55 protein-coding genes and 4 tRNA genes (1 of these 59 only partly in view) are annotated in these 55,755 nt (G+C 71.4%); 36 read left to right on the forward strand and 23 right to left on the reverse strand.

The features are described 5' to 3' along the window. Together OG514_RS16350 and OG514_RS16355 are read right to left on the reverse strand one after the other, a co-directional pair. Positions 1–1,762, reverse strand: partial view of a CocE/NonD family hydrolase gene (locus OG514_RS16350; RefSeq protein WP_266895249.1) — the 5' portion only. Its footprint begins 236 nt before the window's first position; 1,762 of the gene's 1,998 nt are visible here — the first part of the coding sequence; it begins with the start codon at positions 1,760–1,762; its stop codon lies off the left edge, out of view. A 39-nt stretch (positions 1,763–1,801) separates the two neighbouring features. Then, the gene (locus OG514_RS16355; RefSeq protein WP_266895251.1) at positions 1,802–3,307 is read right to left on the reverse strand and encodes a peptide MFS transporter; all 1,506 of its coding nucleotides are present in this window, start codon (positions 3,305–3,307) and stop codon (positions 1,802–1,804) included. A 209-nt stretch (positions 3,308–3,516) separates the two neighbouring features. Between OG514_RS16355 and OG514_RS16360 the strand changes: the two genes are divergently transcribed. Further along, the gene (locus OG514_RS16360; protein ID WP_266895253.1) at positions 3,517–4,527 is read left to right on the forward strand and encodes a polyprenyl synthetase family protein; all 1,011 of its coding nucleotides are present in this window, start codon (positions 3,517–3,519) and stop codon (positions 4,525–4,527) included. Between the two features lie 211 nt (positions 4,528–4,738). After that, positions 4,739–5,926: a sigma-E factor regulatory protein RseB domain-containing protein gene (locus OG514_RS16365; protein WP_266895255.1), complete on the forward strand. Its 1,188-nt coding sequence runs from the start codon at positions 4,739–4,741 to the stop codon at positions 5,924–5,926. An 82-nt stretch (positions 5,927–6,008) separates the two neighbouring features. Here OG514_RS16365 and OG514_RS16370 read toward each other — a convergent pair whose 3' ends face one another. From OG514_RS16370 to OG514_RS16380, 3 genes are all read right to left on the reverse strand, one after another. After that, positions 6,009–7,319 carry a M28 family metallopeptidase gene (locus tag OG514_RS16370; protein ID WP_266895257.1) on the reverse strand — a complete coding sequence of 437 codons (1,311 nt, stop codon included), beginning with the start codon at positions 7,317–7,319 and terminating at the stop codon, positions 6,009–6,011. Between the two features lie 210 nt (positions 7,320–7,529). After that, entirely contained in the window at positions 7,530–8,315 is a 786-nt protein-coding gene (locus tag OG514_RS16375; RefSeq protein ID WP_266895259.1) for a HEAT repeat domain-containing protein, read from the reverse strand. A gap of 43 nt (positions 8,316–8,358) precedes the next feature. Beyond that, a complete protein-coding gene (locus tag OG514_RS16380; RefSeq protein ID WP_266895261.1) occupies positions 8,359–8,748 on the reverse strand; it encodes a hypothetical protein in 390 nt (129 codons plus the stop codon). 433 nt (positions 8,749–9,181) lie between these two features. Here OG514_RS16380 and OG514_RS16385 point away from each other — a divergent pair, with 433 nt between their 5' ends. The 3 genes from OG514_RS16385 (at position 9,182) to OG514_RS16395 (ending at position 11,587) form a co-directional block, all read left to right on the forward strand. Further along, entirely contained in the window at positions 9,182–9,733 is a 552-nt protein-coding gene (locus OG514_RS16385; protein WP_266895263.1) for a GNAT family N-acetyltransferase, read from the forward strand. A gap of 368 nt (positions 9,734–10,101) precedes the next feature. Further along, positions 10,102–10,719, forward strand: a complete 618-nt coding sequence (locus OG514_RS16390; RefSeq protein ID WP_266895265.1) for an N-acetyltransferase — start codon at positions 10,102–10,104, stop codon at positions 10,717–10,719. Between the two features lie 214 nt (positions 10,720–10,933). Beyond that, entirely contained in the window at positions 10,934–11,587 is a 654-nt protein-coding gene (locus tag OG514_RS16395; RefSeq protein ID WP_266895267.1) for an NADPH-dependent F420 reductase, read from the forward strand. Here the strand turns inward: OG514_RS16395 and OG514_RS16400 are convergent. Then, positions 11,530–12,198 (reverse strand): DUF4291 domain-containing protein, encoded by a 669-nt coding sequence (locus tag OG514_RS16400; protein ID WP_266895269.1) that lies wholly within the window; start codon positions 12,196–12,198, stop codon positions 11,530–11,532. The genes OG514_RS16395 and OG514_RS16400 overlap by 58 nt on opposite strands. 192 nt (positions 12,199–12,390) lie before the next feature. Further along, entirely contained in the window at positions 12,391–12,831 is a 441-nt protein-coding gene (locus OG514_RS16405; protein ID WP_266895271.1) for a helix-turn-helix domain-containing protein, read from the reverse strand. 134 nt (positions 12,832–12,965) lie between these two features. Between OG514_RS16405 and OG514_RS16410 the strand changes: the two genes are divergently transcribed. Further along, positions 12,966–13,283, forward strand: a complete 318-nt coding sequence (locus OG514_RS16410) for a DUF6401 family natural product biosynthesis protein (protein ID WP_266895273.1) — start codon at positions 12,966–12,968, stop codon at positions 13,281–13,283. 10 nt (positions 13,284–13,293) lie between these two features. Here OG514_RS16410 and rarD read toward each other — a convergent pair whose 3' ends face one another. Together rarD and OG514_RS16420 are read right to left on the reverse strand one after the other, a co-directional pair. After that, entirely contained in the window at positions 13,294–14,376 is a 1,083-nt protein-coding gene (gene rarD / locus OG514_RS16415) for an EamA family transporter RarD (RefSeq protein WP_266895275.1), read from the reverse strand. A gap of 133 nt (positions 14,377–14,509) precedes the next feature. Continuing rightward, a complete protein-coding gene (locus OG514_RS16420; RefSeq protein ID WP_266895277.1) occupies positions 14,510–15,385 on the reverse strand; it encodes an NmrA family NAD(P)-binding protein in 876 nt (291 codons plus the stop codon). A 107-nt stretch (positions 15,386–15,492) separates the two neighbouring features. Here OG514_RS16420 and OG514_RS16425 point away from each other — a divergent pair, with 107 nt between their 5' ends. From OG514_RS16425 to OG514_RS16440, 4 genes are all read left to right on the forward strand, one after another. Then, positions 15,493–15,894, forward strand: coding sequence for a helix-turn-helix domain-containing protein (locus tag OG514_RS16425; protein WP_266895279.1), 402 nt, complete (start codon positions 15,493–15,495; stop codon positions 15,892–15,894). Between the two features lie 85 nt (positions 15,895–15,979). Next, the gene (locus tag OG514_RS16430) at positions 15,980–16,783 is read left to right on the forward strand and encodes a hypothetical protein (RefSeq protein WP_266895281.1); all 804 of its coding nucleotides are present in this window, start codon (positions 15,980–15,982) and stop codon (positions 16,781–16,783) included. 5 nt (positions 16,784–16,788) lie between these two features. After that, a complete protein-coding gene (locus OG514_RS16435; RefSeq protein WP_266900871.1) occupies positions 16,789–19,026 on the forward strand; it encodes a bifunctional serine/threonine-protein kinase/ABC transporter substrate-binding protein in 2,238 nt (745 codons plus the stop codon). Between the two features lie 2 nt (positions 19,027–19,028). Further along, complete coding sequence (locus tag OG514_RS16440; RefSeq protein WP_266895283.1) at positions 19,029–21,212, forward strand: bifunctional serine/threonine-protein kinase/ABC transporter substrate-binding protein; 2,184 nt, start codon at positions 19,029–19,031, stop codon at positions 21,210–21,212. A gap of 15 nt (positions 21,213–21,227) precedes the next feature. On the opposite strand, the gene OG514_RS16445 is transcribed toward OG514_RS16440, so the two are convergent. The 5 genes from OG514_RS16445 to OG514_RS16465 all read right to left on the reverse strand — a co-directional run bounded on the left by OG514_RS16445 (position 21,228) and on the right by OG514_RS16465 (position 28,161). Then, positions 21,228–22,280 carry a 2-oxoacid:ferredoxin oxidoreductase subunit beta gene (locus tag OG514_RS16445; protein ID WP_266895285.1) on the reverse strand — a complete coding sequence of 351 codons (1,053 nt, stop codon included), beginning with the start codon at positions 22,278–22,280 and terminating at the stop codon, positions 21,228–21,230. Continuing rightward, the gene (locus OG514_RS16450; RefSeq protein WP_266895287.1) at positions 22,273–24,210 is read right to left on the reverse strand and encodes a 2-oxoacid:acceptor oxidoreductase subunit alpha; all 1,938 of its coding nucleotides are present in this window, start codon (positions 24,208–24,210) and stop codon (positions 22,273–22,275) included. The genes OG514_RS16445 and OG514_RS16450 overlap by 8 nt, the downstream gene beginning before the upstream one ends. A gap of 302 nt (positions 24,211–24,512) precedes the next feature. Continuing rightward, positions 24,513–25,172, reverse strand: a complete 660-nt coding sequence (locus OG514_RS16455; protein ID WP_266895289.1) for a response regulator transcription factor — start codon at positions 25,170–25,172, stop codon at positions 24,513–24,515. 279 nt (positions 25,173–25,451) lie between these two features. Then, positions 25,452–26,738 carry a sensor histidine kinase gene (locus OG514_RS16460; protein ID WP_266895291.1) on the reverse strand — a complete coding sequence of 429 codons (1,287 nt, stop codon included), beginning with the start codon at positions 26,736–26,738 and terminating at the stop codon, positions 25,452–25,454. A 232-nt stretch (positions 26,739–26,970) separates the two neighbouring features. Continuing rightward, positions 26,971–28,161, reverse strand: a complete 1,191-nt coding sequence (locus tag OG514_RS16465) for a sensor histidine kinase (RefSeq protein ID WP_266895293.1) — start codon at positions 28,159–28,161, stop codon at positions 26,971–26,973. 190 nt (positions 28,162–28,351) lie between these two features. Here OG514_RS16465 and OG514_RS16470 point away from each other — a divergent pair, with 190 nt between their 5' ends. The 14 genes from OG514_RS16470 (at position 28,352) to OG514_RS16535 (ending at position 41,155) form a co-directional block, all read left to right on the forward strand. Continuing rightward, complete coding sequence (locus OG514_RS16470) at positions 28,352–28,762, forward strand: NADH-quinone oxidoreductase subunit A (RefSeq protein ID WP_266895295.1); 411 nt, start codon at positions 28,352–28,354, stop codon at positions 28,760–28,762. Continuing rightward, complete coding sequence (locus OG514_RS16475; RefSeq protein ID WP_266895297.1) at positions 28,753–29,316, forward strand: NADH-quinone oxidoreductase subunit B; 564 nt, start codon at positions 28,753–28,755, stop codon at positions 29,314–29,316. Before OG514_RS16470 ends, OG514_RS16475 begins: the two co-directional genes overlap by 10 nt. Continuing rightward, entirely contained in the window at positions 29,313–30,551 is a 1,239-nt protein-coding gene (locus OG514_RS16480) for an NADH-quinone oxidoreductase subunit C (protein WP_266895299.1), read from the forward strand. The genes OG514_RS16475 and OG514_RS16480 overlap by 4 nt, the downstream gene beginning before the upstream one ends. Then, complete coding sequence (locus OG514_RS16485) at positions 30,548–31,516, forward strand: complex I subunit 1 family protein (RefSeq protein WP_073910915.1); 969 nt, start codon at positions 30,548–30,550, stop codon at positions 31,514–31,516. Before OG514_RS16480 ends, OG514_RS16485 begins: the two co-directional genes overlap by 4 nt. After that, positions 31,516–32,079 (forward strand): NADH-quinone oxidoreductase subunit I, encoded by a 564-nt coding sequence (locus OG514_RS16490; RefSeq protein ID WP_266895304.1) that lies wholly within the window; start codon positions 31,516–31,518, stop codon positions 32,077–32,079. The genes OG514_RS16485 and OG514_RS16490 overlap by 1 nt, the downstream gene beginning before the upstream one ends. Further along, positions 32,076–32,654 (forward strand): NADH-quinone oxidoreductase subunit J, encoded by a 579-nt coding sequence (locus tag OG514_RS16495; protein WP_266895306.1) that lies wholly within the window; start codon positions 32,076–32,078, stop codon positions 32,652–32,654. The genes OG514_RS16490 and OG514_RS16495 overlap by 4 nt, the downstream gene beginning before the upstream one ends. Beyond that, complete coding sequence (nuoK, locus tag OG514_RS16500; protein ID WP_266895308.1) at positions 32,654–33,058, forward strand: NADH-quinone oxidoreductase subunit NuoK; 405 nt, start codon at positions 32,654–32,656, stop codon at positions 33,056–33,058. The genes OG514_RS16495 and nuoK overlap by 1 nt, the downstream gene beginning before the upstream one ends. Continuing rightward, positions 33,055–35,049, forward strand: a complete 1,995-nt coding sequence (locus OG514_RS16505) for an NADH-quinone oxidoreductase subunit L (protein ID WP_266895310.1) — start codon at positions 33,055–33,057, stop codon at positions 35,047–35,049. Before nuoK ends, OG514_RS16505 begins: the two co-directional genes overlap by 4 nt. Positions 35,050–35,076: 27 nt before the next feature. Beyond that, the gene (locus tag OG514_RS16510; protein WP_266900872.1) at positions 35,077–36,630 is read left to right on the forward strand and encodes a NuoM family protein; all 1,554 of its coding nucleotides are present in this window, start codon (positions 35,077–35,079) and stop codon (positions 36,628–36,630) included. Continuing rightward, positions 36,627–38,189: an NADH-quinone oxidoreductase subunit N gene (locus OG514_RS16515; protein ID WP_266895311.1), complete on the forward strand. Its 1,563-nt coding sequence runs from the start codon at positions 36,627–36,629 to the stop codon at positions 38,187–38,189. Before OG514_RS16510 ends, OG514_RS16515 begins: the two co-directional genes overlap by 4 nt. A gap of 39 nt (positions 38,190–38,228) precedes the next feature. Continuing rightward, entirely contained in the window at positions 38,229–38,684 is a 456-nt protein-coding gene (mscL, locus tag OG514_RS16520; protein ID WP_266895313.1) for a large conductance mechanosensitive channel protein MscL, read from the forward strand. Positions 38,685–38,859: 175 nt separating this feature from the next. Beyond that, complete coding sequence (htpX, locus tag OG514_RS16525; RefSeq protein ID WP_266895315.1) at positions 38,860–39,723, forward strand: zinc metalloprotease HtpX; 864 nt, start codon at positions 38,860–38,862, stop codon at positions 39,721–39,723. Then, positions 39,720–40,127, forward strand: coding sequence for a YccF domain-containing protein (locus OG514_RS16530; protein WP_266895317.1), 408 nt, complete (start codon positions 39,720–39,722; stop codon positions 40,125–40,127). Before htpX ends, OG514_RS16530 begins: the two co-directional genes overlap by 4 nt. 8 nt (positions 40,128–40,135) lie before the next feature. Further along, positions 40,136–41,155 (forward strand): hypothetical protein, encoded by a 1,020-nt coding sequence (locus OG514_RS16535; protein WP_266895319.1) that lies wholly within the window; start codon positions 40,136–40,138, stop codon positions 41,153–41,155. On the opposite strand, the gene OG514_RS16540 is transcribed toward OG514_RS16535, so the two are convergent. The 4 genes from OG514_RS16540 to OG514_RS16555 all read right to left on the reverse strand — a co-directional run bounded on the left by OG514_RS16540 (position 41,121) and on the right by OG514_RS16555 (position 44,086). Further along, the gene (locus tag OG514_RS16540) at positions 41,121–42,359 is read right to left on the reverse strand and encodes an APC family permease (RefSeq protein WP_266895321.1); all 1,239 of its coding nucleotides are present in this window, start codon (positions 42,357–42,359) and stop codon (positions 41,121–41,123) included. The genes OG514_RS16535 and OG514_RS16540 overlap by 35 nt on opposite strands. Positions 42,360–42,382: 23 nt before the next feature. Beyond that, positions 42,383–43,006, reverse strand: coding sequence for an alpha-ketoglutarate-dependent dioxygenase AlkB (locus OG514_RS16545; protein ID WP_266895323.1), 624 nt, complete (start codon positions 43,004–43,006; stop codon positions 42,383–42,385). Next, positions 43,003–43,500: a methylated-DNA--[protein]-cysteine S-methyltransferase gene (locus OG514_RS16550; RefSeq protein WP_266895325.1), complete on the reverse strand. Its 498-nt coding sequence runs from the start codon at positions 43,498–43,500 to the stop codon at positions 43,003–43,005. The genes OG514_RS16545 and OG514_RS16550 overlap by 4 nt, the downstream gene beginning before the upstream one ends. 94 nt (positions 43,501–43,594) lie before the next feature. Then, positions 43,595–44,086 (reverse strand): YajQ family cyclic di-GMP-binding protein, encoded by a 492-nt coding sequence (locus OG514_RS16555; RefSeq protein ID WP_266895327.1) that lies wholly within the window; start codon positions 44,084–44,086, stop codon positions 43,595–43,597. Positions 44,087–44,256: 170 nt separating this feature from the next. On the opposite strand from OG514_RS16555, the gene OG514_RS16560 reads away from it, so the two are divergent. Then, positions 44,257–44,338, forward strand: a tRNA-Tyr gene (locus OG514_RS16560). Between the two features lie 69 nt (positions 44,339–44,407). Here OG514_RS16560 and OG514_RS16565 read toward each other — a convergent pair. Both OG514_RS16565 and OG514_RS16570 read right to left on the reverse strand, forming a co-directional pair. Next, on the reverse strand, positions 44,408–45,064 hold the full coding sequence (locus tag OG514_RS16565; RefSeq protein WP_266895329.1) for an NAD(P)H-binding protein: 657 nt from the start codon (positions 45,062–45,064) through the stop codon (positions 44,408–44,410). 2 nt (positions 45,065–45,066) lie between these two features. Next, on the reverse strand, positions 45,067–46,347 hold the full coding sequence (locus OG514_RS16570; protein ID WP_266895331.1) for an amidohydrolase family protein: 1,281 nt from the start codon (positions 46,345–46,347) through the stop codon (positions 45,067–45,069). A gap of 207 nt (positions 46,348–46,554) precedes the next feature. On the opposite strand from OG514_RS16570, the gene OG514_RS16575 reads away from it, so the two are divergent. From OG514_RS16575 to OG514_RS16610, 8 genes are all read left to right on the forward strand, one after another. Continuing rightward, positions 46,555–46,627 (forward strand) — tRNA-Thr (locus OG514_RS16575). Positions 46,628–46,671: 44 nt separating this feature from the next. Next, positions 46,672–46,744 (forward strand) — tRNA-Met (locus tag OG514_RS16580). Between the two features lie 86 nt (positions 46,745–46,830). Next, complete coding sequence (gene rpmG / locus OG514_RS16585) at positions 46,831–46,995, forward strand: 50S ribosomal protein L33 (protein ID WP_003956487.1); 165 nt, start codon at positions 46,831–46,833, stop codon at positions 46,993–46,995. Positions 46,996–47,077: 82 nt separating this feature from the next. After that, on the forward strand, positions 47,078–47,530 hold the full coding sequence (locus tag OG514_RS16590) for a MaoC family dehydratase N-terminal domain-containing protein (protein ID WP_266895333.1): 453 nt from the start codon (positions 47,078–47,080) through the stop codon (positions 47,528–47,530). 2 nt (positions 47,531–47,532) lie between these two features. Further along, complete coding sequence (locus OG514_RS16595) at positions 47,533–47,961, forward strand: MaoC family dehydratase (RefSeq protein ID WP_266895335.1); 429 nt, start codon at positions 47,533–47,535, stop codon at positions 47,959–47,961. Between the two features lie 92 nt (positions 47,962–48,053). Further along, positions 48,054–48,623, forward strand: coding sequence for a TetR/AcrR family transcriptional regulator (locus tag OG514_RS16600; RefSeq protein WP_266895337.1), 570 nt, complete (start codon positions 48,054–48,056; stop codon positions 48,621–48,623). Between the two features lie 86 nt (positions 48,624–48,709). Further along, complete coding sequence (locus tag OG514_RS16605) at positions 48,710–50,161, forward strand: MFS transporter (RefSeq protein ID WP_266895339.1); 1,452 nt, start codon at positions 48,710–48,712, stop codon at positions 50,159–50,161. A gap of 71 nt (positions 50,162–50,232) precedes the next feature. Then, positions 50,233–51,291: a UDP-N-acetylmuramate dehydrogenase gene (locus OG514_RS16610; RefSeq protein WP_266895341.1), complete on the forward strand. Its 1,059-nt coding sequence runs from the start codon at positions 50,233–50,235 to the stop codon at positions 51,289–51,291. A gap of 31 nt (positions 51,292–51,322) precedes the next feature. On the opposite strand, the gene OG514_RS16615 is transcribed toward OG514_RS16610, so the two are convergent. Further along, positions 51,323–51,955 carry an NAD(P)-dependent oxidoreductase gene (locus OG514_RS16615; RefSeq protein ID WP_266895343.1) on the reverse strand — a complete coding sequence of 211 codons (633 nt, stop codon included), beginning with the start codon at positions 51,953–51,955 and terminating at the stop codon, positions 51,323–51,325. Between the two features lie 87 nt (positions 51,956–52,042). Here OG514_RS16615 and OG514_RS16620 point away from each other — a divergent pair, with 87 nt between their 5' ends. Then, a complete protein-coding gene (locus OG514_RS16620; RefSeq protein ID WP_266895345.1) occupies positions 52,043–52,639 on the forward strand; it encodes a TetR/AcrR family transcriptional regulator in 597 nt (198 codons plus the stop codon). A gap of 9 nt (positions 52,640–52,648) precedes the next feature. Here OG514_RS16620 and OG514_RS16625 read toward each other — a convergent pair whose 3' ends face one another. Next, complete coding sequence (locus OG514_RS16625) at positions 52,649–53,671, reverse strand: adenosine deaminase (protein ID WP_266895347.1); 1,023 nt, start codon at positions 53,669–53,671, stop codon at positions 52,649–52,651. Positions 53,672–53,817: 146 nt separating this feature from the next. After that, a complete protein-coding gene (locus tag OG514_RS16630) occupies positions 53,818–55,044 on the reverse strand; it encodes a pyridoxal phosphate-dependent aminotransferase (RefSeq protein WP_266895349.1) in 1,227 nt (408 codons plus the stop codon). 207 nt (positions 55,045–55,251) lie between these two features. Between OG514_RS16630 and OG514_RS16635 the strand changes: the two genes are divergently transcribed. Further along, positions 55,252–55,324: transfer RNA gene (locus OG514_RS16635), tRNA-Trp, on the forward strand. 103 nt (positions 55,325–55,427) lie between these two features. Next, entirely contained in the window at positions 55,428–55,715 is a 288-nt protein-coding gene (gene secE, locus OG514_RS16640; RefSeq protein ID WP_015035534.1) for a preprotein translocase subunit SecE, read from the forward strand. The last annotated feature ends 40 nt before the right edge of the window (positions 55,716–55,755 follow it).

The following is a 55,755-nucleotide window of genomic DNA, read 5'->3' on the forward strand; positions in this document are numbered from 1 at the left end:
CGTCCTCGGTGAACTCCAGGCCGTCCGGGTACACGCGCGTACCCCCGTACTTCGGGTCGACCTCCAGCCGCCACTCGCCCTTCGCCACGTCCCTGACCACCACCCGTTCCGGGCGGGGCTCCTCCAGGGTGCGCGGGTAGGCCACGCCGAGCGGCTCCGACTGCTCCGGCTCCTCCCACTCGACGGCGTCCTGGGTGGGGCGGCGTACCGGCAGGGTGAGGGAGGAGCCCGCCGGGTCGAGGGTGAAGCCCGCCGCGTCCGGCTGCGGCCAGATCCACGGCCAGTACGCGGAGGAGACACTGAGGCGCACCCGGTGGCCGGGCGCGAAGGCGTGGCCGATGCCGTTCAGTTCGAAGACGAAGCTCTCCCACTCGCCGACCTGGGCCTCGACGGCCCGGTCGCGGCCGTAGCGGGCGGAGAAGTTCAGCACGCCGCGGGTGACGAGGGTGGAGGAGCCGTCGGGTGCGATGTCGCAGAGCCGGGCGATGACCTGACCGGTCGGGGCGTCCGTGCGCAGGGCGAGGCTCACCGACGGGCGGCCGAGGATCTCGACGGGGCCGCCGTCCTCCGGGACCGGGAAGTCGAAGCAGGCCGAGTGGGCGTCCTCGTCGCGCTGGTCGGGCGGCAGGTCGGCGTCGTTCCCGAAGGGGAAGAAGCGGCCCGCGTCGAGCCCGGTCTGCTGCGGCGAGTCGACCACGACCGGCACGCCCTGGAAGGCGTACGTGACGGGGGCGACGTTCGGGGAGGGCCAGGCGGGGTCGGTGACCCAGCGGCCCGGCAGCTCCTCGTACACCGTGGCCGGCAGATGCGAGTCGCTGATCCAGGAGCGCAGCATCGGCTCGGCCATCACGTCGTTGTCGACGTCCTTGAGGTGGTGGTCCCACCAGCGCAGGGTCTCCTGGAGGAAGCCGATGGCCGGGCCGGGGGGCAGCCCGCGGTCCGGGTACTGGTGCGACCAGGGGCCGATGATGCCGCGCACCCGGTCCTGGGGGAGGTGCTGGGCGAGCCGCAGGACGGTGTCGCGGTACGGGTCGTGCCAGCCGCCGACAGCGAGGACGGCGGCCCGGATCGCGCCGTAGTCCTCGCAGACGCTGCCGTGTCGCCAGTACGCGTCGCGGGTCTGGTGGGAGAGCCAGGTGTGCAGCAACGGCTCCACGGCCTCCAGTCGCTTCAGCCACAGCGCACGCCACTCCTCGCCCACGTACCGCGGGTCGGGCGGGCGGCAGACGAAGGCGAGCATGGTGGCGGCCCAGGCGTGCATGTCGACGGCGAGGACCGAGCCGCCCATGTAGTGGACGTCGTTGTCGTAGCGGTCGTCGGTGGAGCAGACGGTGACGATCGCCTTGAGCGGCTCGGGGGCGAGGGCGGCGATCTGGAGCGAGTTGAAGCCGCCCCAGGAGATGCCGAACATGCCGACCTTGCCGGTGCACCAGGGCTGCTCGGCGAGCCAGTTCACGACGGCCACGCCGTCGGCGAGCTCGACCGGGTCGTACTCGTCGCCGGGGAGGCCCTCGCTGTTGCCGTGGCCGCGGACGTCGACGCGTACGGAGGCGTAGCCGTGGCCCGCGTACCAGGGGTGGCGCTGCCAGTCGCGGGGCGCCGTCCAGTCGGTGAGGCGATACGGCAGGTACTCCAGGAGCGCCGGTACGGGCTCGTCGGTGAGCGGCCGCCACACGCGCGCGTACAGCTCGGTTCCGTCCGGCAGCGGGATGCGGATGTCCTCGTGACCGGTCTCGTACGGGAAGTCGGTACGGATCTTCATCGCGGATACCTCGGATACGTCGGGTGCCTCGCGGCTGCCTCAGTGGACGGGGTGCATGGTGCGGCGCAGCCAGGGCGCCAGGGCGATCACGACGAGGCCGACGGCGACGGCCACGGCGCCGTTCACGCCGAAGTAGACGGGCTTGGAGACATCGTCGTAGAGCTTCACGGTCTGCGCCTGGATGCCGTTGGCGAGCGCCAGGGACAGGAACCAGAGCGACATGGTCTGGCTGGAGAAGGCCTTCGGGGCGAGCTTGCTGGTGGCGGACATCCCGGAGGTCTCCAGGAGCACGTCGCCGAGGCCGAGCAGCAGGTACGAGCCGACGATCCACCAGGCGGCCATCTGGTACGTGTCGTCGGCGTGCCCGGAGGTCGGCAGGACCATCAGCAGGAACGACAGACCGCCGAGGATCACCCCGAAGGCGATCTTGTGGGAGACGTGCGGCTGTCTGGGTCCCATCCGGGCCCAGACGGCGGCCACGACGGGCGCCAGGGCCACCTCGAAGGCGCCGAGGGCGGAGGCGTACCAGCTCGCGGGGAAGTCGAAGCCGAGGATGGTCGTACGGGCGTTGGTGGACGCCAGCAGGATCATCGTCGAGTACGCCTGGAAGAGGATGAAGTTGAAGACGACCGAGGCCAGGAACAGCACGACGTACGGCTTGAGGCGGCCGCGCTCCTCGGCCGTGACCCGGGGGCTGGTGAACATCACCCAGAAGTAGACGACCGGCGCGATCACCGAGATCACGGTCAGCACGTCCACGAACCGGTCCATGGTCAGCCAGCCGGCGAGCGCGAGGCCCGTGGCGACGACGGCCACGACGACCGCGCCGCCGATCATCAGCCGGACCGCCTGCCGCATGGCCTCGGGGGCGAGCGCGAACTCGGCGGAGTGCTTGCGTCCGGCCAGGTGACGGCGGCCCGCGACGTACTGGATCAGGCCGAGCGTCATGCCGAGCGCGGCGGCCGAGAAGCCCCAGTGGTAGCCCTTGTGGTCGGCGAGCCAGCCGGTGATCAGCGGGCCGGCGAAGGCGCCGATGTTGATCGCCATGTAGTAGAGCGCGAAACCGGCGTCCCGGCGGTCGTCGTCCGTGCGGTACAGCTTGCCGACCATGGTCGCCACGTTCGGCTTGAGCAGTCCGGTGCCCGCGCTGATGAGGCCGAGGCCGACCCAGGTCATGGCGGCCGTCGGCACGGCCATCGCGTAGTGCCCGCAGGCGATCAGGATGCCGCCCCAGAGGACCGCGCGGTACGAGCCGAGGATGCGGTCGGCGAGCCAGCCGCCGGCCACCGAGACCAGGTAGACGAGGGTGCCGTAGGCGGCGGAGACCGAGGCGGCGGTGCCCGGCGCCATGCCGAGTCCGCCGTCGGAGACGGCCGCGGCGAAGTAGAGGACGAGGATCGCCTGCATGCCGAGGAACGAGAACCGCTCCCAGACCTCCAGGCCGGAGAGTGTCAGCAGACCCCGTGGATGCCCGAGGAAGGCGCGGTCGTCCTCGGGGGGAGGCTGCTCGCCGTTCGTATCGGTGTCGATCGTTGTTCGGGACAAAAGGCCCACTCCTGGTCGTATCAGCTGATCCCGAACATACCGGGGGTGACGGGAAGGCGCCCACGGTGATCGAAAGGTGACCGGATACGCTGGCTTGAGTGAATCGAGCGACACATCGACAATCCATGTGATCGTCAGCGTGAACCTCAGTAAACGTGTGAACGATTCGTGGGAACGTCAGCAGGCGTCAGCAGACAGGAGACCCCCTCGTGACCGTCGTCGGGCCGTTCGGTCTTAGCGTGCGGGACCAGGCTCTTGAGGCCGATGTCCAGACCGGGTTGGCGGCAGTGGAGGCGGGCCTCCTGGACGCCACCAAGAGCGATGTCCCCTTCATCACCGAGGCCGCTCAGCACCTCGTCCTGGCCGGCGGCAAGCGGTTCCGCCCCCTGCTCGTGATGCTCGCCGCCCAGTTCGGGGACCCCTACGCGCCCGGCGTCGTGCCCTCCGCCGTCGTCGTCGAGCTCACCCACCTGGCCACGCTGTACCACGACGACGTCATGGACGAGGCCGACGTCCGGCGCGGTGTCGACAGCGCCAACACCCGCTGGGGCAACTCGATCGCCGTCCTCACGGGTGACTTCCTCTTCGCCCGCGCCTCGCACACCCTCGCGGACCTCGGTCCCGAGGCCGTACGCATCCAGTCCGAAGCGTTCGAACGCCTCGTCACCGGCCAGATCCTGGAGACCGCCGGTCCCAGCGACGGCCGCGACCCCGTCGACCACTACCTCGACGTCCTCGGCGGCAAGACCGGCTCGCTCGTCGCCGTCTCCTGCCGCTTCGGCTCCATGATGTCCGGCGCCGACGAGAGCATCGTCGACACCCTCACCCAGTACGGCGAGCGGCTCGGCGTCGCCTTCCAGCTCGCCGACGACGTCCTCGACATCGCCTCCGACTCCCACGAGTCCGGCAAGACCCCCGGCACCGACCTGCGCGAGGGCATCCCGACCCTCCCCGTCCTGCACCTGCGGGCCGCGGCCGCCGCCCACGGACGCCCCGAGGACCTGGAGCTCGTCGAGCTCGTCGACGGCGACCTGAGCGACGACACCCGGCACGCCGAGGTCCTGCGCCGACTGCGCGCCCACCCGGCCCTGGAGCAGGCCCGACGGGACACCGTGCGGTACGCCGAGGAAGCGCGGGCCATGCTGGCGCCGCTGCCGGACGGCTACGCGAAGGCGGCGCTGGCGGAGATGTGCGACGCGGTGGTCCACCGGGCGGGCTGACGCCCTCCCCGTCCGCCGCGGCAACGCCCGGGTCCCCCGTCCGCCGCGGCCCGCCCGGGTCCCCCGTACGGGCCCGCGGTCTCAGGGTCGGGTCATCCAGAAGCAGTACGTGAGGTTGATCCCCCGGGCTGACGCTTCCGCCCTTCCCCTTTGGTGAGATGGAGACATCGACCAAAGAGGGCCCGCGAAGGGCACGGAGGCAGGGGAGACCATGGCAGAGACCCGTAAGGCGAGCCGGTTCATCGTCCCGGTTGCGGTGGCAGGAGTGGCCGCGGCGACCATCGGACTGGTCCCGGCGCTGGCGGCGTCCGGCGACCCCGACCTGCCGGAGATCACCGCTCAGCAGCTCATCGAGAAGATCGCCGCCTCGGACACCCAGACGCTGTCCGGCACGTTCAAGATCTCCACCGACCTGGGACTGCCCCTCGGCGGCCTGACCTCCGCCCTGGGCGGCATCGGCGGCGGGCCCTCCTCGGCGGACCCCTCGGAGAAGCTCACGGAGCTCGTCTCCGGCAGCCACACCCTGCGGGTCGCGGCGGACGGCCCCGAGCGCCAGAAGCTGACGCTGCTCGACGGCTCCGACGAGTACAGCCTGATCCACAACGGCGACGACGTCTGGGCGTACGACAGCAAGTCCAACGAGGTCTTCCACGAGAAGGCCCCGGCGGGCGCCGACGCCCCGGGCGCGCACGAGGTTCCGAAGGGCAAGGAGCTCCCGGGCACGCCCAAGCAGCTCGCGGACGAGGTCCTGAAGGCCGCGGGCGACACCACGTCGATCACCGTCGACGGTACGGCGAAGGTGGCCGGCCGGGACGCGTACCAGCTGGTGATCAAGCCGAAGCAGACCGGTTCGACGGTCGAGTCGGTGAAGATCGCGGTGGACGCGGCGAACGGCACCCCGCTGAAGTTCACCCTCTCCTCGGTCGAGGGCGGCAAGCCCGTCGTCGACGCGGGCTTCACGAAGGTCGACTTCTCGAAGCCGGCGGCCTCCGACTTCACCTTCAAGGCGCCGGAGGGCGCGAAGGTGACCGACGGCGCGGCGGAGAAGGCGGCCGGCGAGAAGGGTGACCCCTTCGAAGGCCAGCTGCCGGGGGGCCTTGAGGGCGCGTTCGGCGACTTCGGCGCCGGCTCCGGCGAGGGCGGCATGAACGTCATCGGCGAGGGCTGGACGGCGATCGCGAAGATCGACAGCGGGGCGCCGGCGCCCAAGACCGACGAAGCGCCGAAGGAGATCCAGGGGCTCCTGGACTCCCTCGGCGACAAGGTCACCGGCAAGTTCGGCTCGGGCACCGTCTTCAAGACGAAGATCGTGAACGCGCTCCTCACCGACGACGGCAAGGTCTACGTCGGAGCGGTGACGAAGGACGCGCTGGTGGACGCGGCGAACTCCGGTAAGTAGCACGGAGTTCGGGTGGTTGGGACCCCGGGCGGGTCGGGGGCGATGTTCACCGACCCGCCCGGGCGTTCTGTTGCCTGCCCGGCTACGGGAACGTCAGCTTGAAGCCGCTGATGTAACCCGTGTCGACCGAGGCCTTGTCCTGGACGCGGAGCTTCCAGGCACCGTTGGCGACCTCGGAGGAGGCGTTCACGGTGAAGGTCTGGACGATGTTGTCGGCGCTGCCGCCGGACCGGTTGGACAGGCTGTAGACCGAGCCGTCGGGGGCGACGAGGTCGACGACGAGGTCACCGCGGTAGGTGTGGACGATGTCCACGCCGACGGCGAGGTTGCTGGGCGCGTTGCCCGTGACACCCGTGACGTTGACCGTCGAGGTCACCGCGGCGCCGTTGTCCGGGATGGACACGTCGGCCGTGTTCTCGAAGACCGTGCCGGTGGGCGGCGTGGTCGTGCCGGCGGACAGCGTCCAGATCGCGTGCGCGATCGCGTCGCTGTTGCGGTCGAGGGCGGTGTCGTTGATGTTCGACGTCGTGTCGCAGGACGAGTGGTAGCAGCGGTCGAAGGACTGACCGGAGGTGCCGCCCCACTTCTGCGCCTGCGCCGCCGTCTTGACGTAGTCGGCGCCGGCGAAGAGACCGCCGACCGGGATGCCCACGTTCTTGAACGGGGCGTGGTCGGAGCGGCCGTCGCCCTCGGTCTCGATCTCCGTGGCGATGCCCAGACCCGCGAAGTAGTCCTTGAAGGTCTTCTCGATGGTCGGGTCGTCGTCGTAGACGAAGTAGCCCGGGTTGGGCGAGCCGATCATGTCGAAGTTCAGGTAGCCCTTGACCTTCGCGCGCTCGGCGGTCGGCAGGTTGTTGACGTAGTACTTCGAGCCGATCAGCCCGAGCTCCTCAGCGCCCCACCAGCCGAAACGCAGGTGCTTGGAGGGCTGGTAGCCGGAGCGGGCCACGGCGAGGGCGGTCTCCAGGACCGCCGCGGAGCCGGAGCCGTTGTCGTTGATGCCGGGACCCGAGGTGACCGAGTCGAGGTGCGAGCCGGCCATCAGGACCTGGTTCGGGTCACCGCCCGGCCAGTCGGCTATCAGGTTGTAGCCGGTCGCGCCGCTGGAGGTGAAGGTCTGGAGGGTGGTGGTGTAGCCGGCGGCGTCCAGCTTGGCCTTCACGAAGTCGATCGACGCCTTGTAGCCGGTACGGCCATGGGCGCGGTTGCCGCCGTTGGCGGTGGCGATCGACTGCAGGTCCGTCAAGTGCTGCTTGACGTTGGCGAGCGGGATGTCGGGCGCGGCGGCAGCCGCGGCCGGGCTGGCCGTGGCGGTGGTGCCGGTGAGACCGGCGAGCGCGAGCGCCGCGAGGGCGGCGACCGCGGTGACACGTCTGGGCACGGAGATGTTCATCTGTGGGGGCTCCGGATTCCGAACGGGGATGGGACGGAACGTGCGAGACGCCTCGGGCTTGGGTGCCACGAGGCGTTGGAGCTGTGCGAGTGCATGCGCGGTGTTCAGTTGTTCAGGTGATCTGATGTTCAGATGTTCTGTTGTGCGTGCTGAATGTTCAGTGAGATTTTGACTCCGCGTCAAGAGCGGAAACCGGTCAGGTACGTTCGCTCACCGAACAAGCGCATCCACCACGGCCTCGCGCACCCCGGAATCGGGATCCCCCTCCAACTCCCTTAGAAGTACGTCGACTCCGGGCGTCGACCAGGAGGCAACCGCTTCGACGAGGGCGATCCGTACGGCCGGATCGGCGTGCCCGGCGAGCCGGGAGAGCCGTGCCAGTGGCCCCCGGCGCCGCATTCCGTACCAGCGGAGCGCCTCGCACAGCGCCGCCGTGTCGCCCCGGGACTCCGCGGCCTCGACCCGAGCGAGCAGCACCCGGGGAGCGGGCGGCGGCCCGTCGAGCGGATGCGGCCGCCGCTCGCGAAGCCGGCGGGCACCGTAGCCGCCACGGTCCCGGCAGCCGAAACAGAGGCAGGGCGGTGTGCCGTGGGCGCCGGGGCGGTAGCGCCACCCGTTGACCTGACGTACGGGCCGGATCTGCCGCACCTCGGCGGCGGCGACGGAGCGCGGGAGGAACACCTCCCAGCCCCGGGAGTCGGCCGCCTCGGAAACCCGCCGCACGGCCTCGGCGGCCGACACCCGCGGGGGCTCGCGGTCGCTGTACCGCCCGACGGTCACGGGCTCGTCGTCGGGAAGGCGTACGTGCACGGCGACCAGCCCACGGGGGCCGGGCCGACGGGCCAGTTCGCGCAGCCATTGGTGGGTGAGGGTGTACGAGGGGAGCACCGGGAAGAGAAACACGCCGCGCCACTGGGCGTGCCCGGCGGCCTTGAGACCGGCACGACGGACGCGGGCGGAGTTGGCGGCGGGGGTGAGGTGAACGAAGGTCGCCATGGCCGTGATCGTAGGAGGGCTTGGCGGGGCGCTCGACTGAGTTTTACGGGGTGGGGGTGGGGGTGGCGTCGTGGGTGAGGGTGGTGTCGCTGCCGTTGTCGGCAGCGAAGTCGCTGCGGATCAGAGGTGGTTGGTCGATGATCTCGATGAAGGCGATCCGGCCGTGTACGACGTCCAGGTTGATCATCCCGTCCTCGGGGAGGAGGGGGACGCAGCGATGGCCTTCGCCGTAGGGCTGCCCCTGGGGATGGTCCGAGGTACGGATGCTCTGGCAGAAGCCGTCACTGCAGCCGCAGGGGCCGTGCATCCGCACGTCGTGGACGACGATGGCCAGCTCACGCTCGCCCTCGCTCTCAAGAAGCCGCACGAGCTCGCGGACGAGGGAGGGATAGACGTCGCGAAGGAGCGGGGGGACGGGGAATTCCTGGTCCATGGGCGGGAGGTTACTGAGGTCCGGGGGCGGGAGTCTCTGGAGGGGCTCGGGTGCGGCCGGGGGGCGTGGCCTACGCAGGGCCCCGGGCAGTGTCGGGGGCCGGTGGGCGTCTGGCGGCCGGTGGGTGGGGGCTTGGTTCGCGGTCAGGGCGGGTGGGTGGCCTTCGGTGGGTTCGGGGTGCGCGGCAGTGCGATGGGGGCGACCCCGCTCCGGCTTAGCGGGAAACGGTCGCTGGTTGGTCAGGCTTCAAGCCCCGCTGGTCACTGCCGGGGTGGGGCGTGGGTAACTCTGCATTTCTCCGAGTCACGGACCCCGATGCGGCCCCTGAAAGGGGTAAATACCACTTCCCGGGGAGAGTTACTGCAGGAAACCTCCCTGCTGGACCGCCGTAATGCGATGGACAGTCATCCAGCGCTGAGCGAGCATCTCCGCGATGAACAACGAACTTCTCCCCACCCCCAAGTGCATCCGCTTCGTCGAGCTCAGCGAGAAGACGCTGCGGGCGCTCGCCGATGGTGACCTCGCCGGCGGCAGCGCCGAGGCCGGGGTCGCCCTCGATGAGTACTTCGTCAGCGACCGGTCCCGCTACATCTTCGGCTACCGCGCCGACCAGATCGCCAGGGACCCGTCCGCCGCGCCCTGGATCGCGCGGGCCGCAGTGTCCGAGCCGGACGGGACCGTCGTAGGCGACGCCGGTTTCCACGGACCGCCGAGCGAGGCCGGGGTGCTTGAGGTCGGCTACACCGTCGCGGTCGCGTACCGCCGCCAGGGCTATGCCCGGGCCATGCTGAGGGAGCTGCTCGTCAGGGCCGCGGGTGAACCCTGTGTCAGGACCGTGCGGGCCACCATCAAGTCCGACAACAAGGCCTCCCTGGCCACCATCGCCGGCTTCGGTTTCACGCGCGTCGGTGAGAAGGGCAACGAGCAGGACGGATTCGAGTTCGTCTTCGAGGTCCCGGCAGACGCCATGCAGACCGTGGGATGAGAAGCACCTTGCTGACGCGATGAGTTGAGATCCGGGCTGGGCCTGCGCGACCGCCGGCGCTTGGTGGGTGGTTGGGGGTGCCGCGAAGAGGTTTCCTACAGTAACTCGGCCAGCGGAGGGTGATTCGCCCCCTTTGGGCGCCATTCCGAGGCCTGTTGCTCGCAGAAATGCAGGGTTTCCACCCCTCCCGCCCACCGGGAGCGACCAGCGGGGCCTGAAGCCCCACCGAAGTCTGCCGTCCACGCCAACACGTGCCAACGCGCGCCAACGCGCCCCCCGCAAGGGCGTGATGACCGAGATCGTACGGAACCTGGAGTCGCCGCCCGGGACCGCCCCCGCCGGTCGGTGAAGATCATCAAGCGTGCAGAATGACCCGTATGCCTACCTCGAACACACCGAAAACGGCAATAGTCGACGACGCCCCGATGGTCAGCCACACCCTGGCCCGTGCCTTCGGCGACGACCCGATGATGCGCTGGTTCTTCCCCGACGACGCTTCGCGCGAGGCCGGTCTCGGCCGGTACTTCACCACCCTCTTCACCCGGCAGTACGGACTCCACGGCGTGTGCGAGCGCACCGACGCCGCCGCCGCCTTCTGGGTGGCGCCGGAGGGCCAGGACAAGGCGGTCCCCGACGCTGAGACCATCCAGGAGCTCCAGGAGATCCTCGGGGACCGGGCCGGTCTATTCCGCGAGGCCGTCGAGGCCGCGGCCGCGCACACGCCGCCGGAGCCTCACTGGTACCTCGCGGTGATCGGCGCCGACCCGGCCGCCCGGGGCCAGGGGCACGGGTCCGCGCTGCTGCGCTCGGGCCTCGCCCAGGCCGACGCGGCGGGCATGCCCGTCTACCTGGAGTCCTCCAAGCCGGACAACCTCCCCGTGTACGAGCACTTCGGCTTCGTCGTGCTCGGTGAGGCGAGCCTGCCGGGCGGCGGCCCGACCCTGTGGGCGATGCGGCGCGCGCCCCGGGACGTGTCCGGCACCTGATCCCTCAGGGAGGGGAGACGGGACGACATCCCCCCGGGGAGGTAAGGCCGGACGGCATCCCCCCGGGAGGGAGGACGGGACGGCGGCGGGACGCAGTGGGGCGGCGGCCGCGTGCGGTACGGCGTAGGGTCGGCCTCCCGGGCCGCCGTCCCCTTCCGAGGGGCGAGCCGGCCTGTGTCAGGGCCGCCGTCTCCCTTCCGAAGGAGCGCACGTCATGAAGATCGCCGTACTCGGCACCGGCGATGTCGGTCGCCGGCTCGCCACGAAGCTCGTCTCCCTCGGGCACCAGGTCGCGATGGGTTCCCGTACCGCCGACAACGCCGAGGCCGTGAAGTGGGCCGATGAGCACGGCGGCGGTCACGGCACTTTCGCGGACGCCGCCGCCTCCGCCGAGCTCGTCGTGAACGCGACCGGCGGTCTCGTCTCCCTCGCCGTCCTGGAGTCCGTGGGCCCGGACAAGCTGCGTGGCAAGGTCGTCCTCGACGTCTCCAACGCGCTCGACTTCTCCGAGGGCTTCCCGCCCAAGGTCGTCACGCCGGACGGCGGCAGCGTCGCCGAGCAGTTGCAGAAGGCGTTCCCGGAGGCGCGGGTCGTCAAGACGCTCAACACCATGACCAACACCGTCATGGTCGAGCCCGGCCGCGTCCCGGGACACCACAACGTGTTCCTCAGCGGCGACGACGAGGACGCCAAGGCCGCCGTCGCGGAGCTGCTCGGCTCCTTCGGCTGGGCCGCCGACCGGATCATCGACCTCGGCGACCTGACGAGCGCCCGCGCGACGGAGCAGCTCGTCCAGCTGTGGCTGCGGCTCTACGGGGTGCTCGGCACCGGCGACTTCAACTTCTCCGTGGTCACCGCGCCGTCCTGAACGCGCAGGCGGTCGAGCAGGCCCGCCGCCTCCGGATACGGCTCCTCGCGGGGCAGCAGCGGGTGGGCGGCGTCGAGGTCGCCCGCCCGGACGAGGTCGCGGACCCGGTGGGCGAGCGGGGTCACGTCGGTGACGGACACCGTCCACTCGTCCGCGTACCGGCGTGAGGCCTCGCCCGAGAGTCCGAGCTGGAGCGACCGGTACGGGAGCGCCCGCAGCCGCAGATCCCGCTCGGGGTCCCACTGCACCCGCGCCGGCGCCTCCCGCAGCTGGTGCTTCCAGGCGGCCTGATCGGGATGGAACCCGCGTTCGTAGTGGGAGAGGCAGGCGTTCCGCAGGGCCCACTCGAAGCCTTCGCGGTCGATCTCCACGGCGAGGACGGTCTCCTGGCCCTCCTTCGTCCCCCAGCCCGAGCGGTACATCATCCACAGGAACGACGGCTTGATCCATGTCATCCGGTCCCGCTTCCACACGGCCGGAAAACGCCCCTCCCGGGCCGTCGGCAGACCGATCTCGGGCGGGTACGCCTGGTAGACGGTGACCGTACGGTCGGTGTGGAGCGCGCGGATCCGGTACTTCGGCTCGTCATTGGCCGACTTCGGTTCTTCCATGGCTCCCAGGGTGGGCGTAGTCCACGGGGAGGGCCACCGGTTATCCGCGCTGTCTCCGTCGTCTCCGCTGTCTCCGAGTCGCCGGAACCGTCTCCGAGTCGCCGGAACCGTCTCCGCGTCGTGGAACCGTCTCCGAGTCACCGGAACCGTCTCCGAGTCACCGGAACCGTCTCTGCGCCCCTGGAACCAGCCTCAGGACACCGTCGCCGCCTCCTTCGCGTCGTACTCCTCCCGTGCCGCCGCGATCTCGTTCTGGTGCTGCTCGGTCCAGGTGACGAGGGAGCGGATCGTGGTGTGCAACGTACGGCCCAGGGGTGTCAGTTCGTAGTCGACGCGGGGCGGGATCACCGGGTGGACGGTGCGCTTCACCAGGCCGTCGCGCTCCAGCTGGCGCAGGGTCACGGTCAGCATGCGCTGGCTGACGCCGTCGATCTCGCGCTTGAGCTCCGTGAAGCGCAGGACCCGGCGGTCGAGGAGCGCGATGACGAGGAGGGACCACTTGTCGGCGACCCGGTCGAGGATCTGCCGTACCTCGCAGTCCTCCCGGGTGTCCCACTGGAAGGGGTCGAGATGCCCGTCGCTTCCGTAGGTTCTTTCGCAGTGGCTGGGTGACTTCGAAGTGCCTTCTTCCATGACAACCCATGCTCCCGCAGGATGCCCATGGTTACAAGACGGAACCTACCCCCGGGTCGGTAACCGGCCGCATGGGTCGGTCCTGCGACCAAGCTCACGGCCTGAATGACGCCGTACGCACCTAATGTGGAGGGATGAACGATTCGCCCGGCTGCCCGCTGATCGACGTCGCCGCCACGTACATGCCCCGGCTCTCGGAGATGACGTCCGCGCCGGGGCTTGCGGCTGCCGTCGACCAGCACGCCGCCGCCGTGCGCGACGCCCTGATCCCGGCCCAGCGGGGGTCCGGGGGCCGTATCGTCCGGCGCGACGAGCTCGCCGACTACGTCCTCGGGTTCACCGACTGGCTGGCCGGGGTCGACTGGGCCGAGCCCGCCGGTCACGACTTCGCGACCCTGCGTCTGACGGCGGTCTGCTGGCTGATCCGGGAGCACGACCTCCTGGAGGCGTGACCGCCCGCCGTCAGAGCGCTTGGCGGGCCGGTGCCGGTGCCGGTGCCGGTGCCGGTGCCGCTGCCGACTCCGGCTTCTGCGCGGGTCCCGTCAGCGAGGCCTCGGCAGCGGTGGCCGTGGGCGTGGCGGCAGCGGTGGCAGTATCGGCGTCCGCCGCCGCCTCGGCCGCCGCCTCCGCCGTGGCCTTCGCCGCCTCCATCGCCGCCCTGCTCCGGCGGGCCGTGCGCAGGGCGTCCCAGGTGAGGATCGTCAGGGCCAGCCAGACGAGGGAGAAGCCCGCCCAGCGCTCCGGCGGCATCTCCTCGTGGAAGTAGAGGACCCCGAGCAGGAACTGGAAGGTCGGCGCCAGGTACTGGAGGAGGCCGAGCGTCGACAGCGGTACGCGGATCGCGGCCGCGCCGAAGCAGACGAGCGGGACCGCCGTGACGATGCCGGTGGCGGCGAGCAGGGCCGTGTGGCCGGCGCCGTGGGAGCCGAAGGCGAGGGTGCCCTGGCTGCCGAGCCAGACGAGGTAGCCGAGGGCCGGCAGGAACTGGACGGCGGTCTCGGCGGCGAGCGACTCCAGGCCGCCGATGTTGACCTTCTTCTTCACCAGGCCGTAGACGGCGAACGAGAAGGCGAGGGCCAGGGAGATCCAGGGCGGCTGCCCGTATCCGATGGCCAGGACGAGGACGGCGGCGAAGCCGACACCGACCGCGGCCCACTGTGCCGGGCGCAGTCGTTCCTGGAGGACGAGGACGCCGAGGGCGATGGTGACGAGCGGGTTGATGAAGTAGCCGAGGGAGGCCTCGACGACGTGGCCCGTGTTGACGGACCAGATGTAGAGGCCCCAGTTCACCGTGATGACGGCGGCGGCGACGGTGATCAGGCCGAGCTTGCGGGGGCTGCGGACGAGTTCGCGCATCCAGCCCCAGCGGCGCACCGCGAGCAGGGCGATGCCGACGAAGACCAGGGACCACACCATCCGGTGGGCGAGGATCTCGATCGACCCGGCGGGCTTGAGGAGCGGCCAGAAGAGCGGGACCAGACCCCACATGCCGTAGGCGCCGATCCCGTAGAGCAATCCTGCTCGTTCCTCGTTATCCGTCTTCACCGGACCTCCCGCCCTGTGCCGCGCTGTCCTGTCGAAGGTAGCGCCGCACCGGGCGGGTTGTCATGCCCGTACCGCAATACGGTCATGACCATGGGGAGGGGCGGGACGGAGGGGTGAGGTGGAGGCGTGTTCTTCAGGAGGCGTCGAGCGCTTCCTGGATCGTCACGGCGATCGGGGTGGTCGGGCGGCCGATCAGGCGGGCCAGGTCGCCGGTCTGCAGGGCGAGCGCGCCGTGCTCGACGGCCCGGTCGACGTCGACCAGGATCTCGGCGAAGGGGGCCGGGACCCCGGCGCCGGTGAGGATCGCGAGGTGCGCCTCGGCGGGCACGTTGCTGTACGTGATCTCCCGGCCGGACCGGGCGGCGACCTCGGCGGCGTACTCCGCGAGGGACCAGGCGGTGTCGCCGCTCAGCTCGTACGCCTTGTTCAGGTGCTCCTCGGCGGGGCCGGCCAGGACGGCTGCCGCGGCGGCGGCGTAGTCGGCGCGGGCGGCGGAGGCGATCCGGCCCTCGCCGGCGTTCGCGACGACGGCGCCGTGGGCCAGGACCGGGGCGAGGTTCGCGGTGTAGTTCTCGGTGTACCAGCCGTTGCGGAGGAAGGTGTACGGCAGTCCCGAGTCGAGGATCAGCCGCTCGGTCACCTTGTGCTCGGCGGCCAGGTCGAAGTCGGCCCCGTCCCCGCCGAGGACGCCGGTGTACGCGAGCTGGGCGACGCCCGCGGCCTTGGCCGCGTCGATCACGGCGGCGTGCTGGGCGACGCGCTGTCCGACCTCGCTGCCCGAGATGAGCAGCACCCGGTCGCCGGCCTCGAAGGCCTCGGCCAGGGTCTCCGGCTTGCTGTAGTCCGCGATCCGCAGCTCCACACCGCGCTCCGCCAGGTCGGCCGCCTTCTCCTTGTCGCGGACGACGGCGACGACGGACTCGGCGGGGACGGCGGACGCGCCGGTGAGGAGGGCGTCGACGACGAGACGGCCGAGCTGTCCGGTGGCTCCGGTGACGACGAGGCTCATGGTGCTTCCTTCTTCCGGTGGGAGGCGCGGGGTGCGCCGGGCGATGTACTCACCGTACGACGGGCGCTAACCTTTCGTAAGTACCCACTTTGAAGTAAGGTACTGGTATGGGAGTAAGTGAGAAAGTGCCGCACGACCTGCCGCAGGCCGTCGTGGCGGACGCCATGTGCCCGGAGCGCCGCGTCCTGGAGCACGTCACCAGCCGCTGGGGCGTCCTCATCCTGATCGCCCTGCGGGAGCGCTCGTACCGCTTCAGTGAGCTGCGTCGCGCGGTCGGCGGCGTCAGCGAGAAGATGCTCACGCAGACCCTCCAGACCCTGGAGCGCGACGGCTTCGTCCACCGCGACGCCAAGCCCGTCATCCCGCCCCGCGTCGACTACAGCCTCACCGGACTCGGCGAGGAGGCCGCCCGCCGGGTCTGGGAGCTCGCCCGGTGGACCGCGAGCAGCCTCGACGAGGTGGAGGAGGCGCGTGTGCGTTACGACACCGTGCGAGAAGCGTCCCAATGACGTTGTAGCCCCGCCCAGTTGATGCGCGGAGCCGTACGATCTCCTTCACCGACCGGGGGATCGTGTGAGCGACCGTGGGGGAATCGTGAGGGACACGTACGGAAGAGTGCTGCGCACCGGTGCTGCGGTGGCGGCGGGCATGGCACTCCTGGCGGCCTGTTCGCCGGGAGACGGCGGGGGCGACGGGAAACCGCCCCGAAGAACACCGAGCACCAGCGCGTCCGGGACCCCGTCCCCGACACCGAGCGGACCGGGCGTCGCCCTGGACCCGAAGAAGGCCCCGCGCACCGCGGCCGACGCGAAGCGGCTGGCACTCGCCGTCGTGGCGGGGCCGGACGCCTGGGGGCCCGAGTACGTCAAGCGCAGCCCGTTCCTCAGCGGCCCCGGTTCCTGGCCGGTCCTCGACGCGAACTGCACCTGGGAAGCCGGCAGCCTTCCGGGCTCCGTCCTCTACAGCGTCACGTCCTACAGCGAGATCCCGGCCGCGGGCGGCAAGGGAGTCCTGCGCGTCGCCGCCACCGTCACCATCCACCGCACCGAGTCCGACGCCGACTGGGAGATGGCCGAAACCCTGGAGGAGGCGCTGCGCTGCCCCGACCAGCGGCTGCGCGAGGGCGAACGCATCAGCAGCCTCACGTCGGTCAGCCCCCTTTACGACGATGCATCCACCACGGACGACCTCCTCGTCGAGCGCGGCTCGTACCTCACCGACGCCTTCAAGGGACCGCAGTTCTACACCTGGTTCCAGAGCCGCATCGGGCAGGTCAGCTTCGCCACCGTCATCAAGGGAGCCCCCGGCTACACCGAGGCGAAGATCACCGACGCCCAGGTCCGGGCCAACGTCATCATGCAGGACCGCGTCAAGAAGCAGTGGGGAGCCCAGTCGTGAGCCCGATGGCCCAGCCCGGCCCCCAGCCCGGCGCCCTCCAGGCGCTCCTGCCCTCCGACCCTTCGTCGATCGCCGGCTACCGCCTCCTGGGCCGCCTCGGCGCCGGCGGCATGGGCGTCGTCTACCTCGGCCGCACCGACAGCGGCGAGCTCGCCGCCGTCAAGGTCACCCACGCCGACCAGGCCGACCAGGCCGACTTCCGGGCCCGCTTCCGCCGCGAGGTCGAGGCCGCCCGCCGGGTCGTCAGCCCCTGGGCGGTCCCCGTGACCGGCGCCGATCCCGACGCCCCCGAGCCGTGGATGGCCACCGCCTTCGTGCCGGGCCCGTCCCTCGGTGAGGCCGTCCGAGCCCACGGGCCGCTGCCCGAGCGGAGCGTACGGATCCTCGGCGGTGCCGTCGCCCGCGCGCTCGCCGCCGTCCACGCGGCCGGGATCGTCCACCGGGACGTGAAGCCCGGCAACATCCTGCTCGCCGTCGACGGCCCCCGGCTCATCGACTTCGGCATCGCCCGTGCGACCGGGGAGACCGGGCTGACCTCGGCCGACATGGTCGTCGGCACGCCCGGCTTCCTCGCCCCCGAGCAGGCCGAGGCCCGCGCCGCCGAGATCGGCCCCGCCTCCGACGTCTTCGCCCTCGGCTGTCTGCTCGCTTTCGCGACCACCGGCCGCCCGCCGTTCGGTACGGGCGCCCTGGACGCCCTCCTCTACCGGACCGTGCACGACGAGCCCGACCTCGCCGGCGTACCGGAGCCGCTGCTCGACCTCGTACGGCAGTGCCTCGCCAAGGAACCGGCCGCGCGCCCCACCGCCGAGGAGATCGCCGCCCGGCTCACCGAGGACACCCCGGGCGCCCCCGCCGACTGGCTGCCCGCGCCCGTCGTCACCACCATCGCCACCCGCTCGACGGCCATGCTGGCGCTTCCCGACATCGACCCGACCGCGCACGGCACGGACGCCGCCGCCCCGGCCGGGCCCAGCAGGCGCGGCTTCCTGCTGCTCGGCGCCGGTGCCGCGGTGCTCGCGGCGGGCGGCGGCGCGTACGCCCTGTGGAACTCCGGGCGGGACGACACCGACGGGAAGCCCCCCGCGCCGAAGCCCCAGAACACCTGGGCCATCGGCGTCCTCGCCGACCTCTCCGGGCCCGCCCGGGAGATCGGCCGGGCCCAGGAGCGCGGCGCCCGGCTCGCCGTCGAGCGGTTCAACGCCGTGCACAAGGGCAAGCCCTTCACCCTTGAGCTCAAGGTCTCCGACGACCGTGGGGAGGTCGCCGGCGCCCTCGCCGCCGCCCGCCGGCTCACCTCCGACCCCTCCGTGATCGCCGTCCTCGGCCCCACCTCCGACGCCACCGGCGTCGCCGAGCTCGCCGCCTTCGAGGAGGCCGACGTGCCGCTCCTCACCACCTCGGCGGGCTACAACCTCTTCACCCTGCGCGCCGATGCCAACTCCTCGCGGAACACGACCGTTCTCCGCGCCATCCCGAACCACGTCCTGGCGGGCACCTACCTCGCCTGGTCCGCCACGCTGCTGCCGCAGATCCGGCGCCCCGGAGTCCTCCAGGAACGCACCGACGACCAGTACGGCTGGCAGTGCACCGCCGGCGCCCGCTTCGGATTCAGGTACGCCGGCATCGAGCCGCACTTCCGGGTGGTCCCGGCCGGTGTCACCGACTACCGCCGGATCATCGGCGAGATGATCGACGCCGGCATCGACGCGTACGTCCACTGCGGTGTCCGCTCCACGGCCGTGCTCGCCGCCCGCGCCCTGACACAACTTGGCTTCACCGGGCCCCGGTTCGCCGGCCAGCACGTCTTCGGGTCGGAATTCCTGAAGGAGGCCGGGAGCGCCGCCGAGGGCTGGTACGTCTGCGCTCCCGTCGTCGACCCCGTCCAGCGGGCCACCGACACCAAGCAGAAGGCGGCCGACCGCAAGCGCGCCCAGGACTTCGTCGACGCCTACCGCAAGCGCTACGGCACCGCCCCCGCCTTCTACACCGGCGAGTCCTTCGACGTGGTCGGCCTGGTCACGTCCTGGCTCTCCTCGAACGCCGCCAAGGGCCCGCTCACCCGCAAGGGCCTGTGGGAGGCGCTGCGCAAGCAGGAGTACACCGGGGCCATGGGCGGTTACTCGTTCGGCGACAACGGCGAGCTCAGAGGTATGGGCACCTTCCTCTACGGCGTGCAGAACGGGGCCTACAAGTATCTCGGTCCCGCGCCCGCGGAACCCAACAAGCCCAAGAAGGCCTGAGCGTGCAGCCCCTCAAGAAGGCCGATCCCTCCTCGATCGCCGGCTACCGGCTGCTCGGACGGCTCGGCGCCGGCGGCATGGGCGTGGTCTACCTCGCCCGTTCCGCCGGCGGTGCGCTCGCCGCGCTCAAGCTCATCCGCGCCGAGCACGCCGCCGACCCCGGCTTCCGGGAGCGGTTCCGCCGCGAGGCGCGGGCCGCCGAGCGGATCACCGGCCGCTGGGTCGTCCGCGTCCTCGGCGCCGATCCGGAGGCCCGGGAGCCGTGGCTCGCGACCGAGTACGTGCCCGGGCCCTCGCTCGCCGAGGCCGTCGCCCTGCACGGCGCCCTGCCCGAGCCGACCGTGCGGGCGCTCGGCGCACGACTCGCCGACGCCCTCGCCGACATGCACACGGCCGGGCTCGTCCACCGGGACGTCAAGCCCGGGAACGTGTTGCTCGCCCTCGACGGGCCCCGGCTGATCGACTTCGGCATCGCCAGGGCCGCCGGGGCGACCGCGCTCACGGCCACCGACGCCATGATCGGCACCCCCGGCTTCCTTGCCCCCGAGCAGGCCCGCGCCCTGGGGGCCGGCGAGGTCGGACCGGCCAGCGACGTCTTCTCGCTCGGCTGCGTCCTCGCGTACGCGCTGACCGGACGCCGCCCCTTCGGTACGGGCGGGGTGGCCTCGGTCGTCTACCGCACCGTCCACGAGGAGCCCGACCTCGACGGCCTGCCCGGGCCGCTGCTGCCCCTGGTCGCGGCCTGTCTCGCCAAGGGCGCCGCCGACCGGCCGAGCACCGCCGAGGTGCGGGACGCCCTCGGTCCGTACGAGGGCCCGGCGGCGGGCGACTGGCTGCCGACCGGTCTGCCCGCCCTGATCGCCCAGCGCTCGTCACGGGTCCTGGACCTGCCGGTCGCCGATCCGACCGTCCTCAACCCCCGCGAGAAGCAGGGGACTTCGCGGCGCCGCTTTCTGGTACTCGGCGCGGCCGGGGCCGTCGCGGGCACGGGTGGCCTCACCGCCTGGCTGCTCGGCCGCGACCCGGGCACCGGAACGGGCGGCACCGGCGGCGGTGCGGGGGCGCCGAAGGCGGCGTACACGCTCGGTGTCCTCACCGACCTCAGCGGCCCCGGCAAGGCGGACGGGCGCGCCCAGGAACGCGGACTGCGCCTTGCCGCGGAGACCTTCAACGCCCGCGCGGACCGGCCCTTCGACCTGGTCCTCAAGGTGACGGACGACGGGGGAGTCCCCGAGCGGGCCGCCGCCGGGGCCCGCACCCTCCTCAAGGACCCGGCCCTGGTCGCCGTCCTCGGCCCGACGGCCACCGAGACGGCCATCGAGGCGGCGAACGCGCTCGTCGATTCCAGGGTGCCGGTGCTGAGCGTGGTGGCGTCGGTCGCGGACGGGGTGATCCGGGGTCAGACGCCGCAGGCGCGCACCTACTTCGAAGTGCGGCCCTACCCCGACGTGATGTCGGCGCCCTTCGGCCGTTACCTCACGGAGCACGGTCTGCGCCGTACCGCCGTCATCGAGGACCGGGCGGCCGGCACCTACAGCTGGCTCGCCGCCCGGAACCTGAAGGACTCGCCTCCCGCCGGCGGCACGGTCACCGTGCACCAGGTCGCGGCGGACAGCGAGGACTTCGGGCCGGCGGTCCGGGCCGCGCTCGCCACCTCCCCGACGGGCGTGATGTACGTGGGGAAGTCGCCGCGCCGGGCCGCCCTGTGCGCCAAGGCACTGCAGCAGCAGGGGTACCGGGGCCCGCGCGGAAGCGTCGAGCCCGCGCTCCAGCCGGAGTTCCTCGCCGTGGCGGGTCCGGCCGCCGAGGGCTGGTACTTCGGGGCGGGCTACACCGACCCCGACACGGTCCCGGCCGCGAAGGAGTTCGCGGCCGCGTACCGCAGGCGCTGGCGGCTCGCGGCCACGGATCCGGTTGAGCGGTTCGCGGTGGAGTCGTACGACGCCCTGTACTGGACGGTGCAGGCACTGCCTACCGCCGTCAAGAGGAACGCGAGGTACCCGGGCGCGGCGATGTCGTACGCGTTCATGAAGGACCACAAGGTGTACCGGGGGGTGGCGAGGTCCTACTACTCCAGGGCCAGCGAGAACTCGACGACCGTCCTGGAAGGGCTGACCCTCTGGCGGATCCGCTCCGGAAGGCCGCGCTGCCTCGGCCCGTTCACCGAGGCAGCGAAGCGCGACTGACCGCGCGGACGGGCGTCAGCCGACGACCGTCCACGTGTCGTTGCCGGCCAGCAGCTGGCCCAGGTCGCCCTTGCCGTGCTGCTCCACCGCCGTCTCCAGCTGCTCCGCCATCAGCGTGTCGTACACCGGCCGGTCCACCGACCGGAACACCCCGATGGGGGTCTGGTGGAGGGTGTCCGGGTCCGCGAGCCGGGAGAGCGCGAAGGCGGTGGTGGGAGTGGCGGCGTGGGCGTCGTGGATCAGGATCCGCGACTCGTTCTCCGGAGTCACGGTGACGACCTGGAGGTCGCCGGTGGCCGGGTCGCGGACGACGCCCTTCTCGTTCTCGGCGCCGAAGCGGATCGGCTGCCCGTGTTCGAGGCGGATGACCGCTTCCTTGGCCTGGTCCTTGTCCTTGAGGACCTCGAAGGCGCCGTCGTTGAAGATGTTGCAGTTCTGGTAGATCTCGACGAGCGCCGTGCCGTTGTGGTCGGCGGCCTGGCGCAGCACCTCGGTGAGGTGCTTGCGGTCGGAGTCGACCGTACGGGCCACGAAGGAGGCCTCGGCGCCGAGTGCGAGGGACACCGGGTTGAAGGGTGCGTCGAGCGAGCCCATCGGCGTCGACTTGGTGATCTTGCCGACCTCGGAGGTGGGCGAGTACTGGCCCTTGGTCAGCCCGTAGATCCGGTTGTTGAAGAGCAGGATCTTGAGGTTGACGTTGCGCCGGAGCGCGTGGATGAGGTGGTTGCCGCCGATGGAGAGCGCGTCGCCGTCGCCCGTGACGACCCAGACGGACAGGTCGCGGCGGGAGGTGGCGAGGCCGGTGGCGATGGCCGGGGCGCGGCCGTGGATGGAGTGCATCCCGTAGGTGTTCATGTAGTACGGGAAGCGGGAGGAGCAGCCGATGCCCGAGACGAAGACGATGTTCTCCTTCGCCAGACCGAGCTCGGGCATGAAGCCCTGGACGGCGGCCAGGACCGCGTAATCACCGCAGCCGGGGCACCACCGGACCTCCTGGTCGGACTTGAAGTCCTTCATCGTCTGCTGGGCCTCGGCCTTGGGCACCAGGTGGAGGAGGGGCTCAGGCATCGATGGCCTCCTTGAGAACGGCGGCGAGCTGCTCGGCCTTGAACGGCATCCCGTTGACCTGTGTGTGGCTGCGGGCGTCGACGAGGTACTTCGCCCGGACGAGCAGGGAGAGCTGGCCGAGGTTCATCTCCGGGACGACGACCTTCTCGTACCGCTTCAGGACCTCGCCGAGGTTCTTCGGGAAGGGGTTGAGGTGGCGCAGATGGGCCTGGGCGATGTGGCCGTCCTCGCGGCGGATGCGGCGGACGGCGGCGGTGATCGGCCCGTAGGTGGAGCCCCAGCCGAGGACCAGGGTGCGGGCGCCGTCCGGGTCGTCGACCTCGATGTCGGGGACGTCGATGCCGTCGATCTTGGCCTGCCGGGTGCGGACCATGAACTCGTGGTTGGCGGGGTCGTACGAGATGTTGCCGGTGCCGTCCTGCTTCTCGATGCCGCCGATGCGGTGTTCGAGACCGGGGGTGCCGGGGACGGCCCAGGGGCGGGCGAGGGTCTCCGGGTCGCGCTTGTACGGCCAGAAGACCTCGGTGCCGTCGGCCAGTTCGTGGTTCGGGCCGGTGGCGAACTGCGTCCGCAGGTCGGGGAGTTCGTCGACGTCCGGGATGCGCCAGGGCTCGGAGCCGTTGGCGAGGTAGCCGTCGGAGAGCAGGAAGACGGGCGTCCGGTACATGAGGGCGATCCGGGCCGCCTCGATCGCCGCGTCGAAGCAGTCGGCGGGCGTCTTCGGGGCGACGACCGGGACCGGCGCCTCGCCGTTGCGGCCGTACATGGCCTGGAGGAGGTCGGCCTGCTCGGTCTTGGTGGGCAGACCGGTGGACGGGCCGCCGCGCTGGATGTCGACGATCAGGAGTGGCAGCTCCAGGGAGACCGCGAGGCCGATCGTCTCCGACTTGAGCGCCACACCGGGGCCGCTGGTCGTCGTGACGGCGAGCGAGCCGCCGAAGGCCGCGCCGAGCGCGGCACCGATGCCGGCGATCTCGTCCTCGGCCTGGAAGGTCCGCACGCCGAAGTTCTTGTGCTTGCTCAGCTCGTGGAGGATGTCCGAGGCCGGGGTGATCGGGTACGAGCCGAGGTAGAGCGGCAGGTCGGCCTGGCGGGAGGCGGCGACGAGGCCGTACGAGAGGGCCAGGTTCCCCGAGATGTTCCGGTAGGTGCCGGTGGGGAAGGCCCGGGTCGCGGGGGCGATCTCGTAGGAGACGGCGAAGTCCTCGGTGGTCTCGCCGAAGTTCCAGCCGGCCCGGAAGGCGACGATGTTCGCCTCGGCGATCTGCGGCTTCTTCGCGAACTTCTGCCGCAGGAAGGTCTCGGTGCCCTCGGTCGGCCGGTGGTACATCCAGGAGAGCAGCCCGAGCGCGAACATGTTCTTGGAGCGCTCGGCCTCCTTCCGGGAGAGGCCGAAGTCCTTGAGGGCCTCGACGGTCAGCGTGGTCAGCGGCACCGGGTGGACCCGGTAGGCGTCCAGCGAACCGTCTTCGAGGGGCGAGGCCGCGTAGCCGACCTTGGCCATGGCGCGCTTGGCGAACTCGTCGGTGTTGACGATGATCTCGCCACCGCGCGGCACGTCCCCGATGTTGGCCTTGAGGGCGGCGGGGTTCATCGCGACCAGCACGTTCGGGGCGTCGCCCGGGGTCAGGATGTCGTGGTCGGCGAAGTGAAGCTGGAAGGACGAGACGCCCGGCAGGGTTCCGGCGGGTGCCCGGATCTCGGCCGGGAAGTTCGGCAGCGTGGAGAGGTCGTTCCCGAAGGACGCCGTCTCCGAGGTGAACCGGTCACCCGTCAGCTGCATACCGTCACCGGAGTCACCCGCGAAGCGGATGATCACCCGATCGAGACGGCGCACTTCCTTGTCGGTGCCGTGGTGGGGCTTCGCCGGGGCGCTGCGCTGCTCCCCGAGCAGGGCCTCACCGGCCTCGCTACTGACCTGGCTGGTCACTGAACTGGACCTCCCTCGCGGCAAGGGGACTCTCCGCCGGAGGCGGGAGAAGGCTCGGGGTGCGGTCGGCCGATCACCGTCCGTCCCCAGGCCCACCCTACGACGGTAGGGAGGGCCCTCCCGGGACTTCTCACATCATGGACCTCTTTTTGAGACGCCCTCTTGCCCTGAATCGTCACGGTCTGTCGCCACCCGGAGTGTTCCGGAAAGTCTGATTCCGCCTCATCCTTTGGTTCTAGGTCCCTCGGGCGCCGGCGGGCCGCCCTTCCGGCCTCCATGTCATCTGACAGAGTGTCAGATGATCAGGATTTCAGATACGTCAACACCGCCAGTACCCGGCGATGATCGCCGTCACTCGGCGAGAGACCCAGCTTCAGGAAGATGTTGCTGATGTGCTTCTCCACCGCGCCGTCGCTCACGACCAGCGCTTTCGCGATCGCCGAGTTCGTCCGGCCCTCCGCCATCAGACCCAGGACCTCCCGCTCGCGCGGAGTCAGGTTCGCCAGCACGTCCTGCTGACGGCTCCGGCCAAGGAGCTGCTGCACGACCTCCGGATCCAGCGCCGTACCGCCGCCGGCGACCCGCACGACCGCGTCCACGAACTCCCGGACCTCGGCGACCCGGTCCTTCAGCAGATAGCCGACACCCCGGCTGGAACCGGCCAGAAGTTCGGTGGCGTACTGCTCCTCCACGTACTGCGACAGGACGAGCACACCGAGTCCCGGGTGCTCCTTGCGCAGCCGCACGGCCGCCCGGACGCCCTCGTCCGTGTGCGTCGGCGGCATCCGCACGTCGGCGACGACGACATCCGGCAGCGCGCCCTCGGCCGCGAGCTTCGCGACCGTCTCGACGAGCGCGTCACCGTCCCCGACCCCGGCGACGACGTCATGCCCGAGATCGGTCAGCAGCCGGGTCAGACCCTCCCGCAGCAACACGGAATCCTCGGCGATGACCACCCGCACGCGCCCCGCCCCTTGATCCACACCCACGCCGCACAGCCCCTATGTGTTGTTGCCCGATGAGGCCTCCAGCATTGCACCCCCACCCACATACGCCCCCCTCGTTATGGGCAATCGTTCCGCCGGGCGATGGGGGCACCCCCGGACGACGTCCGGGGGAGGGCGCAAGCGTCCGGACCCGCCCGCCAAGGGCTTCGTCCGCTGTGCGGTGCCCGTGGGGTCGCGCGCACAGGGCGAGGCCCCGAGGCCCAAGGCCCCGGGGCGCGACGACCAGCGGCGCGGCTAGGCACGCCAGGGCAGCTCGACGGTCACCGTCGTAGGCCCACCCGCGGGCGAGTCCACCGCGAGCACCCCGTCCACCGCACCCACCCGCTCGGAGAGCTTCGACAGGCCCCGCCCCGCCACGGCCTCCGCCCCGCCGGACCCGTCGTCCCGCACCTGAAGCATCAGCTTCTCCCCGGTCCGCCACACATCCACCCAGGCCCGCCGCGCCCGCGCGTGCTTGGACACGTTCTGGAGCAGCTCCGAGACCGTGAAGTACGCGATCCCCTCGATCGCCGCGACCGGCCGCGCCGGCAGGTCCACGTCCACCGACACCGGAACCGCACACCGCGAGGCCACCGCCGACAGCGCCGCGTCCAGGCCACGGTCGGTCAGGACCGCCGGGTGGATCCCCCGCGCCAGATCCCGCAGCTCCTGGAGCGCGAGCTTCACCTCGCCGTGCGCCTCGCCGACCAGCACCGCCGCCGCCTGCGGGTCCTCCGCGAGCTTCTCCTTCGCGAGTCCCAGATCCATGGCGAGCGCGGCCAGCCGGGCCTGTGCCCCGTCGTGCAGGTCCCGCTCGATGCGCCGCAGGTCCGCAGCCGCGGTGTCCACGACGACGCCCCGGTCCGACTCCAACTCGGTGACACGGGAGGCGAGCCGGGACGGGCCGAGCAGCCCGGAGACGAGGAGCCGGTCGACGGCGACGAAGCCGCGCAGCAGCCAGGGCCCGGCCATCACGAACAGCAGCCCGACGAGGCTGGTGACGGCGATCTCGAAGGGGGAGTCGAGGTAGAGGTTGTGGGACCCGTCGCCGTAGAGCTGGAGGCCGTCCTGCCCCGCGTACATCGGGAAGACCCACTGCCACAGCGGGTACGTGAAGAGGCTCCAGCCCCAGGCGAAGAACGTCACCGTCACCGAGAACGAGAACACCGCCCACGGCATGTGCACGACCGCGTACAGCAGGTGCCGCCAGGACGTTCCGCTCTTCAGCATGGCGCCCATCCAGGAGAAGGCCCCACCGGTACGGCCCCGCACCGGCTCGGGCGCCCGCACGTCGACGTCGAGCAGCGCACGTGCCCTGGCCCGCTCGACCACGCCGAACCCCCGGCACATCGCGAGGACCCCGGCGAGGATCGGCACGCCGAGGAAGGTGATGAGCAGCCCGGCGCCGGCCGAGAAGAAGGAGATCGAGAGCGCGAACCAGACGACGCTCAGCGGCAGCCCGATCAGCACGTAGAGGAAAGCCCGCCAGGTGCGTGCCTCGAACGGCGCGCGGATCGCGGCGGGGAGTCGGTGGGAGGCCATCGCGGGGTCCTTCTCTGCTCAGGGAGGGCGGCGGGAGGGAAGCTCGGTACGTGTTCCAGGGTTCCGTCTCACGCCTCGCCGGACCATGAGGCGGGTGGGCGTCTAGGAGCGGGGGTTTTCCCTACCCAGGGGGTACGGGAGGGGAAGGGACGCAGGTGGGCCTGCTGCCGCGCGACTCCCAGCCGCGCGGCAGCAGGCCCACTTCCCCACGCACACGGGCGGTACGGGCGGCTCACGCCGCCGGGCGTGACCGCCAGGGCAGTTCCGCCGTCACCGTCGTCGGACCGCCCTCCGGGGAGTCCAGGACGAGGAGCCCGTCCACGGCCCCGAGCCGTTCCGCGAGCCCCGCGAGCCCCGTGCCGCCGTCGAAGCGCGCGCCGCCCTCCCCGTCGTCCCGCACCTGGAGCAGCAGCCGGTCCTTCGCCCGCCACACCTCCACGGACGCCGACCGGGCGCGCGCGTGCTTGGACACGTTCTGGAGCAGCTCCGACACGGTGAAGTACGCGATGCCCTCGATCGCCTCCGCCGGCCGCTCCGCGAGATCCACGTTCACCTTCACCGGCACCGTGCAGCGCGCCGACACCGACGAGAGCGCGGCGCTCAGCCCCCGGTCGGTGAGGACCGCCGGGTGGATGCCCCGGGCGAGGTCCCGCAGCTCCTGGAGCGCGAGCTTCACCTCGCCGTGCGCCTCGTCGACCATCGCCGCGGCCGTCTCCGGATCGTCGAGGAGCTTCTCCTTCGCCAGACCGAGCCCCATCGCGAGGGCGACGAGCCGGGCCTGTGCCCCGTCGTGCAGATCGCGCTCGATGCGCCGCAGGTCGGCCGCGGCAGTGTCGACGACGACACCCCGGTCCGACTCCAGCTCCGCGATCCGCCGCTCCAGCTCGTCGGAGGGCGAGAGCAGACCCCGGACCATGCCCCGGTCGGCGCTCGCCAGGCCACGGGCGATGAAGGGAAGCACGGGCCAGAGCACGATGAGCGAGACCAACGCCACCGTGAACGTCACGATCCCCCAGGGCAGCCGGATCAGCCCGTACAGCTGGGTCCGCCAGGCCACCGGATCCTTCAGCGTGGTCCACAGCCACCCGAAGAAACCGCCCCGCTTCGGCAGCGGCGACGGCTCGGCGACCTCGACCCCGAGCAGCGCCCGGGCCCGCGCCCGCTCCGACCGGCCGATCAGGCGCGCGCCGCCGAGCCCGAGGGCGAGCAGCGGGAGCCCGATCACGGTGACGGACAGGCCGACCCCGAGGAGCACGCTCACGACCGAGTAGACGAAACCGGCCAGCGCGGTGAACAGGTTGGAGAGGAGGAAGGCGATCTCCTTCCACGTCTCCGTCCCGTAGGCGGTGCGCCTGGGCGGACGCGGGGCAGCGGCGGAGCCGGCCGAGCCGGAGGAGTCGGCGGAGTCATGATCAGCGGTCATGCTCCCAAGACTGCCGGTCGGGGGTCGGGCGACGCCATGGGGGAGGTGGGTGAGCGACAGTGGGGATATCCCCACCAGGACGGCACGGACGACCGCGTACGCGACTGCTTACGGTCTCTTTAGCAGGGCCTAGACTCGCGTGCGTACAGAAGTGACTCATGAGACACCGAGACCGAGGGGCGGACGGACCGTGCGGGAACCGACCGTTGTCGCGGCCGACGCAGCGGACGCGGCGGACTACTTCCAGACGTACTCCGTCGTCGGACTGCTCGCCGTCGTCGGCGTGCTGTTCGTCGCCGTGGCGTTCGGCGCGGGCCGGCTGCTGAGGCCCGTCGTGCCGACGCCCGAGAAGCTCCTCACGTACGAGTGCGGTGTCGACCCCGTGGGGGAGGGCTGGGCCCACACGCAGGTCCGCTACTACGTGTACGCCTTCCTCTACGTCATCTTCGCCGTCGACTCGATCTTCCTCTTCCCCTGGGCGACGGTCTTCGCCGCGCCCGGCTACGGCGCCACGACCCTGGTCGAGATGTTCGTCTTCCTCGGCTTCCTGGCCGTGGGGCTGCTCTACGCGTACAAGAAGAAGGTCCTGGCATGGACGTAACACCCCTGCCCGCTCCCACGTTGGGGCCGCTCGCCCGCCTGGCCCCCGAGCCGATGAAGGTGGTCCTGAACTGGGGCCGCCGCTACAGCCTGTGGGTCTTCAACTTCGGGCTCGCATGCTGCGCGATCGAGTTCATCGCCGCGTCGATGGCCCGGCACGACTTCATCCGGCTCGGCGTCATCCCCTTCGCGCCCGGCCCGCGCCAGGCCGACCTGATGATCGTCTCGGGCACGGTGACGGACAAGATGGCACCCGCGGTGAAGCGGCTGTACGAGCAGATGCCGGAGCCGAAGTACGTCATCTCCTTCGGCGCCTGCTCCAACTGCGGCGGCCCCTACTGGGACTCGTACTCGGTCACCAAGGGCGTCGACCAGATCATCCCGGTCGACGTCTACGTGCCCGGCTGCCCGCCGCGCCCCGAGGCGCTCCTCCAGGGCATCCTCAAGCTCCAGGAGAAGATCGCGCGGGAGAGCCTGGCGGAGCGGTACGCGACCACCGCGTCGGTCTCCCAGCTGACGAGCCCCCTGGTGACACCGCCCGGAGGCAAGGCATGACGGCCTACGACTCCCTCCCGGACTCCGTGACGGAGATCTTCGGCGAGGAGGCGACGGCGGAGCAGGCGTACGACCTGCTGACCGTCGACGTCCCGCCGACGGCCTGGATCACGGCCCTGGAGACGGCCCGGGACACCCTCGGGTGCACCTACTTCGACTGGCTGAGCGCGGTCGACGAGCCGGGCACGGGCTTCCGGGTCTGCGCGCACGTGGTGGCCCTGGGCGAGGGCCGCCCGCGCCGCCTCCTCGTCCGTACGACCGTCCCGCACTCCGCCCCCGCCCTCCCCACGGCGATCGGGGTGTACGCGGGTGCCGGCTGGCACGAGCGCGAGACCCACGAGATGTTCGGCGTGGACTTCACCGGCCACCCGCACCTGGTGCCGCTCCTCCTCCCCGAGAACTTCGAGGGCCACCCGCTCCGCAAGGACTTCGTCCTCGCGGCCCGGGTCGCGAAGGCGTGGCCGGGCGCGAAGGAACCGGGCGAGTCCCACGACGGCGGCGGCCCTAAGCGCCGCCAGATGCTCCCCCCGGGCGTCCCGGACCCCAACGAATGGGGCCCCCTGAAGGGCCAGCTCCCGCCGGCCCCGACCCGCCCGGCCCGCGCGACGGCAGGCGACCGCCCGGTCCGCCGAGCCCGCTCGGCAACGGAAGGCTCGGCAACCCAACCGGAAGCCTCGCCCCCGACGGACACCCCCCGCCCGCCCCGCCGCACCCGCTCGGTCTCCGAAGGCTCGGCGAGCCAGTCGACCCCGGAGCCGGCCGCCATGCCGGAGCCGGGGCCCGACGCCCCGCCTGCGACGCCGCGCCGTTCGCGTTCGGCGGCCGACGGCTCGGCAAGCCAGACGACACCGGAACCGAACGCCACGCCGGAGTCGGGCGCGGACGCCCCGCCTGCGGCGGCCCGTCCGCCGCGCCGTTCGCGCTCCGCCGCCGACGGCTCGGCGAGCCAGTCGACCCCGACCGGCCCCGCGTCGCGCGCGGAGGCCGCGCCCCCACGCACCCGCAGCTCGGACGCCCCCTGGCACTACGCCCGCCCGGCCTTCGACGAGGAGCCCACCACTCCGCCGACCGCGGCGACGCCGGGTGCTCCTTCCGGGACCGAGGCCGCGCCCGCAGATGAAGGGTCCGCCGCCCCGCAGGCGGACGCCGAGGCCGACGCCGCCCACCCGCCCGCCGCCCCGCAGGGGGACGCGGACCCCGACCCCACCACCCCCGCCGGAGGCGATCCCGCGTGAACGACGTACTCGACGTCGCCCTCCGGCTGCTCGTCGTCTTCGCCGTCTTCCTCGTCCTGCCGCTCGTCGTCGGGCAGACCGAGCACAAGGTCATGGCCCATATGCAGGGCCGCCTCGGCCCCATGTACGCCGGTGGTTTCCACGGCTGGGCCCAGCTCGTCGCCGACGGCGTGAAGTTCGCGCAGAAGGAGGACGTGGTTCCCAAGGACGCCGACCGGCGGGTCTTCCAGCTCGCGCCGGCCGTCGCCCTCCTCCCGTATCTGCTCGTGCTGGTGGCGATCCCGATCGGCCCGAGCGAGGGCGCCGTCGGGCAGGTCGTCGACGCGGGCATCTTCTTCGTGCTGGCCGTGATGGGCGTCGGTGTCCTCGGCAGCCTGATGGCCGGCTGGGCGTCCGCGAACAAGTTCTCGCTGCTCGGCGGCCTCCGTACCGCCGCCCAGCTCCTCGCGTACGAGCTCCCCATGCTCCTCGCCGCCGCCTCCGTCGCGATGGCCGCCGGCACGGTCTCCCTCCCCGGCATCCTGAACGCCTTCGAGTGGTGGTGGGTGCCCTGGCAGATCGTCGGTGCGCTCGTCTTCTTCGTGGCGGGTCTGGCGGAGCTCCAGCGGCCCCCGTTCGACATGCCGGTCGCCGACTCGGAGATCATCTTCGGTGCGTACACCGAGTACACCGGCCTCCGTTTCGCGCTCTTCCTGCTCGCCGAGTACGCCGGCATCGTCGTCCTGTGCGGCCTCACCACCGTCCTGTTCCTCGGCGGCTGGCACGGGCCCTTCGGCGCGGACGGTCTCGGCTGGGTCTGGACCCTCCTCAAGACCGCGATCCTCGCGTTCGTCGTGATCTGGCTGCGGGTGAGCTACCCGCGCCTGCGCGAGGACCAGCTCCAGAAGCTCGCCTGGACGACCCTCGTCCCGCTCGCGCTCGCGCAGATCGCACTCACCGGCATCGTGAAGGTGGCGATCCAGTAATGGCCATTCCCGGATCCGGCCTCGCCAAGGGCCTCGCCGTCACCCTCCGCACGATGACGAAGAAGACCGTCACCGCGCAGTACCCGGACGTCCAGCCCGAGCTGCCGCCCCGCACCCGCGGGGTCATCGGGCTGTTCGAGGAGAACTGCACGGTCTGCATGCTCTGCGCCCGCGAGTGCCCCGACTGGTGCATCTACATCGACTCCCACAAGGAGACGGTGCCGGCGACCGTCCCCGGCGGCCGAGAGCGCAGCCGGAACGTCCTCGACCGCTTCGCCATCGACTTCTCGCTCTGCATGTACTGCGGTATCTGCATCGAGGTCTGCCCGTTCGACGCGCTGTTCTGGTCGCCCGAGTTCGAGTACGCGGAGACCGACATCCACGAGCTGACCCACGAGCGCGACAAGCTCCGCGAGTGGATGTGGACGGTCCCGGAGCCGCCCGCGCTCGACCCGCACGCGGAGGAGCCGAAGGAGATCGCGGCGGCCCGCAAGGCAGTGGAGAAGGCCGCCACCGCCGCGGCCGCCGAAGCGGCCGCGGCCGCCGAGGGGGAGCAGCAGTGATCCTGGCAGTACACACAACTCAAGCGGCACAGGCGGCACAGCAGGCCCATGGCTTCCTCTCGCCCACCGGCGTCGAGATCGCCTTCCTCCTCGTCGGCCTGGTCACCCTCGGCGCCGCCCTCGTGACCGTCACCACCCGCCAGCTCGTCCACGCCGCGCTCTGGCTGGTCGTGGCGCTCGGTGGCCTCGCCGTCGAGTACCTGCTCCTGACGGCCGAGTTCATCGCCTGGGTCCAGGTCCTGATCTACGTCGGCTCCGTCGTCGTCCTCCTCCTCTTCGGGCTCATGCTCACCAAGGCCCCCATCGGCCGCTCCCCGGACGCCGACTCCCGTAACAAGCCCGCCGCGATCGCCGTCGCGAGCGCCGCCGCGGCCGCACTCGTCTGGGTCGTCGTCGATGCGTTCCGTACGACGTGGATCGATCTGGACGGTGCCGTGCAGGGGTCGACGGAGGTGTCGGGCGAGATCCTCTTCCGGCACTGGGTGCTGCCGTTCGAGGCGCTGTCCGTCCTCCTCCTGGCCGCCCTGGTCGGCGCCATCGTGCTCTCCCGCAGGAAGAAGGAGGAGCAGCGCTGATGCATCTCGTCTACCCGGCCGTCCTCGCCGCCCTCCTCTTCGCCATCGGCGTGTACGGCGTCCTCGCCCGCCGCAACGCCATCCTGGTCCTGATGTCCGTCGAGCTGATGCTCAACGCCGTCAACCTCAACCTGGTCGCCTTCGACGTCTGGCTCCGCGACACCCTCCACGCCGGCCAGGCCCTCACCCTCTTCACCATCGCCATCGCCGCCGCGGAGATCGGCATCGGTCTCGCGATCGTCCTGATGGTCCACCGCAACAAGGGCACGTCGGACGTCGACCGCCTCCGTGACACGGCGGAGCCGCCGGAGCCGTGGAGCACCGATGCCGCGGACGAACCGTCATCGGACGACGCGCCCACCGACGACACGCCCGCCGGCGAGAAGGCCGAGGCCACCGCGTGACCACCACGACCCTCGCCGTCCTCGTCCCCCTCCTGCCCTTCCTCGGCTCCGTCGCCGGACTCCTGCTCGGCCGCACCGCGCCCGGCTTCGTCCGCCCGCTGGCCGTGCTGCCCACCCTCGCCGCCACGGTCCTGGCCGTGCTGGTCGCGGTCCGGCAGGGCGGCGGGAAGGCGATCGACGCGGCCACCCAGCTCACCCCCACCGGCTCGGTCCCCATCGACCTGGCCCTGTACATCGACGGCTTCGCCGCGCTCGTCGCCGTCCTGGTCGGCGTCGTCGCCACCTGTGTGCAGATCTACTCGACCGGCTACCTCCGCGAGGACCCGCGCTACCCCTCGTACGCGGCGCTCGTCTCCCTCTTCACCTCCGCGATGCTGCTCGTCGTCTACTCCGGCGACCTGATGGTGCTCCTGGTCGGCTGGGAGATCATGGGCATCTGCTCGTACTTCCTCGTCGGCCACTACTGGGAGACGCCCGAGGCACGAGCCGCCTCCCTGAAGGCCTTCCTCGTCACCAAGCTCGGCGACGTCCCCTTCCTCATCGGTCTCTTCGCGCTCGCCACCGATGCGGGCACCTTCCGGATCACGGGCGTCCTCGGCGCCGTCGCGAGCGGCGGCCTCGACCACCCCACCCTGATCGCGCTGCTGCTGCTCGCCGGTGTGGCGGGCAAGTCGGCACAGTTCCCGCTGCACACCTGGCTCCCGGACGCCATGGCCGGCCCCACCCCCGTCTCCGCGCTCATCCACGCGGCGACGATGGTCGCCGCCGGCATCTACTTCACGGCCCGGCTGCTGCCCGTCTTCGCCGAGTCCGCCGCTGCGATGACGGTGCTCGCCGTGATGGCCGCGATCACGATGGTCGGCTCGGCGCTCGCCGCGCTCGCCCAGGACGACATCAAGCGGGTCCTCGCCTACTCGACGATCGGCCAGCTCGGCTACATGGCCGGCGCCCTCGCCGTCGGCGACCGCGGGGCCGCCGTCTTCCACCTCCTCTCGCACGGCGCGTTCAAGGCACTGCTCTTCCTCGCCGCCGGCACGGTCATCCACGCCGCCGGTACGAACTCGCTGACCGCCATGTCCCGCATGAGCGGCCTCGCGAAGCGCATCCCGGACGCGTACTGGACGATGACCGTCGCCCTGCTCGCCCTCGCCGCGATCCCCCCGTTCGCCGGCTTCTTCTCCAAGGAAGCCGTCCTGGTGGCCGCCGAGCACACCGCGCTCGGGGACCGGACCGTCGCCCCCGCCGGGGCCGGCTGGACCGTCCTCGTCGCAGGCCTGCTGACGGCCCTGCTCACCGCCGCGTACGCGCTCCGCCTCTGGCTGCGGACCTTCCGCGGCCGAGGCGCCGAGGCCCCCGACCACGGGCGCCAGCCGATCGCCATGACGTCCGTCCTGTGGGTGCTCGCGATCCCTTCCCTGGGCTTCGGTCTGACCGTCACGTACCTCGACGACTGGTTCGACGGGAACGCCCTCACCCCGACCGTCACCACGGCCGTCCTCGGCACGGGTCTCGCCGCCGCCGGAGCCGTGATCACCTACGCGGTCTGGCGCACCCTCGCCGCCAGGACCCCGCTCTCCGCGGCCGCCGCACAGGCACCCGCCCCGCACGTCGCCCACCCGGACGCCGCCGCGGGCCTGGTCGAGGCGGAGGCGCTGCACCTGCCGCACCCCGCCGAGGACCCGGCCGACCCGGGCCGCGCCCTCCTGGGGCCCCTGCACGGTCCCGCCGCCGACGGCTTCCACCTGGACGCCGTCTACCGGACGGCGTTCGTCCGCCCCGTCCTCGCCGCGGCCTCCCTGGTCCGCTTCCTGGACCGCGAGGTCGTCGACACCTACGTCCGCGCCGCGGGCACCTCCGCCAAGGGGCTCGGCTGGCTCGTCCGCCGCGCCCAGACCGGCAACGTGCAGACCTACCTGAGCGCCCTGCTCGCCGGCTCCGTCGTCCTGGCGATCGTCGCCGTCGCCCTCGCCAACGCCGTCGCCGGAGCGTGAGCCGTGATCGATATCAGCGAATCCGTGATGCAGTTCCTTCTGGCGTTGATCGTCGCCGGACCGCTCCTCGGCGCGGCCGCCGCTCTCCTCCCGGCCCCGCCGGGGCTGAAGGGGAAGTCCCCGGACCAGGCCGTGCTCCGCCACGGCGTCACCGTCACCGGTGTGATCCTGCTGGCCGCGATCGTCCTCGCGCTCGGCTTCGACCACGACCAGCCGTCGAGGATGCAGGCCACGACGGACATCAGCTGGATCCCCGCACTCGACGTGCGGATCCACCTCGGCGTCGACGGCATTTCCCTCCCCCTCCTGGTCCTGACCGCGCTCCTGACCTTCCTCTGCGCGCTGTACTCCTACTTCAAAATGCCCGCAGGCCCTTCCCCCAAGGGCTTCGTCGCGCTGCTCCTCGTCCTGGAGTCCGGCACCCTCGCCACCTTCGCCGTCCTCGACCTGGTCCTGTTCTTCCTGGCCTTCGAGATGGTCCTCATCCCGATGTACTTCCTCATCGCCCGCTGGGGCGGCGAGGGCAAGCAGGCCGCGGCCTGGAAGTTCATCCTCTACACGCTGCTCGGCTCCGTCGTCATGCTGCTCGGCCTGCTCCTCATCGGAGTGAAGGCGGGCACCTTCGACATGGTGGCACTGGCCACCGACAACGGCCGTGGACTGACCACGTCCGTGCAGGTCATCGCCGTTCTCGCGATCGGTCTCGGGCTCGCCGTGAAGACCCCGATGTGGCCGCTGCACAGCTGGCTCCCGGACGCCCACACCGCCGCCCCGACGGTCGGCTCGGTCCTCCTCGCCGGCGTGCTGCTCAAGATGGGCACGTACGGTTTCGTCCGGATCGTCCTGCCGATCGCCCCCGACGGCATGCGGATCTTCGCCCCGTACCTCGCCGCGTTCGCCGTCGCCGGGATCATCTACGGATCGCTCGCCTGCCTCGCCCTCGTCCGGCCCGGCAACAAGGGCGACCTCAAGCGCCTCATCGCGTACTCCTCCGTCGGCCACATGGGCTTCGTCCTCCTCGGCATCGCCACCATGACCCCCACCGGAGTCAACGGCGCCCTCTTCGCCAACGTCGCCCACGGCCTCGTCACCGGCCTGCTGTTCTTCCTGGTCGGCGCGGTCAAGGACCGGTACGGCACCGCCGACCTCGACACCCTCGCGGGCGCCACCGGCGCCGCCCTCTACGGCCGCGCCCCGCGTCTCGGCGCCCTCCTCGCCTTCGCCGCCGTCGCCTCCCTCGGCCTGCCCGGTCTGGCCGGCTTCTGGGGCGAGATGCTGGCCCTGTTCGGCGCCTTCGAGCCCGCCGAGGGCCTCAGCCGCCCCGCGTTCCTCACCTTCATGGCGATCGGCGCCTTCGGCACCCTCCTCACCGCCGCGTACCTCCTGCTCGTCGTCCGCCGCGTCTGCATGGGCGGCCCCCGACCCGCCGGGGAGACGCCGATCGCCGACATCCGGGGGTACGAGTTCGCCGCCTGGACCCCGCTCGTCGCCCTCACCGTCCTCGCCGGACTCTGGCCCGCGGTCCTCCTCGGCCTCACCGACCCGGCCGTCCAGAAGCTCCTCGCCGGAGGCACCCGATGACCCCCTTGACGGCGCTCGCCGGCGAGTCGCTCGTCCAGTCCGTCGACTGGCTGACGATCGCGCCCCCCACCCTCACGGCCGTGGTCGCCCTCGTCGTGCTCGTCGCCGACCTGTTCGTCCCCGAGGAGCGCAAGCGGCTCCTCGGCTGGACCGCGATCGCCGGCCTCGTCGCCGCCCTCGCGCTCCTCGTCCCGCTGCGGGCCGGCGACCGCTCCACCTTCTGCCTCACCGCGGACACCCAGGTCAGGGCGTGCAGCTACACGGCCGACGAATTCACCCTCGTCATCCAGCTGCTCGTTCTCGGCGGCGCGCTCCTGACGGCGCTGCTCTCGGTCACCGAGACCCGCGAGAAGCTCCCGGCCGGCGAGTACTGGTTCCTGCTGCTCTCCTCGGCGGCCGGCGCCGCCCTCCTGCCCGCCTCCCGGGACCTCGCGACCCTTGTCGTCGCCCTCGAAGTGGCCTCGCTGCCCGCCTTCGCGCTCGTCGGCCTCAAGCGCGGCGACCGCAGGTCCGGCGAGGCCGCGCTGAAGTTCTTCCTGTCGTCGGTGACGGCGACCGCCGTCACCCTGCTCGGCGTCAGCTTCGTGTACGCGGCGACCGGCACCCTGCACCTCACGGAGCTCGCCCAGCGCCTCGACGACGTGCCCGGCCAGCTCCAGACGCTCGCCGAGGCGGGCGTGGCCCTCACCCTCGTCGGCTTCGCCTTCAAGACGGCCGCCGTCCCCTTCCACTTCTGGGTGCCCGACACCTACGTCGGCGCCCCGCTGCCCGTCGCCGCCTACCTCTCCGTGGTCGGCAAGGCCGTCGGCTTCACCGGGCTCATCCTGGTGACGGTCGTCGCCTTCCCCTCGTACGCCGATGTGTGGGGCCCGGCGCTCGCAGCCCTCGCCGCGCTCACCATGACCGTCGGCAACGTCGCCGCCCTCCGCCAGCGCTCCACGCGCGCGTGGAGCGCGGTCCGGCTGCTCGCCTGGTCCTCCGTCGCGCAGGCCGGCTACCTCCTCGTGCCGATCGCGGCCGCCGCGTACTCCAGCGACGATCAGATCGGCGCCACCGTCGCGTACGCCCTGATGTACGCCGTCGTGAACCTCGGCGCGTTCGCGGTCGTCGCGCTCGTCGCCCGCAGGCACCCCGAGAACCGGCTCGCGGACTACCGGGGCCTGTACGCGGCGAGCCCCGCCGCCGCCCTCGCGCTCGCCTTCTTCCTCCTGAATCTGGCCGGTTTGCCCCCGGGTATCATCGGCCTCTTCGCCAAGGTGACCGTCTTCTCGGTGGCCGTCGACGCGGGCCTCGGCTGGCTGGCCGTGATCATGGGCGTCAACGTCGTGATCGGGCTGTACTACTACCTCCGCTGGACGGCGCTGCTGTTCCGCACGCCGGAAAGCGCGCCAGAAAGCACGCCGGACGGCGCACAGGTAGGAGCCTTCGAGGGCAAGGCCGTGCCCCACGCGGTCCCCGCGCCGATCACCCTGGCGATCGTGCTGACCGCCGCCGCCGGAGTCGTGCTGTCGGGATACCCGCAGCTCGCCCTCCGCTTCGCGGCGAACAGCCTCTTCTGACCCCCCCCACAAACGAAACACCTGGGAGCGAGAAACACCGTGCTGAACGGATTCAAGGACTTCATACTTCGCGGGAACGTCATCTCGATGGCCATCGGCCTGGCCGTCGGCACCGCGTTCACGAGCGTCGTCACCGGCTTCAGCAAGGCCTTCATCACCCCGCTCATCGGTCTCGCGACCGGCTCCGTCGGTGACTTCAGCGAGGCGAAGTTCAGCGTCGGCAAGACCGTCTTCCCCTACGGCCTCGCCATCTCGGCCGCCATAGCCTTCGTCATCACCGCCGCGGTCCTCTACTTCCTGATCGTCGCCCCGCTGGCGAAGGTCCAGGAGAAGTTCGCGAAGGAGGAGGCGGCCGACCCCAAGGCCGAGAAGCGCGACTGCCCCCGCTGCTTCACCGAGATCCCGGCGATCGCCTCCCGCTGCGCCCACTGCACCAGTGAGGTCGAGCCCGTCGCCACCACCCTGGAGAAGCTCGGGGTCCCGGCGGCCCGCTGATCACCCGAACGGCCCACAGCACGCCCCGGTGCGGCCGGGGGAACCGGAACCTCCCGCCTGGCGTTGACCAGTACGGAAGGGTCCACTGGACCTGGGGGTCCCTCCCGGACGAAGTCCGGGGGCGGGCGACCACGAAGCACAGGGTTCCCCTGCCGCACCACTTGGAGGGCGTACCGTGCACCGCCGGCACAACGGGCTGAGGACCGCCGTACTCCTCGGAGGGCTCTCGGCCCTCATCATCGTCATCGGCAGCTTCTTCGGCCGTACGGGGCTGATCGTCGCGCTGTTCGTGGCGCTCGGCACCAACGCGTACGCGTACTGGAACAGCGACAAGCTGGCGCTCCGGGCCATGCGCGCCCGCCCCGTCAGCGAGTTCGAGGCCCCCGCGCTCTACAAGATGGTGCGGGAGCTCTCCACGCAGGCGCGTCAGCCCATGCCGCGGCTCTACATCTCGCCCACCCAGGCACCCAACGCCTTCGCGACCGGCCGCAACCCGCGCAACGCGGCGGTCTGCTGCACCGAGGGCATCCTCGCGATCCTCGACGAGCGCGAGCTGCGCGGGGTCATCGGCCACGAGCTGAGCCATGTCTACAACCGGGACATCCTGATCTCCTCGGTCGCCGGAGCACTCGCCTCCGTGATCATGTTCCTGGTCAACTTCGCCTGGCTGATCCCCGTCGGCCGGTCCAGTGACGACGACCGCCCCGGGCTGCTCGGGATGCTCCTGGTCATGATCCTGGGCCCGATCGCCGCCTCGGTCATCCAGCTGGCCATCTCCCGCTCCCGCGAGTACGAGGCCGACGCCTCCGGAGCGCAGCTCACCGGCGACCCGCTCGCCCTCGCCAGCGCCCTGCGGAAGCTGGACGCCGGCACCAAGCAGCTGCCACTGCCCGCCGAGCCCCGGATCGAGACCGCGAGCCACATGATGATCGCGAACCCGTTCGGTCCCGGAAGGGGCATGTCCAAGATGTTCTCCACCCACCCGCCGATGGCCGAGCGGATCGCCCGGCTCGAACAGATGGCAGGTCGACGCCCGTGAAGACGATCCTCAACATCATCTGGCTGATTCTCTGCGGATTCTGGATGTTCCTGGGCTACATGCTCGCGGGCGTCCTGCTCTGCATCACGATCATCGGCATCCCCTTCGGACTCGCCGCCTTCCGCATCGGGATGTACGCCCTGTGGCCCTTCGGGTACACGGTCGTGGACCGCCGCGACTCGGGCGCGCCCTCCTGCGTGGGCAACGTCCTGTGGCTGATCCTCGCCGGCTGGTGGCTCGCCCTCGGCCACATCACCACCGGCATCGCCCTCTGCATCACGATTATCGGCATCCCGCTCGGCATCGCGAACTTCAAGATGATCCCGGTCTCGCTGCTCCCGCTGGGCAAGGAGATCGTCCCCACGGACCAGGCGTACGGCGCGTACGGGCAGCAGGGGCACTGACGACACCGGTGGACCATCCGAACTACGCCTTGGTCTCCGGCGCGTACACGGTCGCCCTCTGCAAGGACGTCGACGGCCTGTACGGGGACCCCGTCCCGCCGCCCCGCGCCCTCCACGAGCTCCGCGGCTGCGAAGCGCGTGGGGACCTCGCCCGGGCCGTCACCCAGGCCGTCGTCGAGGGCTCGGCCCCGTTCGGCACGCTCCACGTCCAGACCCACGACGGCCTCACCTGGCTCTTCGCCGAGGTCCGGGTCCTGGGCGCGCGCGGTGACGTCGTCACCGTCGAGTCCTCGGGCGACCCCCGCAGGGCCTACGGCGCGCACGGGGCCTACTCCTGCGTCAACCTGGTCCCCGTCTCGCCCCCGGAGCCACCGGAGCGCACCCACACGGAGGTCACCTTCCTCGGCTGCTCCCCCCGCGGCGGGCTCCGCGACGCCCTGGCCGCCGGCGCGGAGGAGTTCGAGACCGTCCGCTACCAGGTCCTCAGCCATGTGGGAACCGCGCACCACGAGGCCGAAGCGGGCCGCATCACCGGCTGGGACACCTCGCTCCTCGCCCGCGGCCTGGTCGATCTCACCGTGTCCTTCCACCGGCACGGCCTGATACCGCACCAGTCCCGGGAGGTCTGGGACCTCTGGTACAAGGGCCGGCCCGCGGAGCCGGGCACCTGGCGGCGGTTCACCGGCGCGGCGCGCGGCGAGTGGCTGAACCAGGCCGTCCGCAGGTCGTACGGCGCCCCGGAGATCACCCCGGACGCCACGTACGACCTCGACGGGACCGACGTCACCGACGAGGACTCCTTCCTCTGCGCGCTCGGCGAGGCGGTGTACGGCCCCGGGCGCAGCTTCGGGGCCGGGGCGCCCGGGGCGATCGGCGAGGAGCTGGCGGGCACCACCCTCGTCTGGCACCGGTCCGACGTGGCCCGCACCTGCCTGGGCGTCCAGCCGTGGAGCGGACGCCGCCCCGCGACCTTCCAGGAGTTCGTCGACGGCCTCAGGAACGCGGGGGTACGGCTCGTCCTCGACTGATGGCCCAGGCCACCACGCCCGCCGCCACGACTCCCGACCCGGCGAGGACCGGCCCGAGCGGCAGCGCGAACGCGAGGACCGCGCACCCCGCGAGGCCGAGCGCGGCGAGCGGCCGGTGCGCGGGCCCCAGGGTCCAGGCGGAGGCGTTCGCGATCCCGTAGTAGACGAGCACCCCGAAGGACGAGAAGCCGATCGCGTCCCGCACGTCCGCCGTCGCGGCCACCACGGCCACCACCGCGCCCACCGCGAGCTCGGCCCGGTGCGGCACCTGGAACCGGGGGTGGACGGCGGCGAGCACGGTCGGCAGATAGGCGTCCCTGGCCATCGCCAGGGTCGTACGGGACACCCCGAGGATCAGTGAGAGCAGCGAGCCGAGCGCCGCGACGGCCGCTCCGACCGTGACCACCGGCACCAGCCAGTCGGCGCCCGCGACCCGGGCGGCGTCCGTCAGCGGGGCGGGGGAGTCGGCGAGGGCGTCGGGGCCGAGGACGGTGAGCACGCTCACCGCGACGAGCACGTAGACGGCGAGCGTGATCCCGAGCGCGACCGGTACGGCCCGGGGGATCGTCCGTGCCGGGTCGCGGACCTCCTCGCCGAGCGTGGCGATGCGCGCGAACCCCGCGAATGCGAAGAAGAGCAAACCTGCGGCCTGGAGAACACCGTCGAAGGTGAGCTCCCGGCCGGGCGCGAGCGGCGATGTCCCACCGGCCCCGAAGGACACCGTGACGACAACCGCGAGGACCGCGAGAACCAGTCCGACGACCACCCGCGTGAGCAGCGCCGACTTCTGAACTCCCCGGTAGTTGACGGCGGTCAGGGCCACCACGGCACCCACCGCCACCGCGTGCGCGTGCTCCGGCCACACGTACGCCCCGACGGTCAGCGCCATCGCCGCGCACGAGGCCGTCTTGCCGACCACGAACGCCCAGCCGGCCAGGTATCCCCAGAACGACCCGAGGCATTCGCGACCGTACACATAGGTGCCGCCCGAATGGGGGTAGCGGGCCGCGAGCCGCGCCGAGGCCATGGCGTTGCAGTACGCGACGACGCCGGCGATCCCGAGCGCCAGGAGCAGCCCGCCCCCGGACCCGGCGGCCGCCGCGGCGGGCCCGAGCGCGACGAAGATCCCGGCCCCGATCATGGCGCCGAGCCCGATCACGACCGCGTCGAACACACCGAGGGACCGGCGCAGCTCACCACTCATGCGCCGCAGCCTAGGGGGTGTCCCTAGAGCCCCGTCTCCCGCAGGGTGATGTTGAGCCGACCCGTGAGGCCGAGCGCGGGATCGGCCGTTCCCGGCCAGACCTTCGGCACCCCGTGATGGACCCACCGGGAAGCCCCGCCGAACACGAACAGATCGCCGGACGCCAGGTCGACGTCCTGGTAGGGGCGGCCGCGGCTCTCCTCGTTGCCGAACCTGAAGACGCATCGGTCCCCGAGGCTCAGCGACACCACCGGCGCGCCCGAGCGCTCCTCGCGGTCCTGGTGCATGCCCATCCGCGCCCCCGGCGCGTAGAAGTTCACGAGCGCGGTGTCCGGCGTGAAACCGCCGTCGTCCCCGTACGCCTCGACGAGCGCCTCCCGGCCGAGGGCGACGAGCCACCCGGGCAACGGGGCACCGACGGAGTCGAGATAGCGGTACGGCACCCACTGCCGGCCGAGACACAGCGACCGCACCGACATGACACCCCCGCCGGGCAGCACGGTCTGCCGGTACGGCGCGGGTCCCCGCCCCCACTCCCGGCAGACGTCCACCAACTCCCGCTGCCGCGCGAACGGGAGCCACGTGGGCACGTGCACCGCGCCGGGCGCGACCGTGGCCCGCTCGCGGGGGAACAGCCCCTCGGTCACACCGGGGCCCCCTCCAGGCCCAGGAGCCGCTCCTTGCGCTCAAGCCCCGCGGCGTACCCGCGCAGGCTCCCGTCCGCCCCGATCACCCGGTGACAGGGGCGCACCACGAGCAGCGGATTGCGCCCGATCGCGGTCCCCACGGCCCGTACCCCGGCACCGGAGGAACCGATCTGCCGGGCGATCTCCCCGTACGAGACGGTCGTGCCGTAGGGGATCTCCTCCAGGGCCCGCCAGACGCGCCGCTGGAACTCGGTCCCGGCCTCGCTGTCGAGCGGCAGGTCGAACCGGTCCCGCCGCCCGTCGAAGTACTCGCCGAGCTGCTCGGCGACGTCCGCGAAGGCCTCGGGCGCGAGCGTCCACCCGTCCTCGACCTCGACGGCGCCCTTCTGCCCCGGCAGGGACAGCGAGCGCAGCACGGCACGGCCCCCTTCGGCGAGTTGCCCGACAAGCAGCATCTCGCCCAGGGGGCCGTCGACGTACGCGTACACGGTCATGGCTGGTTCCTCTCCCCGCACGGGTCTTCCACGTCCAGTGTGCGGGGCCCGCCGAGCCTCGGGCTGGCGGTATTCGGACACGAGCCTCGACGGGTCAGCGGTAGTTCACGAACTGGATCGCGAAGTCGAAGTCCTTGCCCTTGAGCAGCGCCTGCACGGCCTGCAGGTCGTCCCGGCTCTTCGAGCTGACCCGCAGCTCGTCGCCCTGGACCTGCGCCTTGACGCCCTTGGGACCCTCGTCGCGGATGGCCTTCGCGACCTTCTTGGCGTTGTCCTGGGAGATGCCCTCGGTGACCGACGCGAAGAGCTTGTACTCCTTGCCGGACAGCTGCGGCTCACCCTCGACGTCCAGCGACTTCAGCGAGATCCCGCGCTTGATCAGCTTGGTCTGGAAGATGTCGAGGATCGCGTTCACGCGCTCCTCGCCGTTCGCCTGCATGAGGATCTTCTCGCCCGACCACGAGATCGAGGCGTTGGTTCCCTTGAAGTCGTAACGCTGGGAGATCTCCTTCACGGCCTGGTTGAGGGCGTTGTCGACCTCCTGCCGCTCGACCTTGGACACGATGTCGAAACTGGAGTCGGCCATGACTCGTGGCTCCTTGCTCGGATGCTGTGGGGTACGACCCAACCCTAGGGGGTGCACCACGGCCCGAACCGCTGATCAATCCGGTGGCGAACCACCCCCCGGGATCAGGTATTGTTTACGTCGTTGCCACGGAACACCGCCGAAAAGCGGCTCCACGGCAGCGATCTCATGGCGATGTGCCCGAGTGGCCAATGGGAGCGGACTGTAAATCCGTCGGCTTAGCCTACCCAGGTTCGAATCCTGGCGTCGCCACGCGAAACGGAAGGTCCCCGGTGCTTGCACCGGGGGCCTTCCTTCGTTTCCGGGGTGGTGGCAGCGCCGTCAGTTTCCGGCCACGTCCTTCACCGCGACCGAGAGCGGGGTCGAGCCCGCGATCAGTTCCAGGGTCAGGCCGGCCGTCGCCGGGGTGTCCAGCAGTTCGGCGAGGGTCGCCGCCACGTCGTCGCGGGAGACCGGGCCGCGGCCCGTACGGGCCTCCAGGCGGACCATGCCCGTGCCCGCGTCGTCCGTCAGCGTGCCGGGGCGCAGGATCGTCCAGTCCAGCCCCGTGCGGGAGCGGACGTCGTCGTCGGCGGCGCCCTTGGCACGGAGGTAGGCGTCGAAGACCCCGTCACCGGCGTGGGTGGCGTCCGCGCCCATCGACGAGACGACGAGGTAGCGGCGCACGCCCGCGCGTTCCGCCGCCTCGGCGAACAGGACCGCCGCCGCGCGGTCCACCGTGTCCTTGCGGCCCACGCCGCTGCCCGGGCCCGCCCCGGCCGCGAAGACGGCCGCGTCGGCGCCCGTGAGCACGGCGGCGACCATCTCGGCCGACGCCGACTCCAGGTCCAGGACGACGGGTTCGGCCCCCGCGTCCCGCAGGTCTCCGGACTGCTCCGGTTTGCGGATGATCCCCGCGACCTCGTGCCCGTGCGCCGAGAGCAGCCTCTCCAGGCGCAGGGCGATCTGTCCGTGTCCTCCAGCGATGACGATGCGCATACTCACGACCGTACGACGGGACCGGCCGGAGGGCTTCCCGGCTCGGGCGGCCGTTCAGGGCGTGCCTGGCGCGGCAGATCGAGCGCCGCCGCCGAGTCGCAGTACTCCCGCACCGCGCTGGTCCGGGCCACCACCCGCCCCCGGTGCACCACGATCCGGCTGTACGCGAGGGACAGCACGCCTGACAGGCGCTCGCCGCGCACCGCGAGCAGCTCCGCCGGGAACCCGGCCTCCACCCGCACCTCCGGCAGCCCCATCGCCGCCCGCGCCTCCGCGCTCACCGCCGCGTACGCCTCCTCCGCGGGCAGCCCGCCCAGCGAGGCGAGCAGGTACGCCGCCTCCAGCGGATCCCCGCGCCCCACCGGGTTGGCCACGTCCCGCATCGACCCGCTGCCCGCCGCGACCCGTACCCCGGCCGCCCGCAGCAGCCGTACCGGCGCCGCCCCGCGCCGCTCGATGCCCCCGCAGCCGCCCTGCGGCAGGCACACCACCGTCACCCCGGCCGCCGCGAGCCCGTCCGCGGCCCGCCGTGCCACGTCGGAGGGAAGCCTGCCGAGGCCCGTGCACGGGCCGATCATCACGCCGGGCCGCAGTCCGCCGGCCATCGCCGCGAGCCGGGCGAGCCGGGCCGGGTCGTCACCGTCGGTGTGCAGATCGACCGGCACGCCGTGCTCGGCCGCGACCTCCAGGACCGCCTCCACGTATCCCGCCGGGTCGGGGTCGAGGTCAGGGCAGCCGCCGACCACTCCGGCGCCCATCTTCACCGCGTCCCGCAGCATCGCCAGGCCGTCGGCGCCCGCCACCCCGGTCAGCAGCCGGGGCACCGCGACCGTGGTCAGGTCCACCAGGCCGCGCAGCGAGCGCCGGGCCTGGAGGACGGCTTCCAGCGGGCCGAGCCCCTGCACGTCGCCGATCCGCACGTGCGCGCGTTGCGCGGTCGCGCCGTGGCCGAGTTGGAGCAGTGCCGCCTCGGTGGCCCGGCGCTGCACGTCCTCGGGGGCGTACGAGACGGGCCCGGGGGAGTCGGCGGAGAGCGCGGTGTCGGAGTGGGCGTGGGGTTCGGCGGCGGCGGGCAGCAGCAGGTAGCCGGCGAGGTCCACGCGCGCGCCCACGGCGGTGAGGCTGCCGGCCGTGCCGACCGCCTCGATCCGGCCGCCGACGAGCCGTACGTCCACGGTCCGCCCGTCGGTGAGCCGTGCGTGGGAGAGCAGGAGCGAGGTCGAGTCGGCCGTGGTGGCGGCCCCGTCCTCGGGCGGCTGGGGCTGCTTGCTTTCGGCTGACATGGGGGCTCCTCAAGGCTCCTCAAGATCAAGATCACGAAGCGTGGGGCCGAGCCTAGGGGTGCCCGGACCGACCTTCGAGGAGGAGCGCAATAGTCGTACCGATGAGGCCACGAGTGGCGTACGTGACGCCTGGTGAGGACCGTCGGGCGGGCGCCGCGAAACGGATTTGGGTGATGGGCGGGAGACCGTGTAATGTCTTCCTCGCTCGCCCCAATAGCTCAGTCGGTAGAGCGTCTCCATGGTAAGGAGAAGGTCTACGGTTCGATTCCGTATTGGGGCTCTGGTGAGAAGGACCCCGCCTTCGGGCGGGATCCAGATCATCAAAGCGGTGTAGCTCAGTCGGTAGAGCAAGCGGCTCATAATCGCTGTGTCACCGGTTCAAGTCCGGTCACCGCTACACACAGTAGCCGATTGTGGGGTCGGTCCTTCGATCGGCTACTCTTTCATGCGTTCATCCGTCCCATCCGTCCAAGGAGCACTCACGTGGCTGCCACCGACGTCCGCCCGAAGATCACGCTGGCCTGCGTGGAGTGCAAGGAGCGGAACTACATCACCAAGAAGAACCGGCGTAACAACCCGGACCGTCTTGAGATGAAGAAGCACTGCCCCCGCTGCAACTCGCACACTGCGCACCGCGAGACGCGCTAATCAGGCTCGTACACGAGGCCGTCCCCACTCGGGGGCGGCCTCGTGTCGTTTGTCGGCAACAAATCCAGGAGGTATCGAGTCCATGGCGCTCGACCAGTCCTTCGTGGGCCGGACCTATCCGCCCACCCCGCCCTACGAGGTCGGCCGCGAGAAGATCCGCGAGTTCGCCGAGGCGATCGGGGATGCGAATCCCGCCTACGTCGACCAGGAAGCGGCCAAGGGGCTCGGGCATTCCGATGTGATCGCCCCGCCGACTTTTGTGTTCGCCATCACGTTCAAGGCGGCCGGTGCCGTCGTCGAGGACCCCCAGCTGGGTCTCGACTACAGCCGCGTCGTCCACGGCGACCAGAAGTTCGTCTACACCCGGCCCGTACGCGCCGGGGACCGACTCTCGGTCACCTCCACCATCGAGGGGATCAAGTCCCTCGCCGGCAACGACGTCCTGGACATCCGCGGAGAGGTCCACGACGCCTCCGGCGAGCACGTCGTGACCGCCTGGACCAAGCTCGTCTCCCGCGCACCCGAGGGGGCCTGACCATGACCGCCAAGATCGCCTACGACGAGGTCGAGGTCGGCACCGAGCTGCCCGCGCAGACCTTCCCCGTGACCCGCGACACACTCGTCCGGTACGCGGGCGCCTCCGGGGACTTCAACCCGATCCACTGGAACGAGAAGTTCGCGGTGGAGGTCGGCCTCCCCGACGTCATCGCCCACGGCATGTTCACCATGGCCGAGGCGATCCGCGTCGTCACCGACTGGGCCGGCGACCCCGCCGCCGTCGTCGAGTACGGCGTCCGCTTCACCAAGCCCGTCGTGGTCCCCAACGACGACAAGGGCACCACCGTCGAGGTCAGCGCCAAGGTCGCCGCGAAGCTGGACGACCAGCGGGTGCGGGTCGACCTCGTCGCGATGTGCGCCGGCCAGAAGGTCCTGGGCATGTCCCGGGCCGTGGTCAGGCTCGCGTAGCGCGGCCGGAGGGTACGGGAGGGGTGGCCGCGGAAAGCGGTCGCCCCGATCCCCCCTTGACTAAGTTAGTGATTGAGTACTAACTTAGTCGCATGGTCAGGATGAGTGCAGAGGAACGGCGCGAGAGCGTCATCCGTGCGGCGATGAGCGAGTTCAGTCGCGGCGGGTACTACGGCACCTCCACCGAGGCGATCGCCAAGCGCGTCGGTGTCTCGCAGCCGTACCTCTTCCGGCTCTTCCCGGGCAAGAAGGCCATCTTCCTGGCCGCCTCCGAGCGCTGCATCAGTGACACCGTCCGCGTCTTCGAGGAGGCCGCGGAAGGGCTGTCCGGCGAGGAGGCCCTGCATGCCATGGCCAACGCGTACACCCGGATCATCACCGAGGAGCCCGAGCGGCTCCTGATGCAGATGCAGGTGTACGTGACCGTCGCCGCCGCCGAGGCGGCCGGCGAGCACGAGTTCGGCGAGGCCGTGCGGGCCGGCTGGATGGGGCTCTGGGAGACCGTCCACCTCGCGCTCGGTGCGGACACCGACGAGACCACGACCTTCCTGGCGTACGGGATGCTCATCAACGCCCTCGTCGCCATGGGCTTTCCGCCCGAGCACCGGGTCTGGGAGGGGTTCTACCCCTCCGCCCGCGTCCTCGGCCGCCTGGAGAAGTAGCGCCGCCACCCGCCTTCATTCGTGCCGCTCTTTCATGAGCATGAAAGTTAGTCAGCAATAACTAACCTGAGATCTGAGGGGCAGTAATGAACCAGCCAGCAGCCCGCCGCGGCTCCGCCGCCTGGGCGCTCGTCATCACCAGCGTCGCCGGCTTCATGGCGGCCCTCGACAACCTCGTCGTCACCACCGCCCTCCCCTCGATCCGCGAGGACCTCGGTGGAGCCCTGCACGACCTCGAATGGACGGTGAGCGCCTACACCCTCACCTTCGCCGTCCTGCTCATGTTCGGAGCGGCCCTCGGTGACCGCTTCGGCCGCCGCCGGCTCTTCGTCGTCGGACTCGCCGTCTTCACCGTCGCCTCCGCCGCCGCCGCGCTCGCCCCCGGCATCGACGCGCTGATCGCCGCCCGCGCCGTCCAGGGCGTCGGCGCCGCGATCATGATGCCGCTCACCCTCACCCTGCTCACCGCGGCCGTCCCGGCCGCCAAGCGCGGGATGGCCTTCGGCATCTGGGGCGCCGTCAACGGTCTCGCCGTCGCCTCCGGTCCACTCATCGGCGGCACCCTCACCGAACACATGTCCTGGCAGTGGATCTTCTGGCTGAACGTTCCGCTCGGCCTCGCCCTGCTCCCGCTCGCCCGGCTGCGCCTGGCCGAGTCGCACGGCACCGGGGCCCGCCTCGACATCGCCGGCACGCTCCTCGCCAGCGGCGGCCTGTTCGGCATCGTCTACGCGCTGATCCGCGGCCCGATCGACGGCTGGACCTCCCTGACCGTCCTCACCGGACTGATCGCCGGCTCCGCGCTCATCGGCGGGTTCATCCACCACGGCATCCACGGCAAGGCGCCGATGCTGCCCATGCGGCTCTTCCGCAACCGCGCCTTCTCCGGGATCAACGCGGCCAGCCTGCTGATGTTCCTCGGCATGTTCGGCTCGATCTTCCTGCTCAGCCAGTACATGCAGGGCGTACTCGGCTACTCGCCCACCGAGGCGGGACTGCGGATGCTGCCCTGGACCGGCATGCCGATGATCGTCGCGCCGCTCGCGGGCGCCCTCTCCGACCGGATCGGCGGCCGCCCGGTCGTCGCCGTCGGGCTCGCCCTCCAGGCGCTCGGCCTCGCCTGGTTCGCGTTCGTCCTGACCCCCGACGCCTCGTACGCCGTCCAGCTCCCCGCCCTCGTCGTCAGCGGCATCGGCATGGCGCTGTACTTCGCACCGGCGGCCAACCTCGTGATGTCCAGCGTCCGCCCCTCCGAGCAGGGCATCGCGTCCGGCGCCAACAACGCGCTCCGCGAGGTCGGCGGTGCGCTCGGCGTCGCCGTGATGGCCTCGATCTTCGCCGCCCAGGGCGGGTACGGGTCCGGCCAGAGCTTCGTCGACGGCCTGGTGCCCGCACTGTGGGTCGGCGCGGGGGCGGTGGCCCTCGGCGCGGTCGCGGTGCTGTTCGCGCCGTCGCGGCGCCAGGAGGCCCGGCGGAAGGCGGAGGGCGAGGCGGCGGCCGGAGCCGAGGCGGGGGAGAAGGACCTCGTCGCCGCGTGACGCCGTGTGCGGCACCGCGCCGGGGAAGGGCCCGCCAGGGGTGGCGGGCCCTTCCCCGTACCCTTGAGCCCGTGCAGCCTCTCCACGACGCCCCCCTCGCGCCCCTGACCACCTTCCGGCTCGGCGGTCCCGCCACCCGGCTCGTCACGGCCACCACCGACGACGAGGTGATCGCGGCCGTGCGCGAGGCCGACGCCACGGGGACGCCGCTGCTGGTCATCGGCGGCGGATCCAACCTGGTCATCGGCGACAAGGGCTTCGACGGCACCGCACTGCGGATCGCGACCAAGGGCTTCGCCCTCGACGGGACGAAGCTGGAGCTCGCCGCGGGCGAGGTCTGGACCGACGCCGTCGCCCGGACCGTCGAGGCCGGGCTCGCCGGGATCGAGTGCCTGGCCGGCATCCCCGGCTCGGCCGGCGCGACCCCGATCCAGAACGTCGGCGCGTACGGCCAGGACGTCTCCGCCACCGTGACCGAGGTCGTCGCCTACGACCGGCGCGACGAGGAGACCGTCACCCTCACCAACGCCGAGTGCGTCTTCTCGTACCGGCACAGCCTCTTCAAGGACCACCCCGAGCGATACGTGGTGCTGCGGGTCCGCTTCGAGCTGGAGGACGCGGACGGGCTGTCCGCGCCGATCAACTACCCGGAGACCGCCCGCGTCCTCGGCGTCGGGGCAGGGGACCGGGTGCCGCTCGCCCACGCCCGCGACACCGTCCTGCGGCTGCGCGCGGGCAAGGGCATGGTCCTGGACCCGGAGGACCACGACACCTGGTCCGCGGGCTCCTTCTTCACCAACCCGATCCTCACGGCGGGGGAGCACGAGACCTTCCTCGCGCGCGTGGCCGGGCGGCTCGGCGCCGACGTCACCCCGCCGGCCTTCCCCACGGGCGAGGACGGCGCGGTGAAGACCTCCGCCGCCTGGCTGATCGACAAGGCCGGGTTCACCAAGGGATACGGCTCCGGGCCCGCGCGGATCTCCACCAAGCACACGCTGGCGCTGACCAACCGGGGCGAGGCGACCACCGAGGACCTGCTGGCGCTGGCCCGCGAGGTCGTCGCCGGGGTCCACGAGGCTTTCGGGATCACCCTGGTCAACGAGCCCGTCACCGTCGGCGTCGAGCTCTGAGGCCGGTCCGCCCCGGTCCGGCGGACGCCCTCTAGTACGCGACGCCCACGCCCTGCTTGACCGTCGTCGGGTCGTCGATCATCGCCAGCATCGCGTGGGCCACGTCCGCGCGGGCCAGTGAGCGGCCCCGGGGCGGAGTGCCGCCGACGACCGTGCGGTAGCGGCCGGTGACCTGCTTGTCCGTCAGCTTGGGCGGGCGTACGGAGGTCCAGTCCGTGCTGCTCGCCGCGAGCTCCGACTCCATGACCCGCAGATCGGCGTAGACGTCCTTCAGAACGGCGTTGATGATCGCGAGGACGGCCTTGTCCGCGAGGCCCTGACCGTCCGGGACCGGGCCGAGCGGGGCCGCGCTCACCACCAGGAGCCGGCGTACCTTCTCCGCCTCCATGGCCGTGAGTACCGAGCGGGTCAGCCGGGCGGCCACGCCCGCGTCCGCGCGGCTCCGGGCGCCGAGGCCCGAGAGCACCGCGTCCCGGCCGGTGAGTGCTCCGCGCAGGCTCTGCGGGTCGGAGAGGTCGGCGCGGAGGACCGTCAGCCGTCCGCCGGTGGCCGTGAGCCGCGCCGGGTCCCGTACGACCGCCGTCACCTCGTGGCCCGAGGCCAGGGCCTGGCCGACGATCTCCCGGCCGATGCCGCCGGTCGCACCGAAGACTGTGAGCTTCATGTCGCACCCTCCAGGGGTGGGTAAGTGTTCACTCACCTCTAGGGTGGGTGAACACTTACCCACCCGTCAAGCGTGGCTGGAGGATGCATGGAACAGAAGCCGACCCGGGTTCGGATCGTGGACGCGGCCCGCGACCTGATGCGGACCGTGGGGCTCGCGCGCACCACGACCAAGGAGATCGCCAAGGCAGCGGGCTGCTCGGAAGCCGCGCTCTACAAGTACTTCACCAGCAAGGAAGAGCTCTTCCTCGCCGTACTCAACGAGCGGCTTCCCCAGCTCGGCGGGCTCCTCGGCACACTCGTCGCCGACCCCGGCGGCCGTACCGTCGAGGCGAACCTCACCGAGGTCGCCCGGCAGGCCGCCCTCTTCTACGAGCAGACCTTCCCGGTCGTCGCCTCCCTCTACGCGGAACCCCAGCTCAAGCAGCGCCACGAGGAGGCCATGCGCACGTACGGCATGGGGCCCCACAAGCCCATCGAAGGCCTCGCCGCCTATCTGCGCGCCGAGCAGCGGCACGGCCGCATCGCCGCCGACGCCGATCCGGTGGCCGCCGCCTCGCTGCTCCTCGGGGCCTGCGCCCAGCGCGCCTTCGCCTGGGAGATGACCCCCGACCGCCGGCCGCCTGACTCCGTCGACGACTTCGCGCGGAGCATCGCGCGCACCCTGATGGCAGGGATCGGCTAGCCCCTGGGATCAGACGGCGATCCAGTCGTCGATCCCCGCGAGCAGCTTCGCCCGGACGTCCTCCGGGGCCGCCGAGCCCCGCACCGACTGCCGGGCCAGCTCCGCCAGTTCCGCGTCCGTGAAGCCGTGGTGCTTGCGGGCGATCTCGTACTGCGCCGCGAGCCGGGAGCCGAAGAGCAGCGGGTCGTCCGCGCCGAGTGCCATCGGCACCCCCGCCTCGAAGAGCGTCCGCAGCGGCACGTCCTCGTGCTTCTCGTACACCCCGAGGGCCACGTTGGACGCCGGGCAGACCTCGCAGGTCACCCCGCGCTCCGCGAGCTTCCGCAGCAGTCGCGGATCCTCCGCCGACCGCACCCCGTGGCCGACCCGCGCCGCCCGCAGATCGTCCAGGCAGTCCCGTACGGACGCCGGCCCCGTCAGCTCGCCCCCGTGCGGGGCCGCGAGCAGACCGCCCTCGCGCGCGATGGCGAAAGCGCGGTCGAAGTCCCGGGCCAGGCCCCGCCGCTCGTCGTTCGAGAGCCCGAAGCCGACCACGCCCCGGTCCGCGAACCGCACCGCGAGCCGGGCGAGCGTCCGCGCCTCCAGGGGGTGCTTCATCCGGTTCGCCGCGACGAGCACCCGCATCCCGAGCCCGGTCTCCCGCGAGGCCGCGTCGACCGCGTCCAGGATGATCTCCAGGGCCGGGATGAGCCCGCCGAGGTGCGGGGCGTACGAGGTGGGGTCGACCTGGATCTCCAGCCACCCCGAGCCGTCCTTCACATCCTCCTGGGCGGCCTCGCGGACGAGCCGCTGGATGTCCTCGGGGGAGCGCAGGCAGGAGCGGGCGATGTCGTACAGCCGCTGGAAGCGGAACCAGCCGCGCTCGTCGGTGGCCCGCAGCTTCGGAGGCGTACCGCTGCTCAGCGCCTCGGGAAGGTGCACGCCGTACTTGTCGGCCAGCTCGATGAGGGTGGTGGGCCGCATCGAACCGGTGAAGTGCAGGTGCAGATGGGCCTTGGGCAGTGTGGTGAGGTCGCGGTAAAGGTGCTCCATTGGCTGATCCTGCCGCACCCGAATGGACGAACACACCCCGTTTCCCCGATCGGGACCTTGCTAGAACGCAAAAACGGGCCCCCGGCTCCGAAGAGCCAGGGACCCGTCACCCACCTGGGAACGTCACCAGGTGGTTCGATCACTGATCAGTCGGTCGCCTCGGCGAGAAGCTTCTGGAGGCGGGACACGCCCTCCACCAGATCCTCGTCACCCAGCGCGTACGACAGACGCAGGTAGCCCGGCGTGCCGAAGGCCTCGCCCGGGACGACCGCGACCTCGGCCTCGTCCAGGATCAGGGCGGCCAGCTCGACCGAGGTCTGCGGGCGCTTGCCGCGGATCTCCTTGCCGAGCAGCTCCTTCACCGAGGGGTACACGTAGAACGCGCCCTCCGGGTTCGGGCAGAGGACGCCCTCGATCTCGTTGAGCATCCGCACGATCGTCTGGCGGCGCCGGTCGAAGGCGCGACCCATCTCCGCGACGGCGTCCAGGTTGCCCGAGACGGCGGCGAGGGCGGCGATCTGCGCGACGTTGCTCACGTTGGACGTGGCGTGCGACTGCAGGTTCGTCGCGGCCTTCACGACGTCCTTCGGGCCGATGATCCATCCCACGCGCCAGCCGGTCATCGCGTACGTCTTGGCCACACCGTTGACCACGATGCACTTGTCGCGCAGCTCCGGCATGACCGCCGGGAGCGAGACCGCGGAAGCGCCGCCGTAGACCAGGTGCTCGTAGATCTCGTCCGTCAGGACCCACAGACCGTGCTCGACGGCCCAGCGGCCGATGGCCTCGGTCTCGGCCTCGCTGTAGACGGCGCCGGTCGGGTTGGACGGCGAGACGAAGAGGACGACCTTGGTCTTCTCCGTGCGGGCAGCCTCCAGCTGCTCCACCGAGACCCGGTAGTCGGTGGTCTCGTCGGCCACGACCTCCACCGGGACACCGCCCGCGAGGCGGATCGACTCGGGGTACGTCGTCCAGTACGGCGCCGGGACGATGACCTCGTCGCCCGGGTCGAGGATCGCGGCGAACGCCTCGTAGATCGCCTGCTTGCCGCCGTTGGTCACCAGGACCTGGGAGGCGTCGACCTCGTAGCCGGAGTCGCGCAGCGTCTTGGCGGCGATGGCGGCCTTCAGCTCGGGCAGACCCCCGGCCGGCGTGTAGCGGTGGTACTTCGGGTTCTTGCAGGCCTCGACGGCCGCGTCGACGATGTAGTCCGGGGTCGGGAAGTCGGGCTCACCCGCGCCGAAACCGATCACCGGGCGCCCGGCGGCCTTGAGAGCCTTGGCCTTGGCGTCGACGGCGAGGGTGGCGGACTCGGAGATCGCACCGATCCGGGCGGAGACCCGACGCTCGGTGGGAGGGGTAGCAGCGCTCATGCGGCCCATCGTCCCAGACCGCTTCAAGGCCCGGCACTCAGGTTTCACGGACCGGACAGGAACGGTCATTACCGGTCGTACGCGCGTCCGACGGCAGGTCGGTCGTGGTTTCTGTTCGACGCGGGGCCCCCTGACCACGTATGCTCACTCCTCGTTGGCCCGCACCGACCACATCTCACGATGCGGTACGTTGAGGGACACCAACAAAGGGTCGTAGCTCAATTGGTAGAGCACCGGTCTCCAAAACCGGCGGTTGGGGGTTCAAGTCCCTCCGGCCCTGCTACACACACCGCCAGGTGTTGTGCGCATGTACGTACTTCATTGCACCGCCGTGCGGCTCCACCCGGGCGCGGCACGGCCGACCCGGAATCAGGTGAGAGATCGTGACGGACGCCGTAGGCTCCATCGACATGCCTGATGCCGATGACGAGGCCGCAGAGTCGAAGAAGAAGTCCCGCAAGGGCGGCAAGCGCGGCAAGAAGGGCCCCCTGGGCCGTCTCGCGCTCTTCTACCGACAGATCGTCGCAGAGCTCCGCAAGGTCGTCTGGCCCACGCGCAGCCAGCTTTCGACGTACACCACCGTGGTGATTGTCTTCGTCGTCATCATGATCGGCCTTGTCACCGTGATTGACTATGGCTTCCAGGAAGCAGTCAAGTACGTCTTCGGCTGACTTTTTGTTCCACCCCATCTGTATCGCAGGAAGAAGCAGC

The sequence above is a fragment of the Streptomyces sp. NBC_00572 genome (genome assembly GCF_026341815.1).
GTDB lineage: Bacteria > Actinomycetota > Actinomycetes > Streptomycetales > Streptomycetaceae > Streptomyces.

Coding starts and splice junctions, on each gene's coding strand:
- OG514_RS16600 (WP_266895337.1), top strand. CDS start 48,054: ATGGTCAGGATGAGTGCAGAGGAACGGCGCGAGAGCGTCATCCGTGCG.
- OG514_RS16565 (WP_266895329.1), bottom strand. CDS start 45,064: ATGCGCATCGTCATCGCTGGAGGACACGGACAGATCGCCCTGCGCCTG.
- OG514_RS16540 (WP_266895321.1), bottom strand. CDS start 42,359: ATGAGTGGTGAGCTGCGCCGGTCCCTCGGTGTGTTCGACGCGGTCGTG.
- OG514_RS16550 (WP_266895325.1), bottom strand. CDS start 43,500: ATGACCGTGTACGCGTACGTCGACGGCCCCCTGGGCGAGATGCTGCTT.
- OG514_RS16365 (WP_266895255.1), top strand. CDS start 4,739: ATGGCAGAGACCCGTAAGGCGAGCCGGTTCATCGTCCCGGTTGCGGTG.
- OG514_RS16400 (WP_266895269.1), bottom strand. CDS start 12,198: ATGGAAGAACCGAAGTCGGCCAATGACGAGCCGAAGTACCGGATCCGC.
- OG514_RS16395 (WP_266895267.1), top strand. CDS start 10,934: ATGAAGATCGCCGTACTCGGCACCGGCGATGTCGGTCGCCGGCTCGCC.
- OG514_RS16375 (WP_266895259.1), bottom strand. CDS start 8,315: ATGGCGACCTTCGTTCACCTCACCCCCGCCGCCAACTCCGCCCGCGTC.
- OG514_RS16425 (WP_266895279.1), top strand. CDS start 15,493: ATGGGAGTAAGTGAGAAAGTGCCGCACGACCTGCCGCAGGCCGTCGTG.
- OG514_RS16630 (WP_266895349.1), bottom strand. CDS start 55,044: ATGAGCGCTGCTACCCCTCCCACCGAGCGTCGGGTCTCCGCCCGGATC.
- OG514_RS16380 (WP_266895261.1), bottom strand. CDS start 8,748: ATGGACCAGGAATTCCCCGTCCCCCCGCTCCTTCGCGACGTCTATCCC.
- nuoK (WP_266895308.1), top strand. CDS start 32,654: ATGCATCTCGTCTACCCGGCCGTCCTCGCCGCCCTCCTCTTCGCCATC.
- OG514_RS16405 (WP_266895271.1), bottom strand. CDS start 12,831: ATGGAAGAAGGCACTTCGAAGTCACCCAGCCACTGCGAAAGAACCTAC.
- OG514_RS16490 (WP_266895304.1), top strand. CDS start 31,516: ATGGCCATTCCCGGATCCGGCCTCGCCAAGGGCCTCGCCGTCACCCTC.
- OG514_RS16615 (WP_266895343.1), bottom strand. CDS start 51,955: ATGAAGCTCACAGTCTTCGGTGCGACCGGCGGCATCGGCCGGGAGATC.
- OG514_RS16475 (WP_266895297.1), top strand. CDS start 28,753: ATGGACGTAACACCCCTGCCCGCTCCCACGTTGGGGCCGCTCGCCCGC.
- OG514_RS16595 (WP_266895335.1), top strand. CDS start 47,533: ATGACCGCCAAGATCGCCTACGACGAGGTCGAGGTCGGCACCGAGCTG.
- OG514_RS16570 (WP_266895331.1), bottom strand. CDS start 46,347: ATGTCAGCCGAAAGCAAGCAGCCCCAGCCGCCCGAGGACGGGGCCGCC.
- OG514_RS16480 (WP_266895299.1), top strand. CDS start 29,313: ATGACGGCCTACGACTCCCTCCCGGACTCCGTGACGGAGATCTTCGGC.
- OG514_RS16370 (WP_266895257.1), bottom strand. CDS start 7,319: ATGAACATCTCCGTGCCCAGACGTGTCACCGCGGTCGCCGCCCTCGCG.
- OG514_RS16460 (WP_266895291.1), bottom strand. CDS start 26,738: ATGGCCTCCCACCGACTCCCCGCCGCGATCCGCGCGCCGTTCGAGGCA.
- OG514_RS16555 (WP_266895327.1), bottom strand. CDS start 44,086: ATGGCCGACTCCAGTTTCGACATCGTGTCCAAGGTCGAGCGGCAGGAG.
- OG514_RS16385 (WP_266895263.1), top strand. CDS start 9,182: ATGAACAACGAACTTCTCCCCACCCCCAAGTGCATCCGCTTCGTCGAG.
- OG514_RS16625 (WP_266895347.1), bottom strand. CDS start 53,671: ATGGAGCACCTTTACCGCGACCTCACCACACTGCCCAAGGCCCATCTG.
- OG514_RS16465 (WP_266895293.1), bottom strand. CDS start 28,161: ATGACCGCTGATCATGACTCCGCCGACTCCTCCGGCTCGGCCGGCTCC.
- OG514_RS16515 (WP_266895311.1), top strand. CDS start 36,627: ATGACCCCCTTGACGGCGCTCGCCGGCGAGTCGCTCGTCCAGTCCGTC.
- OG514_RS16420 (WP_266895277.1), bottom strand. CDS start 15,385: ATGAGCCTCGTCGTCACCGGAGCCACCGGACAGCTCGGCCGTCTCGTC.
- OG514_RS16390 (WP_266895265.1), top strand. CDS start 10,102: ATGACCCGTATGCCTACCTCGAACACACCGAAAACGGCAATAGTCGAC.
- OG514_RS16620 (WP_266895345.1), top strand. CDS start 52,043: ATGGAACAGAAGCCGACCCGGGTTCGGATCGTGGACGCGGCCCGCGAC.
- OG514_RS16445 (WP_266895285.1), bottom strand. CDS start 22,280: ATGCCTGAGCCCCTCCTCCACCTGGTGCCCAAGGCCGAGGCCCAGCAG.
- OG514_RS16510 (WP_266900872.1), top strand. CDS start 35,077: ATGCAGTTCCTTCTGGCGTTGATCGTCGCCGGACCGCTCCTCGGCGCG.
- OG514_RS16590 (WP_266895333.1), top strand. CDS start 47,078: ATGGCGCTCGACCAGTCCTTCGTGGGCCGGACCTATCCGCCCACCCCG.
- OG514_RS16410 (WP_266895273.1), top strand. CDS start 12,966: ATGAACGATTCGCCCGGCTGCCCGCTGATCGACGTCGCCGCCACGTAC.
- OG514_RS16605 (WP_266895339.1), top strand. CDS start 48,710: ATGAACCAGCCAGCAGCCCGCCGCGGCTCCGCCGCCTGGGCGCTCGTC.
- OG514_RS16435 (WP_266900871.1), top strand. CDS start 16,789: ATGGCCCAGCCCGGCCCCCAGCCCGGCGCCCTCCAGGCGCTCCTGCCC.